The following is a 57,671-nucleotide window of genomic DNA, read 5'->3' as shown; positions in this document are numbered from 1 at the left end:
TGGGCGCGGGCGGTGCGCGACGACCTGCGCCGCGGCAAGCGGATCGACATCATCGCCGCCTATTTCACCCCCTCGCCCACCATCCTGCGCCGGCTCGACAAGGCGGGGCGGCGCAAGGCGAAGGTGCGCATCGTCACCGCCGCCAAGTCGGACAACAATGCGACGATCGCCGCCGCACGCTTCACCTATGCCGGCCTGCTGCGCCGGGGCGTGCAAGTGTTCGAATATCAGCCGACCAAGCTGCACACCAAATTATACGTGATCGACGATGCGGTGCACGTCGGCTCGGCCAATTTCGACATGCGCAGCCTGTTCATCAACATGGAGCTGATGTTCCGGGTCGAGGATCGCGCCTTTGCCGATCACGTCCGCGGCTATGTCGACGGCGAGATCGCCCGGTCGCAACCGATCACGCCAAGCTGGTATCGCGCGCATACCGGGCCGATCCAGCGCATCCGCCAGTTCTTCGCCTATCTGCTGATCGCGGTGGTCGATCCCGGCCTGTCGCGCGGGCTCAACTTCGGGATCGACGACTGAGCGCGAACCTCAGCGTCCCAGCGCGTTGACGTCGGCGCGGGCGGATTCGGGGATCAGCGCCTCGAGCACCGACCAATAGCCGGCCACCGCCTCCTGCCCCGCGCAGGAATAGGCCGACGCCATCCGCTCGCGCTGCTCTTCGTACAGCGCGAGTTCGAGCGCCGCGCCGCTGTCGGTGAGGCGGAGCAGGCGGTGGCGGCGATCGAGGTCGCCGTGCCGCATCTGGACGAGATCGCGGTCGACCAGATCCTTCATCACCCGCCCGAGCGATTGCTTGGTGACGCCGAGCAGGTTGAGCAGCTCGCCGACGGTGATGTCGGGCTTGCGGCCGATGAAGTACATGGCGCGATGGTGCGCGCGCCCCAGGCCGATCTCCGCCAGCTTCTCGTCGGCGCTGCGGACGAAGCGCGACTGGGCGAAGATCATCAATTCCATGCCCCGCCGAATCGCGGCATCATGCAGAAACAGCGCAGACGAGAGCTTGGGTGCGTCCATAACGGACGGGCTATCTTAACCTGCGATGAAAGGAAAGCCGATTCGTACCCGCCAGCGATGTTAAATATCGATTTTACTGGTAGATTTGGATCATTCCTTCCAAGCCCAGTAAAGCTGGGCCGGCGGCACGTTCCACCATTCCATATCGTGGTCGATCGCATCGAAATGCGGGGTGAGGTAATCCTTCACCTTCGGCGAGAATTGATAGACCAGAAACGCGCCGCCGGTGCGGATGACGCGGTGCGTCGCCGCGGCGATCGCCGGGCCGACGCCGGCGGGCAGCGTCGAAAAGGGCAGGCCCGACAGGACATAATCGGCATGGTCATGACCGTGGTCGCGAACGATCTGCTCGACGTCCGCTGCCGAACCCTCGACCGCGACGAAGCGCGAATCGGTGATGGTGTGATCGAGATAGCGGATGAAATCGGCGTTGGTGTCGATCGCGATCAGCGTCGCATCCGGCGCCATCCGTTCGAGGATCGGCCGGCAGAAGGTGCCGACGCCGGGGCCGTATTCGACGAACAGCTTGCACGCGCTCCAGTCGACCCGGCTCAGCATCTTGCGGATCAGACGGTCCGACGACGGGATGATCGAACCCACCATCACCGGATGTTTGAGAAACCCCTGGAAGAACATCGAGACCGGACTCGGCACGCCGGCAGGACGGGAATTGCGCCGTGCGGCGGTGGTCGGACTGGGCATCATAATCCTGTCGTGTTCGTGATCGGCCCGCGTTCGACCCGCGGGTGACACCCCGTGCCACGTTTCCCGAACGCGTTTCAAGACACAGGGTTGCGTTTGCGCGACGCTTCACCGCAGCCGGCGCGCTTGTCCGGCGTCCCCGCCGGCCTAGAATGGACCGCGCCGAGGACGTCGGAGGAGCAGCGATGACGACGCGGGACGCGGGCACGATGGTGGTGATCTTCGTATCGCAGCGCACCGGCGCCGATCCGGCCGGCTATGACGCCGCGGCAGCGCGGATGGACGCGCTCGCCGCCGCGCAACCCGGCTATCGCGGCGTCGACAGCGTGCGCGACGTGGCCGGGCTCGGCATTACGGTGAGCTATTGGGCGGACGCGGTGACCGCCGCGGCGTGGCGCGACCATCCGGAGCATGTCGCGATCCGCGAGCAGGGCCGGGCCGTGTGGTACGACTGGTACACGGTCACCGTGAGCGAGACGACGCGCGCGTACCGCTGGACGCGCGGTTGAGCCGATGGGCGGCCGTCATGACGATTTCGGCGCAGCAATGCTGCCGTGGGCATGGCTAAGGTATTGTCAGGCCAGCGCGGATGACGTCCGCGCAACGGCCGGCGCGGCGCTTGGGAAGAGCGGCGCTTCGACAGGCTGAGCGCGAACGGGGGTGGGGGTGGCCGCTTTCCTCTCCCCTGCCCCTGACTTCTTCCGTTAGTCCTGACTCCCCGTTAGCCCTGAGTTCGTCGAAGGGCGGGGTTCTGCGAGCGAGCACCCGCCCGTAGACAGGTGCCCTTCCCACTCACTCCGCTCGCGCAAGCAGAGGCGCAAGGCGATCAATGGTCCGCCTTGCCGCCGCGGCTCTGCAGCTGGCCGGGCGAGATGAAGCCGATCGGCTGGATCGCCGCGGCGTCCTGCTTCAGCCGGGCGGCGATCTGTTCGTAATCCTTCTCCATCTCGGGCGTGACGCTGGCGCGCGATTCGGTCAGCGCCGCGTCGAAGTCGGCCATCGTCACCGCGGTCGACTGCAACGAGCGGCGCAGCGCGACGAGGCCGGCGCGGCGCACCACGTCTTCCAAATCCGCGCCGGTGAAGCGGTCGGTCCGCCGCGCCACCGCGTCGAGGTCGACATCGTCGGCGAGCGGCATCTTCTGCGTCTGGATCGCGAGGATGCGCCGCCGCCCGTCGCTGTCAGGCACGCCGACATAGACGAGTTCGTCGAACCGCCCTGGCCGCAGCAGCGCCGGATCGATCAGATTGGGCCGGTTCGTCGCGCCGATCACCACCACCGATTGCAGCTCCTCCAGCCCGTCCATCTCGGCGAGGATGGTGTTGACGACACGCTCGGTCACCTGCGGCTCGCCCGCGCCGGACCCGCGTGCCGGCACCAGGCTGTCGAGCTCGTCGATGAAGATCACGCAAGGCGCGACCTGGCGCGCACGCTGGAACAGCCGGGTGATCTGCTGCTCGCTCTCGCCATACCATTTGCTCAGCAGGTCGGAGGATTTGGTGGCGATGAAATTCGCCTCCGCCTCGCGCGCCACCGCCTTGGCGAGCAAGGTCTTGCCGGTGCCGGGCGGTCCGTAGAGCAGGAAGCCCTTGGCCGGACGGATGCCGAGCCGGCGGAAGGCGTCGGGATCCTTGAGCGGCAGTTCCACCCCCTCCTTGAGCCGGACCTGCGCGGCGTCGAGCCCGCCGACATCGTCCCAGCGGACGCGCGGCGCCTCGACCATCACCTCGCGCATCGCCGACGGCTGGACGCGCTTCAACGCGCCGAGGAAATCCTCGCGCGTCACCGACAGGGTATCGAGCACCTCGGGCGGCACCGTCCGTTCCTCGAGGTTGAGCCGCGGCATGATCCGCCGCACCGCCTCGATCGCCGCCTCGCGGGTCAGCGCGGCGAGATCGGCGCCGACGAAACCGTAGGTGGTCCGCGCCAGCTCGGCGAGGTCGACCTTGTCGCCGAGCGGCATGCCGCGGGTGTGGATGCCGAGGATTTCGCGCCGGCCGCGCTCGTCGGGCACGCCGACGACGATCTCGCGATCGAACCGGCCCGGCCGGCGCAGCGCCTCGTCGATCGCCTCGGGCCGGTTGGTCGCGGCGATGACGACCAGATTGGCGCGCGATTCGAGCCCGTCCATCAGCGTCAGCAATTGTGCGACGACGCGCTTTTCCGCCTCGCCCTGGACGTTGCCGCGCTTGGGCGCGATCGAATCGATCTCGTCGATGAAGACGATAGAAGGCGCCGACTTGGCCGCCTCCTCGAAGATCTCGCGCAGCCGCCCTTCGGACTCGCCATAGGCCGAGCCCATGATCTCGGGGCCGTTGATCAGGAAGAAGCTCGCATCGGATTCGTTGGCGACGGCGCGCGCCAGCCGCGTCTTGCCGGTGCCGGGCGGGCCGTAGAGCAGCAGCCCCTTGGGCGGCTCGACGCCGAGCCGTTCGAACAGTTCGGGATAGCGCAGCGGCAGCTCGACCATCTCGCGCAATTGATCGATCGTCGTCGCCATGCCGCCGATATCGTCATAGGTGACGTCGGCGCGGCGCTGCGTCGGCTCCTCATATTCGGGGCGCAGCTCGATCTCGGTATTCTCGTCGATATGGACGATGCCCTTGGGGCTCGCCGCGACCACCGCGAGGCGGATCTCCTGCAAGGCGTAAGCGGGGGCGTTCATGAACTGCTGGATGCCCGGCGGCATGTTGCCGACGCGCTGATGCCCCGCGGTCGCGACGACATCGCCCTGGCAGAGCGGCCGGCCGAAGAAGGTTCGCTTGAGCGCCTGCGGCTGGCCCTGCAGCCGCAGATTCTGCTGCGCCGGCGCGAAGACGACGCGCGTCGCGGGCTTCGATTCGACCTTGCGCACCTCGACAAAATCGCCCGCGCCGACGCCGGCATTGGCGCGTTGCAGACCGTCGATGCGCAGCACCTCGATCCCCTCGTCCTCGCTATACGGCCCCACCGCCCGCGCCGGCGTCGACTGTTTGCCGACGATCTCGATCACGTCGCCTTCGCCGACACCGAGCGCCGCCATCAGGCTGCGCGGCAGATGCGCCAGACCACGGCCCGAATCTTCGGGACGGCTGTTCGCCACCTGGATCTTGCGGGTGGGGGTATCGCTATCGGCCATGCAGCTGGAATCCTCGAAACGGCGTCGAGGGTGGGAGATAGGAGCGAGGGAGCGGACGCGCTACCGGCGGCAAAGCCAAAAAAAGGGCCAGCCCCGAAGGGCCGGCCCGTGAAAGTTTTTAGGAGAGGATGCCTGAAAGGCCCGTCCCTTTTGTCCGCCGACACTTTATGTTGCAACTGCGAAAAGAGACGGTACGATTGCAGAAGTTGCACTCGTTGGCGTAAGGCGCGTCGGCGAGGCAGGGAGAGGATCGTCATGCGCAGACTGCCGCCGCTCGGCGCGATCGAGGCTTTCGTTCAGGTCGCGCGGCTCGGCTCGGTCAAGGCCGCCGCGACCGAACTCGCCTTGTCGGCGCCGGCGCTGAGCCGCCGCGTCCAGTCGCTCGAACGCTTCATCGACCGGCCGCTGTTCGAGCGCCGCCACCAGGCGATGGTGCTCAACGCCGATGGCGAGCGACTGCTCGGACAGATCGCGCCGGTGCTCGACAGCCTGTCGGACGCGGTCGAGGGGATGACCGGGACGATCGAGGTATTGCGGCTGCGGCTCGGCATCCTGCCGCTGTTCGCCTCGCAGCGGCTGTTCCCGCGGCTGGGCGAGCTGCGCGCGGCGCATCCCGAACTGCACCTCGACATCGATACCGCCGGCCACGGCATCGCCCGGCTCGGCGAAGGGCTCGATGCGGTGATCGCCCTGTCGCGCGAGATCGATCCGACGCTCTACGCCAAGCGGCTCGATCGCAACTCGGTCTATGTGATCGGCGCGCGCACCCTGCTCGACGGCCCCGATCCGGTCAGGCGGCCCGAGCAGCTTGCCGGGCTGACCGCGCTGATCCATCGCGAGATGCCCGACAATTTCACCGCCTGGCGCGATGCGGCGAAGATCGATCCGGGCATCGAGCCGCTGGCGATCGACTATTTCGATTCGGGCGCGCTGATGCTGGAGGCGGCGGCGCAGGGCCTCGGCGTCGCCTTCATGCACGAAAGCCATTTCCAGGAAGCCCGCGACCCGCGGCTGGTGCGCCTGTTCGATATCGTCGTCGAAAGCCCGTACAGCTATTGGTTCGTCTGCCGCCCGCGGGCGCTGCACCAGCGCCCGGTGCGCATGTTCCACGACTGGCTGATCAAGACGCTGGGCGAGGTGTGATCCTCCCCGGCACGGGGAGGTGGCAGCGCGCCGGCGCTGACGGAGGGGGGCTTCCACGAACGCCTCGCTCGCGGAAGCCCCCCTCCACCACGGCAGGCGGCCGCGGTCCCCCTCCCCGGTGCTAGGGAGGAGTGATTACGCCGCCCGTGCCTTGACGATCTTGCCCGGCTCGCGCGGCGGCTCGCCCTTGGGCAGCGCGTCGATCAGCTCCATGCCGTCGGTCACTTCGCCCCAGACGGTGTACTGGTTGTCGAGGAAGCGCGCGTCGTCGAAGACGATGAAGAACTGGCTGTTCGCCGAATTGGGATCGCTGGTCCGTGCCATCGAACAGATGCCGCGCACGTGCGGCTCCTTGTTGAACTCCTGCTTGAGGTTCGGCTTGGTCGAACCGCCGGTGCCGTCGCCACGGCCGCCGTCGCCGCCCTGCGCCATGAAGCCGGGAATGACGCGGTGGAACGGCACGCCGTCATAAAAGCCCTCATTGGCCAGTTCCGCGATCCGCGCGACGTGGTTCGGCGCCAGATCGGGCCGCAGCTTGATCGTAACGTCGCCGTCGGCCAGCGTCAGCGTCAGTGTAGTGTAGGTATCGGCCATGGTTCTTCCTCTTATGGTTGACACGCAGGTAGTATCGCTGACGCCCGGAGGCAAATCCGCAAGGGTGGCCAATACGGTCGCGGCGCGATAGAGCGCAGGCGAACAACGCCGGGCGGAGGCTGCGATGAGCGAGATCGAACTTCCCGAGCCGCCGGTCGTCGAGCAGGACGAACTCGACGAGGACGATCGCCTCCGTCCCGAATTCGTCGACGCGGTGCTGGAAGCGGTCGCCGACGGCGACGACGAGGCGGCGCGTGTGCTGGTCGAACCGCTCCACCCCGCCGACATCGCCGACCTGTTCGAGCTGACCCCGCACGAGGATCGCGGGCCGCTCGCCAAGGCGCTGAAAGACCTGCTCGACGCCGACGTCTTCGCGGAGATGAACGATTACGTCCGCGAGGACCTGATCGACGCGCTGACGCCGACCCAGGTCGCCGACCTCGCCTCCGAGCTCGATACCGACGATGCGGTCGCGATCATCGAGGACATGGACGAGGCCGAGCAGCGCGCGGTGCTGCGCGCGCTCGACCCCGACGATCGCGCCGCGATCGAGGAAGCGCTCTCCTATCCCGAGGAATCCGCCGGCCGGCTGATGCAGCGCGAGCTGATCGCGGTGCCCGATCACTGGACGGTCGGCGACGCGATCGAATTCCTGCGCGGCCATGACGAACTCACCACCGATTTCTGGGAGATCTTCGTCGTCGATGCGGGGCATCACCCGGTCGGCACCTGCCAATTGTCGTGGATCCTGCGCACGCCGGGCAGCATCGCCATCGCCGACGTGATGAAGCGCGAACAGACGCTGATCCCGGTCGACATGGATCAGGAAGAGGTGGCGCTGCGCTTCCAGAAATATGCGCTGATCTCCGCCGCGGTGGTCGATGCCTCCAACCGGCTGGTCGGCATGATCACCGTCGACGACATCGTCCATATCATCCAGGCGGAAGCGAGCGAGGATACGCTGCTGCTGTCGGGCGCAGGCGACGGCGACATCAACGAACCGCTCCGCCTGACAGTGCGAACGCGGCTGATGTGGCTGGTCGTCAATCTCGGCACGGCGATGATCGCCTCGTCGGTGGTGGGGCTGTTCCAGAGCACGATCGCCGCCTTTGCGACGCTGGCGGTGCTGATGCCGATCGTCTCCGGGATGGGCGGCAATGCCGGCACGCAGACGCTCGCCGTCGTCGTCCGCGCGATCGCCACCAACCAGCTCACCGATTCGAACACGCGCTGGATGGTGTTGCGCGAATTGCGCATCGCGGCCGCCAACGGCCTCGCGCTCGGCGTGCTGATCGGGCTTGGCACCTTCATCATCTTCGGGCGCACCGATCTCGCGCTGGTCATCGCCGCGGCGATGTTCACCAACAACATCACCGCCGGCCTCGGCGGCGTGCTGGTGCCGGTGACGCTCGACCGGATGAACGTCGATCCCGCGGTGTCCTCGGCGGTGTTCGTGACGACGCTGACCGATACGATGGGCTTCTTCTCGTTCCTCGGCCTTGCCACCTTGTGGGGACTGCACGCCTGACCCACATCCCAAGGCCATGTTGCACCTGACGAAAGTGGCCTTCGGCGCGACCAGCGTCGAACATCTCGCCGAGCGGTTGACACTGCGCGCCGCCGATGGGCCGGTGTTCCTCACCACCCGCTACCTGCCCAAGCGACACGAGGAGGTCGCCGGGGTCGGATCGCTGTTCTGGATCCTCAAGCACCAGCTCGTCGCCCGCTCCGCGATCACCGGCTTCGGCGAGGCGGAGGGCGGCCGCGTCGCGATCCATATCGATCCCGCCCTGGTGCTGGTGCAGACCCGCCCCAAGCGCGCGCATCAGGGCTGGCGCTATCTCGAGGCGGCGGATGCGCCGCTCGACCTCGGCGGCGAGACGGACGGGCTGGCGGCGATGCCGCCGGCGCTGATCGGCCGGCTGGCGGAACTCGCGCTGATCTGAGCCGGGTCGCCTATTCCCCCGTGCCGCACGTCACCGGCGCGCCGGCGCTGGCGACGACGCGGCATTTCGGCCGCCCGGCGACGCTCACCATCCCCAGACCGTTGCTCGCGACCAAAGCGGTGTAGCGCGCCTGCGCGCGTACCGTGCCCGGTCCGTCGAGATGGACAGTGAGGTCGTTGGTCGCCAACGCCGCGGCCTCGATCGTCCCCGTCCCGCTCGCCACAAGCCGCGCATCGGTGGCGCGTCCGGCGAGCGTGATCTTGCCGTCGCCGGCGAGCTGCACGCCGAGCTGGTCCGCCTCCACCGCGGCGACCGCGAGCGTCGCCGTCCCCGCCGCGGACAGGTCGACACGGGCACCCTTGAGCTGCGCGACCGTCACCACGCTGCCGCCGATCACGGTCAGGGCGGCGAGGCGCGGCGTGGTCAGGCGGATGCGCAGCGGCGCCGTCGCCGCCTGCCGCTGTTCGCCCCAGCGTGTCGCATTGGTCTGGCGGATGGTCAGCGTCGTGCCGTCGGCGTGGAGGTCGACGGCGCCGATCGCCGCGCGGTCACCCTCCACCGTCGCGGCGGGGGCACCGGTGGCGATCGTCACCGCAAAGCTGCCGTTGATCCGCACACGCTCGAAGCTGCCGAGCGCAACGTCGCGCTGCTCGGCGGCAGCGGCGGTGGGAAGCAGGGCGAGCGCAGCGAGCAGGCGGATCATCGGCCGGAGACTCGCATCCGCCGAGCCCCGGGGCAAGTCAGCCGCCGCAGCGGACCGAACCGGTGCCGTGATTGCTGACGGTGCAGCGCGCGCTCGCGCCGAGATCGACATCGCCGGTGCCGCTGATCGCGACCCGTGCCGGACCGTCGACCGCGGCGCGCACGTCGCCGGTGCCGGCGACAGAGACATCGGCGCGTGCGACGCGCAGCCCCGCGGCGTCGACGCTGCCGGTCCCCGCCACCGCGACGTGGAGCATCTTGACCGCACCGCCGGCGCGTACGTCACCCGTGCCGGTGATCGACAGATCCGCCGTGTCGACGGTGAGCGCGGCGATGTTGAGGTCGCCCGATCCGCTTACCTCAGCCTTGAAGCCGGCGCCGGTGATCCGGTCGACCGCCACCGTCGCGGTGCCGGTGACGCGCGCTTCGGCGAGGCGCGGCAGCGTCACGAACACCTTCACCGCGCGGTGGCGGCCCCAGCCGATGCCGCGCTTGCGTCCGATCGTCAGCGTCCCGTCGCTTTCGGCGATGCGCAGCGTATCGAGCTCGTCCGCCGGCCCCTCGGCGCGCACCGAAAAGCCATTGCCGAGCCGCACGTCGACGTCGTCGCTGCCGGTGACGTCGATCCGCGAGAAGCCCTGGGCCGGATAGGTCCGGCTCGGCCCGCTGCCCTTGGCGGCGAGCGCGGCGCCATCGTCATATCCCATCGAGCAACCGACCAGCATCATCGCTGCCATCGCCATCGATATGTTGCGCATCGCCCGTCCCTCCTTGTGTATTGCATCAATAATACACTATCAGCGGAGAGGCAAGCGCCGGTGCGAGCCGCCCCATCGTCATGCGACCGTCTCGCCCAAAAAAAGGGCGGCCCCGCAGGACCGCCCCCTCGTCATCAGCGAAGTTACCAGCGGTTACGCCGGCACCTTCTCCTTGTTGTAGATCGCCGCGGCGGCGCGGAGGATGTCGAGGATCTTCTCCTGCGCCTTGGGCTCGTCGATCTCTTCCATCGCGGCGAGTTCGCGGGCGAGACGGCTGCACGCCGCTTCGAAGATCTGCCGCTCCGAATAGCTCTGCTCGGGCTGGTCGTCGGCACGGAACAGGTCGCGGACCACTTCGGCGATCGACGCGAGGTCGCCCGAATTGATCTTCGCCTCATATTCCTGAGCGCGGCGCGACCACATCGTGCGCTTGACCTTGGGCTTGCCCTTCAGGGTCTCCATCGCCTCGCGCATCGTCTTGTCGGACGACAATTTGCGCATGCCGACCGATTCGGCCTTGTTGGTGGGGACGCGCAGCGTCATCCGCTCTTTCTCGAAGCGCAGCACGTACAGTTCGAGACTGCACCCGGCGATCTCCTGCTTTTGCAGCTCGATCACACGGCCGACGCCATGCTTCGGATAAACAACGTAATCACCGACATCGAAGGACAATGCCTTGGCAGCCATGAACGGGCCTTTCTGGATCACATCCGTCGCCGGGATCATCCGGGGCGGGGACCGCCGGGCCGGATCGCGAGGATGGTTGGTACGAGTGTCTCCTGACGGGCAGGACTCATCATGCCCGTCGTGGACACTTTTAACACAGTCGCAACAAAATTACCAGCGCCGTTAAGCCAGTCGCGCTGACTTACCGCCAAGACCGCCGACGTGATTCGCCCGCTCAGTCGCCCGCGCCGGGCTCCGGCGAGAAGAATTGCTCGTATTTGTTCTCGACCCCCTTCATCGCATCCGCGTCGGGCGGCGTCTGGTCGAGCTTGCGCGTGACGTTGGGCCATTGCGCCGAGAAGGTGGTGTTGAGCTCCAGCCATTGTTCCAGCCCGCTCTCGGTATCGGGCAGGATCGCCTCGGCCGGGCATTCGGGCTCGCACACGCCGCAGTCGATGCACTCGCTGGGGTTGATGACGAGCATGTTCTCGCCTTCATAGAAGCAGTCGACCGGACATACCTCGACGCAGTCCATATACTTGCAGCGGATGCAGGCATCGGTGACGACGTAGGTCATTCTGGTTCCTTGCGGCCCTGCGGCCACGATAATGCGGCGAGGGAAAGACGGGTGATGAACGCGAGGCTGCTATGCCGCGTTCCCGCCGACGTCAATCGATGCCGTTCGCCGTCGATACGTTTGCTACCAGCTCCTGATAGCATCCCTGTGCCTCCGGTGCCGGTCCGCGCCGGGTCGGCAGCGCCTCGACGCGGAGTACGCGCACCCGGTCGTGCAACGCGAAGGTGAGGATATTGCCGACGCGCACCGGGGCGGCGCTGCGTTCGATCCGCCGTCCGTCGATGCGCAACCGGCCGTCGCAGGCGAGCGCCTGCGCGATGCTGCGCGTCTTGGCGAGACGCACGAACCACAGGAACATGTCGATCCGCATCGTGTCAGCCATGGCCGCTCCACGCCGCCAGCGCGGCGAAGGCGCCGGTCGGCGACGGTGCGGGTCGTTCGGCACGCCGCGGCGGCCGGCGGCCGCGCCACACCCAGGCGGGCGGCGCATCCTCGCGCGCGGGGACGGTGCGGAAGCCGAGTTCGGCCATCAGCCGCTCGAATGTCGCCGGCGCGATCCCCATCGAGGTGGCGAGCGCAGGATCGGGCGCGAACGGCTTGCGCCCCTGCCGCGCGTCATGCGCGCTGCGCGCGATCCGCTCGACGAGGTCAACACGCACTGCCTGCGCGGCGAGCGGGCGGAAGCCGGTGGCGAGCTGCGCGCCGAGGCCGCCGCGCGGCAACACCGTCGCCCCCTCGCGCGGCAGCACGGCACCCCGGCCGCGCACGCCGAGCAGCGTCTGCCGCCAGCGCGCCGCCGCCGGCTTGAGCAGCCGCGGATCGAACAGGTCGAGCGTGCCGATGGTGATGCCGATGCGGCGCAACCGCTTGCGCTCGTCCGCGGTCAGCGCGTCGACCGGTTCGTAGATCGCCAGCCGCGGCACCAGCCCGCCCGCCGCCTCCAGCTCGCCGGCGACGACGCGCAGCGACGGCGTCGCCTGCGGGTCGCGCGCCGCCTCGGCCAGCGCGACCAGCGCCGGGACATGGCGGTCGAGCATCGCCGCGAGCCAGCGCGCGAGCCGCGCCGCCACCGCCTCGCGCAGCGGCTTGGCGAGGCAGTCGAGATCCCGGTCGAGCCGCAGCTGCGGTCGCGCCAGCGACGGCCCCGGCAGCAGCTGCGCGACGCGATGGCCGTTCCACAGCAACGCATCGCCCTCGATTCCCAAGGCCGCATCCTCCGCGGCGACCAGCGCCTCGCCACGCCGCCGCCGCTCGCCGCTGAGGTGGCGCTCCGCCGCGGCGAGCAGCAGCCGGCGGTCGGTCGCGCGCGCCTGCGGGTCGACGGTAAAGCGGAAGCCGTCGAGCCGGCCGATCGCATGATCCTCGACCAGCACCTCGCCCTCGGCGCCGATCACCACCGGCAGCAGCGAGGCGTCCGCGCCGATCTGGCGGATCAGCGCGGTGGTGCGCTTGTCGACGAAGCGCTGCGTCAGGCTGGCGTGGAGCCCGTCGGACAGCCGCTCCTCGATCGCCTGCGTCCGTTCCGCCCCCGCGGCGGGATCGGCGAGCCAGTCGGCGCGCTGCGCGATATAGGCCCAGCTGCGGATCGCCGCGATCCGCCCGGCGATCGTCTCGACATCGCCGGCGATCGTATCGAGCCGCGTCACCTCGTCGGCGAACCACTGGTTGGGGACGACGCCGCGGCCTTCGCTGAGATAGCCGAACACGCGGCTGACGAAGCGGGTGTGCGGATCGAGCCCGAGCTTGCGGAAATCGGGCAGGCCGCACGCCGCCCACAGCCGCTTGACCATCGCCGGCGACCGCGCGCGCTCGCGCACCCACGGTTCGTCGGCAAGCCGCTTGAGCACCGCGAGATCGGTCGATTGCGGCGCGGCGAGCAGCACGCCGGGCTCGGGCCGCCGTTCAAGGCTGGCGATCAGCGCATCGATGCTGGCGTAATCGGGCTCGCCGTTGCGCCAGTAGAGCTGCTCGATGCGCGGGAAGCGATGTTCCTCGATCGCGAACACCTCTTCGGGGAGGAAGGCACCCGGCCCTTCCTCGGTGACCCCGCCGAAGGTGCCGTCGCGCTGGTGCCGCCCGGCGCGCCCGGCGATCTGCGCCATCTCGGCGACGGTCAGCCGGCGGCTGCGGCGACCGTCGAACTTGCTGAGCCCGGCGAAGGCGACGTGCGCGACGTCCATGTTGAGGCCCATGCCGATCGCATCGGTGGCGACGAGATAATCGACCTCGCCCGCCTGGAACATCGCCACCTGCGCGTTGCGCGTGCGCGGCGAGAGCGCCCCCATCACCACCGCCGCGCCGCCGCGCAGCCGGCGCAGCATTTCGGCGACGGCATAGACTTCCTCGGCGCTGAACGCGACGATCGCCGAGCGTTTGGGCAGGCGGCTGATCTTCTTGGCGCCGGCATAGGTAAGCTTGGAGAAGCGCGGGCGGACGATGATCTCGGCATCCGGCACCAGCGTGCGGATCATCGGCCGCAGCGCTTCCGAGCCGAGGATCATCGTCTCCTCGCGTCCGCGCCGGCGCAGCAGCCGGTCGGTGAAGACATGGCCGCGCTCGGCATCGGTGCCGAGCTGCGCCTCGTCGAGCGCGACGAAGGCGGCGTCGTGTTCCGGCATCGATTCGACGGTGCACAGGTGCCAGCGCGCGTTGGGCGGGACGATCTTCTCCTCGCCGGTGACCAGCGCGACGCTGTCCGCGCCCTTCAGCTTGACGACGCGGTCGTAGACCTCGCGCGCGAGCAGCCGCAGCGGGAAGCCCATGATCCCGCTCGAATGCGCGCACATCCGTTCGACGGCGAGATGGGTCTTGCCCGTGTTGGTCGGTCCGAGGACCGCGGTGACCGCCGCTTTCATAAGGGTAACATCGTGCCTCCCGACCGATCGCGCAATGAGGCAAAACGACCGCAGCGACCAAGCCGCCGCCCGCCCCCGGACCGCCGCGCCCGCACCACCGTCCGTCGCAGCCGCCGCCGGTTAATTTGACTTTCAACAATGCGCCTTACAGGCAGCGTCGACGCGCCGGGGGGTGATCGGCGACACCGTAGCTGAGATGAGGCGCGCTTCGTGTTTCTGCGCAACGACCAGGGTTTCGAATCTGCCGGGGGCACCGCCGCCCGGCCGTTCGGCCGTGCGCTCGCGGTGCCGCGGCGAATCGGGACGATCGAGCGGCTGCGGCGGCTCGACTGGGCACCCGATCTCGGCGCCGACATCGGCAGCCGCGACTGGTGGCGCGGCCTCGCCACGCTCGGCACGCTGCTCGGCACGGTATGGCTGCTCGCCCCCGGCCTCGCGCCGTTGCCGGGCGCGGTCGCGCCGCCGCTCGACGGCGTCGCCTATGAGGAAGCGCGTACGCAGGCGATCGCCCCGCTCGCCTGGGGTGGCGACACCGGGCGGCGGATGGCGGCGAACGATCTGGTCGCGCCGCTCGCCGAGGCGCCCGAACGCCCGCGGATCGAACTCAGCGCGACGCTCGGCGAGGGCGACGATCTCGACCATGTGCTGATGCGCGCCGGCGTTGGCCGCAAGGACGCGCAGGCGGCGGCGGGTCTCGTCGCGCAGGCGGTGACGCTCGGCGATATCCAGCCGGGCACCCGGCTCGCGCTGACGCTCGGCGCGCGGCCGACCAAGACGGTGGCGCGGCCGCTCGAAAAGCTCAGCCTGCGTGCCCGCTTCGACCTCGCGCTCAGCCTCGACCGCACCGCCGCCGGGCTGGCGATGACGCGCCAGCCGATCGCCGTCGACACCACGCCGCTGCGCATCCAGGGCCTCGTCGGGTCGAGCCTCTACCGGTCGGCACGGGCCGCGGGCGCACCGGCGCGGATCGTCGAAAGCTATATCAAGGCGCTGGCGACACGCCTGTCGATCGGCCGCGACGTTAGCGCCGCCGACGGGTTCGACCTCATCATCGAACAGCAGCGTGCCGCGACCGGCGAAGTCCAGCTCGGCGATCTGCTGTTCGCCGGCATCGATCAGGACCGGCGCAAGCTGGAACTGGTCCGGTGGGACGACGACGGCCGGCCGGGCTGGTTCGACCTGCGCGGCCAGGGCGAGCGGCGCGGCGGCAGTATGGGCATGCCGGTGGCGGGACGGATCACCTCCTCCTTCGGCTTCCGCATGCATCCGCTGCTCGGCTATCTCAAGATGCACAAGGGGCTCGACATCGGCGCGCCTTATGGTTCGCCGATCTTCGCCGCGCTCGACGGCGTCGTGCAGGGCGCGGGGCGCGCCGGCGGCTACGGCAATTTCGTCAAGCTGGTCCATGGCGGCGGCCTGGCGAGCGGTTACGGCCATATGAGCCGGATCGCGGTGACGCGCGGCCAGCACGTCCGTCAGGGTCAGGTGATCGGCTATGTCGGCTCGACCGGCCTGTCGACCGGCCCGCATCTCCATTGGGAAGTGTGGCGCAACGGCCAGACGATCAACCCGCGCTCGATCGCCGTCACCCAGGTCGACGCGCTGTCTGGCAGCGCGCTCAGCCGCTTCAAGACACGCGCGGCGAGCCTGCTCGCCGTCCGGCCCGGCCGCACCAGCTAGCCGCGGGCGGCGCGCTTACCGCCCCTGCGCGCGCCAGCGCAGCACGGTGCGCTGGATGATCGCCTCCTCGCCGCCGACATCGCGCCACAGCGTCGAGAACAGGGGATCGCCCGAGGCCGGCCGCTTGCCCTCTTCGAGCGCGTCGAAGCTGACCCGGATCGGCACCGCGACGCCCTCGCCGCAGATGATGCATTCACGGTTGCGCAGCGCGGGGATCGAATCGAGGAACCCGCGCGCGCCCTCCGGCATCGCGGCGCGCACGAACGCCTGGTCGCGCTCGTTGTTGAGCCGCATCGCGATGATCGTGCCGCATTGCGACAGCACGCCCTCTTCGAGGTCGGACGGCCGCTGCGTGATCAGGCCGAGGCTGACGCCATATTTGCGCCCTTCCTTGGCGATCCGGCTGAGGATCCGCCCGACCGAGGCCCCCCGCCCCTCGCCGCGCGCATCGCTGGGGATGTAGCGGTGCGCCTCCTCGCAGACGAGCAGGATCGGCCGCTTGGGCTCGTTGCGCGACCAGATCGCGAAGTCGAACGTCATCCGGCTGAGCACCGCCACCACCACTGAGGTGATCTCGGACGGCACGCCCGACACGTCGATGATCGAGATCGGCTTGCCGTCGCCCGGCATGCGGAAGACGCGGGCGAGGAAGTCGCCCATCGTATCGGCGACGAGCATGCCGGAGAACATGAAGCTGTAGCGCGGATCGGCCTTGATCTCGTCGATCTTCGCCTTGAGCCGCAGATAGGGCGAGGTATCGCCGGCGCGGTCCATCTTGCCCATTTCGGCGGCGAGGATCGCGGTCAGGTCGCTGAGCAGATAGGGGATGGGCGCATCGACGGTGAGCTTGGCGATTTCCTGCCCCAGCCGGTTCTTGGCGCGTGCCATCAGCAGGCATTTGGCGAGGATGTCGCGGTCGACCGAGCGATCGCCGCCGGTGCCGGTGACGAAGACCTCGCAATGTTCCTCGAGGTTCATCAGCCAATAGGGCATCGCCAGATTGTTGACGTCGTAGATCGCGCCATTGCCGCGGAACGCCGCGGCATATTCGCCGTGCGGATCGATCATCACGACATGGCCCTGCGGCGCGAGCTCGCAGATGCGGTGGAGGATCAGCGCCGCCGCGGTCGACTTGCCGGTGCCGGTCGAGCCGACCAGCGCGAAATGCTTGCCGAGCATCGCGTCGACGTAGAGCGACGCATGGACCGACCGCGTCGGATAGACGGTGCCGACGCGGATATGCGGCTGGTCCGCCGCCGAATAGATCTGTTCGAGGTCGCGGGTGGTGATCGCGAACACCTCGCAGCCGGGGATCGGATAGCGGGTGACGCCGCGGCGGAAGCTGTAGAGCTTGCCGGTCAGCCGCTCCTCGTCGCCCTCGCCGAGGAAATCGATATCGGCGGCGACCCAGTCGTTGCCGGTGCCTTCGAGCACCAGGCTGCGGATATTGGCGATCAGCCACGCGCCGCCGACGCGCATCTTGATTTGGCCGCCGACCTGGCCCGCGGTGGCGACGACCGGATCGGCATCCTGCGCGATCAGTTCGAGCGCGTTACGGTCGAACAGCACGCGGCTGCCGCCGCCGGCGACCGCGAGCACGCAGCCGATCGGCATCGGCATGCCCCCCGCCGCCACCGGCGCGGCGGCGGCTAGAGGTGTCGCGCCGGCGAAAACGCCCGGCCCCGGCATGTCGGTCATCACGGCTGCTTCCTGCTTATTACCGGCGGATGCTAGCCGATGGCCGTTAAGATACCGTCATCAGCGACTTAGAACCGCCGTGCGATCCACCCCGCGGCGAGGCCCAGCCCGACCGACAGCGCCACCGCGGCGAGGCCGTAGAGGATCGCCTGCCGCTCCGCCGCGCGTGCGACGAAGCGTTCGAAGCCCGATTTGCGGATGTCGATCTCGCGCACCGCGGCGGCGAGCACGCGGCCGTCACGGATCAGGAAGGTCTCGGCGGTGAACCGCCCGACCGGCACGCGCGCGGGGATGGTCAGCCGCGCCCGGTACAGCACGCCGGCGCTGATCTCGACCGCATGCGGCGCCTCGAGATACAGGCCGGCGCGGCGCTTGAGGTCGACGAGGCCGCGCTGGAATCCCTGTTCGACGCCGGTCGCGGTGTTCGACCCCGGCGACAATTGCAGGCTGTCGAGCCCCAGTTCGTAGATCGCGCGGGTGCGCGCGTCGACGATCCGCCCGATCGGCCGCGACGAGGCGAGCGCGTAGAAGCTCGGCACCGAACTGTAGCGCTGATGCTCGGCATTGACCCAGATGCCGGCGACCTTCTTCTTCTCGCGCACCAGCACCGGCTGCGTCGGCCCCTTGACGACGACGACGATATCGGTCGGCGCCTCGCCCTGCGGCAGCCGCCCGCCGGGATAGAGGATCGCGCCGAACAGCAGCAGTTCGGCGCCGGTGAAGCTGTAGGCGATCTCGATATCGCGCTGCGACACGTCGGGGACGAGCACCGGCTTGGGCGCCTGTGCCATCAGCAGCGGCGCAAGCAGCGGCAGCGCGCGCCTCACGTCAGCTCGACCGTGAAGATCTCCTCGGGCCGCCAGACGAGGCCGAGCAGGATCCGCAGCCCGACGAGCAGCACCATGATCGCCAGCGCGAGGCGGAGATATTCGGGCTTCACCTTGGTGGCGAAGCGCGCGCCCAATTGCGCACCGATCACCGAGCCGATCAGCAGCAGCCCGGCAAGCACGATGTCGACCGCCTTGGTGGTCATCGCATGGACCATCGTCGCCACCGCGGTGACGAACAAGGTCTGGAACAGCGAGGTGCCGACGACGACGCTGGTCGCCATGCCGAGCAGGTAGATCATTGCCGGCACGAGGATGAAGCCGCCGCCGATGCCGAGCAGGATGGTGAGGATGCCGGTACCGAAGCCGAGCAGCAAGGGCGCGAGCGGCGAGATATACAGGCCCGAGGCGTAGAATCGCGTGCGCAGCGGCAGCGCGGCGACGAGCGGATGATGGCGGCGCTTGCGCGGCTTGACCGGGCGGCGGCCGCTGGCGACACTGATCGCGCCGATCGACTCGCGCGCCATCAGCGTGCCGATCGAACCGAGCATCAGGACGTAGACGACGCCGATCACCGTATCGATCTGGCCGCTCGCCTGCAGCAGCCGGAAGATCCACGCGCCGGCGAAGCTGCCTAGGATCCCCCCGGCAACGAGCACCCCGCCCATCTTGGTATCGACGCCGCGGCGATGGAAATGCGCGATCACCCCCGAGACGCTCGCGCCGGTCACCTGGCTCGCCGAGGAGGCGGCGGCGACGGTCGGCGGGATGCCGTAGATGATCAGCAGCGGCGTGGTGAGGAAACCGCCGCCGACCCCGAACATCCCCGACAGCAGGCCGACACCGCCGCCGAGCAGGATGATGACGAGCGCATTGACCGACAGATTGGCGATGGGAAGATAGACGTCCACGCCGCGCTTTATAGCCGGTGCGCGGGCGCGGACCATCACAAGTTGCCGCCAAGGCTGATGGCCAGGCCCGAAGCCGGCGACGCGGCGCCGCCGACCCGCTGCCGCCAGTCGACGGCAAGCCGCAGCGCATGTCCGCCGACGGGCAAAGCGAGCCCCACGGACGGGCCGACATCGAGCCGCGACACACCGGGCTGCATCCCGCCCCAGGCACCCACGCCGGCATCGATCGCCCGGCGACCGGTCCTAGCGAGCGGCCGGGTGACGCGGATCGCGCCGTCGGCGAACAGTCCGCCGCCGCGTCGCGCCACGCCGCCGGCCTGCGCATAGGCTTCGGCGGTCCATCGCCCGGCGATCGCAGCCGGTCCAAAGCCGCCGATCACGCCGATCATTGGGCCGCTCGTACCCTCGTCGAGAGCGACACGCTCTTCGGCGATGACATGCACCGGCGCCCGCGTCGGCTGCCAATCGAGCCCCACCGCCAACTCACGCCCGACACCCGTGCGAGGCGCCGAGACTCGGGCAGCCGCGGCGAGCCGGCGGGTGCCGGTCAGGGCATAGGTGATCCGCACGCCGGCTTGCGAAGCCCCCAATTGGCCGTTCGCCAGTCCGAGGCTGGCGCCGTCGCGCACGACCAGCCATGCGCTGCCGCTCCATCGCGCGGCCGCCACCGGCGGCAAGCGGTACGGGGTCAGGATGAAGGGAGCCGGCATGAGCACGATTCGCGATGCAGGGTCGGCGGTCATCGGCTCCGCCAGCGCGACAGGCGCGACATCACGGCCGATCGCACCGCCACGATCATCGAGTGCGGGGCGGCCGGACGATGACTTCATGGTCCGATCGGCGATTCTGACGGCAACGCGCTCGCCGGCTTTGCGACTCGTATGCGATGAAACGGCAGAGACAGGCCACGGGCTCGCGCGATGCGGTGTCTCGGCGAGCAGCGGCGCTTCGGCTCGGGTCAGCCGATGGGCCGAGCCGCTGCCGTGCGCCTGGGTCACCGCCGCCGTCGGCGGCGCGGCACCGGATGGCCTGCGCCGTCCATCGACATCCACCAGCCGCATCGAAATCCACAGCGCCAGCACCAGCGTCAGGAAGCGTAGCGGACGGCCTCGTCTCACCCGCCCTGCTCCAGCTCCGGAAAGCGGTGCGACGTCTTGTCCCAGACCGGCGCCGATCCGCACAGCCATTGCTGGTAGCGGCGCAGCGCCAGCAGCGCGGCGACCAGCATCACGGCATTGGCGAAGAAGAAGCGAGGGACGGCCCGCCACGCTTCTCCCCAGCCGTAAGCGCTCGCGGTACAGGCCATGCGCATCAGAAGACGCCAGCCGAACAGCGCCGTCGTCGCCCACCACAGCCACATCGCAATATGCCGGCCGTCATCGGGAATGGCGGCGATCCAGTGCAGGCTCGTCGTGATCGATAGCAGCAGCACGGCGAGATAGGCCGCCGTCAGGACGATCACCGCGATCGGGCCGCGCCGGTCACGCATCCGCATCCAATGATCGATCAGCGCGTGCGGCCGGCCCCAGCCGATACGATCCCATCCCGCCAGCGCGATGCCGGTCATCCACCGCGCCTTCTGCCGTACCGCCGCCATGAACTGCTCGGGAAAATAGGCGCGCACCGCGACGAGGCTGCCGTCGACCGGATCACGCAGTCGTGCGAAACAGACGCCCCTGCCCGAGGCGGAGACGCGCAGGCCCAATTCGTAATCCTCGGTCAGGCTCATCGTGTCGAACGGCCGGCCGGAGCGCTCGGCGGCGATCGCGGCGAGAATGGCGGTCGTCATCGCGCAGCCGGTGCCGGCCAGCGGCAGCGGTGCACCGAGCAACGCGCGCACCGGCTGCTGCACGCCATGGGCATAAGCGAATTCGTCGGCATAATGGCCCGACACCCAGGACCCGTGCCGGACCAACGGCAGCACCGGCAGCTGGACCACCGCATGATCCGGAAGCAGCGCGGAAAAGACGCGCAGCTCCGCGCGATGGACGACATCCTCCGCATCATGGATGATGACCGCGTCCGTATGCCGGCCGGTGTCAGCATCATCGCGACACAGCGCCACCCACAAGCTGTTGAGGCAATCCGCCTTGGTCGTCGGGCCGGCATGCGCGCCGATGACGACGCGGATGCGCGCGTCGCGAACCGCCGCCGCCGCGGCTGCGCGGATCGTGTCCGGATCATTGGGATAGACGCCGACGAAAATACGGCAATTTGCATCGTCCAGGCGCGACGAAGCCGTCGCCAGCATCGCCTCGATCACGGCGGCTTCCTGCCAAGCCGCGACGAACGTCGCGACGATCATCTTGGCCGGCGGCGGCAGCGTAGCGACCGACCGATCGGCGACCCGATAGCGCGCCATCCAGCAGAGAAGGAAGCAGAGATCGACGGCAAGATCATCGATCCCGCCAAGCAACAGGCCGACCGACGCGAAGAGCATCGACTCGCGCGCCGCGCCATCCAGACTATTCAAGACGAATTCCAAGGCCCCCGCCCCAAGATCCCGCCTGACTATATCCGATTTGGATACGTCATGAGCAAGCGGGATCGCGCAAGCTGTTCTTGCCGCGGCCTTTCCCTGATTGCGCCGACGGCAGTCGCCAGAGGGGAAATCGTATAGTCTACGTGCGACGCCAACGGGTTGCCGTGAGCCGCGCCGCGCGACTCATCACGGCAACAGGAACGTCCCCTCGATCACAGTCACGCACGCCCCGCCCAGCACGACGCGGTCCGCCTCCAGCCGGCAGGTCAGCGCGCCGCCGCGCGCGCTCGCCTGATAGGCGGTGAAGCGGTCGGTGCCGAGCCGGTCGGCCCAATAGGGCACGATCACCGCATGCGCCGATCCCGTCACCGGGTCTTCGTCCACACCCGCGCCGGGCGCGAACATGCGGCTGACGACATCGGCGGTCTGCCCGCGCGCGGTGACGATCGCCTGATGGTCCCCCGTCGCGGCGAGCGCGCGCAGGTCGGGGCGGACTTCGCGCACCGCCGCCTCGGATTCGAGCACGATCACGCCATAGCCGCCCTCGCGCCACAGCGTCTCGACCACGCCGTCGACGCCGAGCGCAGCGACCACCTCGGGCAGAGGCTTGGGCTCGGGCTTCCACGCCGGCAGCGCCAGCGCATAGCCGACGCCGTCACGCGCGACGGTGAGCACGCCCGCCTGCCGGGTGCGGAAGCGCACCGCATCGCCGTCACCGCCCGACGACAGCACGAAATGCCCGCTCGCCAGCGTCGCATGACCGCACAGCCGCACCTCCGCGCCCGGCGTGAACCAGCGCAGCTCGAAATCCGCCGCGCCGCTCGTGTCCGGCACCAGAAAGGCGGTTTCCGACAGATTGTTCTCCGCGGCGATGGCGAGCAGCACGTCGTCGGCGAGCCACGCGGACAGCGGCATCACCGCGGCCGGATTGCCGCCGAACGGCGTCGCCGAAAAGGCGTCGATCTGCGCAAACGGGATTCGCATCGCTGGGGCTTTCGGGCAGGAGGTCAGAGGCGCTTGCTGAACCAGTGCGGCGTGACGTCCGCCTCGACCAGCGGATTGTCGGTATCGACATGGCCTTCGGGATCGAGATGGATCAGCACCTCGACCTTGGGGAAGGTGCTGCGCAGGGTACGTTCGACCGATTCGACGATGTCATGCGCCGCGCCGACGGTGAGGTCGCGATCCACCTCCATATGGAATTGCGCGAAATCGTGGCTGCCCGAGCGGCGGGTGCGGAAGTCGTGGATGCCCTTGAGCCCCGGCTGGCGTGCCGCGACGTCGAGGAAGGCGGCGCGCTCGTCGTCGGGCCATTCCTTGTCCATCAGCTGGTCGATCGCGTTGGACGAGGCCTGGAAGGCGCCCCAGGCGAGCCACAGGGCGATGGCGATGCCGAGCACCGGGTCCGCCTTGTGCCAGCCGAGATACTGGTCGAGCACCAGCGCGACGATCACCGATCCGTTGAGCAGCACGTCCGACTGGTAATGGACATTGTCCGCCATGATCGCGACCGATCCGGTCTGGCGGATGATGCAGCGCTGATACCAGAGCAGCACGATGGTCGCGCCGATCGCGACGATCGACACGCCGATGCCGAATTCGGCGTCGGCGGTCGGGCCGTTCTCCGACAGCGCGGCGATCGCGCGCCAGGCGATGCCTGCGGCCGAGGCGGTGATCAGCGCGACCTGGAACAGTGCGGCGAGCGCCTCCGCCTTGCCGTGGCCGAAGCGATGGTCGTGGTCGGCGGGCGTCGCGGCGAGCCGCACGCCGTACAGGGTGACGAGGCTGGCGAGCAGGTCGAGCGCGGTGTCGGCGAGACTGCCGAGCATCGCCACCGATCCGGTATGCCAGGCGGCGAAGCCCTTGAGCGCGAGCAGCGAGCAGGCCATCGCCACGCTGGCGAGCGCGGCCCGGGTGGCAAGCGGCAGCAGCTGGCGCTGTTCGTCACGGGTCATGGAAACAACAGTCCTTCGGTCCAGCCGTCGGCGGCTCCCTCGGCGGTGCGGGTGAACAGGCGTCGTTCGTGCAGGCGGTGCGCGCGATCCTGCCAGAATTCGATCCGGTGCGGCGTGACGCGATAGCCGCCCCATTGCGGCGGACGCGGTACGTCGCTGCCGGCGAACCGCCGCTCCATCTCGGCAAAGCGCGCCTCGAAGGTCGCGCGGCTGTCGAGGGCACGCGACTGGTCGGAGGCCCAGGCGCCGAGCTGCGAATCACGGCTGCGACTGGCGAAATAGGCGTCCGATTCCGCATCGCTGACGCGGCTGACGGCTCCTTCGATGCGGATCTGCCGGCGCAGCGACTTCCAGTGGAACAGCAGCGCCGCCTTGGGCACCGCTGCGATCTCCGCCGCCTTGCGGCCTTCGCGATTGGTGTAGAAGACGAAACCGTCGCGGCCATGGCCCTTCAGCAGCACCATGCGCACCGCGGGCTGCCCTGCGGCATCGACGGTGGCGAGCGCCATCGCGTTGGAATCGTTGATCTCACTTTCGCGTGCCTCGGCGTACCAGGACTCGAACAGGGCGAAGGGGTCGTCAGCCATTCCCGGCTCTTAGCGCATGTTGGCCGATCGCGGAACCGGGCGCCGGGGACTTGCCCGCCGCGGAACGACTCCGCCGCCCGCGAATTGAATCGCTCCCGCAATAATAAGGCCTCGCTCATGCCCGCACGCGCCTATTGGCAAGGTCAGATCCGCCTGGCGCTGGTGTCGATCCCGGTCGAGATCTACGCGGCCACGAAGAGCGGCGCCGCGGTCGCGTTCAAGCAGATCCACGAACCGACCGGCCAGCCGATCCATTACGAGAAGATCGTCACCGGCGTCGGCCCGGTCGACACCGACGAGATCATGAAGGGCTATGAGGTGTCGAAGGGCGAATTCGTCCTGCTCGAACAGGACGAGATCGACGCGGTCAAGCTCGAGTCGAAGAAGACGCTCGAGCTGACGCAGTTCGTCGACGCGAGCGAGATCGACGTGCTCTATTACGAGAAACCCTATTTCGTCGTCCCCGCCGACGATCTTGCCGAGGAAGCGTTCATCGTGCTGCGCGAGGCGCTGCGCCGCACCAAGAAGGTCGGGCTCGGCCAGCTGGCGATGCGGGGGCGCGAATATGTCGTCAGCCTCAAGCCGTGCGGGCGCGGGCTGGTGCTCGAAACCCTGCGCTACGCCGACGAGGTCAACAAGGCGCAGAGCTATTTCCGCGATATCCCGCAGGGCAAGCCCGATCCCGAACTGCTCGACCTCGCCGAGGCGTTGATCGACAAGAAGAGCGCCGCCTTCGATCCGCAGGAATTCCACGACCGTTATGTCGATGCGCTCAAGGACCTCGTCGAGCGCAAACGCAAGGCGAAGGGCGCCAAGGTGATCGAGGACAAGGACGAAGGCGGCAAGACATCGAGCAACGTCGTCGACCTGATGGCCGCGCTCAAGAAATCGATGGAAGCGGGCAAGGCGAAGCCCGCCGCCGCGAAGAAGGCGCCGGCGAAGAAGACCCCGGCCAAGAAACGTGCATAAGGCGACGCCACGGCGATGAGCGACCCCCTCGAACGCTACAACGCCAAGCGCGACTTCGCCAAGACCGCAGAGCCGGCCGGCACGCTCGCGCCCGGCCACGGCAACAGCTTCATCGTCCAGAAGCATGATGCCACCCGCCTGCACTGGGATTTCCGGCTGGAGGTCGACGGCGTGCTCAAGAGCTGGGCGGTGACGCGCGGCCCCAGCCTCGATCCCGACGAGAAGCGGCTGGCGGTCCGCACCGAGGATCATCCGCTCTCCTATGCGACGTTCGAGGGGACGATCCCCGCCGGCGAATATGGCGGCGGCACGGTGATGCTGTGGGATCGCGGCACCTGGGCGCCGGTGAAGGGCAAATCGGCCAAGGATATCGACAAGGGGCATCTCCACTTCACGCTCGACGGCGAGCGGATGAAGGGCGAATGGCTGCTGATCCGGCTCAAGCCGCGCGGCAAGGAGAAGCGCGAGAACTGGCTGCTGCGCAAGATCGACGATGCCTATGCCGGCGGAACCGACACATTGGTCGAGGAAGCGCTGACCAGCGTCGCCACCGGCCGGACGATGGCCGAGATCGCCGAGGGCAAGGCTCGCAAATCCTCCCCGGCACGGGGAGGGGGACCAGCGAAGCTGGTGGAGGGGGGTGGCCGCACGCGCAGCGCCCGCGGCGCCCCCCCCTCCACCACGGCGCAGAAGCGCCGCGGTTCCCAGCGAGGGGTCGGATCGTCCCCCGGACGATCCTCGACCACGCGGGGCGTGGTCGACCCGTCGCTCCGTGCCGGAAAGGATTTTCCGGCGTTCCGCGAGCCGCAGCTCTGCACCTTGGTCGACCACGTCCCGACCGGCAGCGGCTGGCTGCACGAGGTCAAATATGACGGCTATCGCGCGTTGGTCGCGATCGCCGGCGGCCAGGCGAAGGTCTATACCCGCAGCGGGCTCGACTGGACCGACACATTCGCCGCGATCGCCGATGCGGCGGCCGAGCTGCCGGTCGACAGCGCGTTGATCGATGGCGAGATCGTCGCCTTCAAGGACGGCAAGCCCGATTTCTCGACGCTCAAGGACGCGATCGCCAGCGGCGGCGACATGACGCTGTGCGCCTTCGACCTGCTCGCGCTCAACGGCGAGGACCTCGCCCCGCTGACCACGATCGAGCGCAAGGACCGGCTGCGCGCGATCCTCCGCGACGGCCCGCGTCTGCAATATGCCGATCACGTGCTCGGCTCGGGCGAGGAGCTGTATGCGGCGATGTGCCGCGAGGGGCTGGAAGGCGTCGTCTCGAAACGCGCCGACGCGCCTTATGCAGGCAAGCGCAACCGCACCTGGCTGAAGGCGAAATGTACGCTGCGGCAGGAGTTCGTCATCATCGGCTGGACGCCGTCCGACAAGAAGCGCGGCTTCAAGTCGCTGCTGCTCGGCGTGCATGAGGACGGTGGCTGGCGCTATGCCGGCAAGGTCGGCACCGGCTTCGACCAGGCGCGGATGGACGATCTCATCGGCCGGTTCGCCGATCTCGCCGCCGAGGCGCCGCCGGTCGCCGCCGCCGACCTCAAGCCGTTCCGGGCGGCGCTGCGCGGCGCGCGCTGGCTGCGCCCCGAGCTGGTCGCCGAGGTCGCCTTCGCCGAGGTGACGCCCGACAAGGTGCTGCGCCACGCCAGTTTCCTCGGCCTGCGCGAAGACAAGGCGGCGAGCGCGGTGGTCGCCGAGCGGCCGGAACCCGCGCCGGATGCGCCAGAGGTGCATATCAAGGTGAGCAGCCGCGACCGCGTCATCTTCCCCGACAGCGACGTCACCAAGGGCGAACTCGCCGATTATTATGCCGCGATCGCGCCGGTGATGCTGCCCTGGGCGGGGCGCCGGCCGGTCAGCCTCGTCCGCTGTCCGCAGGGCCGCGCCAAGCAGTGCTTCTTCCAGAAGCATGACGCGGGCAGCTTCGGCGACACCGTCCACCATGTCGACGTCACCGAGAAGGACGGTTCGGTCCAGCCCTATCTCTACGTCGACGATGCCGACGGGCTGGTCGCCTGTGTGCAGATGGGGACGATCGAATTCCACGGCTGGGGATCGCGGATCGACGCGATCGAAAAGCCCGACCGGCTGGTGATCGATCTCGATCCCGACGAGGGGCTCGACTTCGAAGACACCAAGCGCGCGGCCGACCATGTCAGCGCGCAGCTCGCCGAACTGGGGCTGGTCAGTTTCCCGCTGCTGTCGGGCGGCAAGGGCGTCCACGTCGTCGTGCCGCTGACGCCGCAGGCGGAATGGCCCGCGGTCAAGGATTTCGCCGACCGCTTCGCCCGCGCGCTCGCCGCGGCCGAACCCGACCGGTTCGTCGCGGTGATGACCAAGGCCAAGCGCAAGGGCAAGATCTTCATCGACTATCTGCGCAACCAGCGCGGCAGCACCGCGATCATGCCCTATTCGGCGCGCGCGCGCCCCGGCGCGCCGGTCGCCGCGCCGGTATCGTGGACCGAGTTGCGCGACCTCGACACCGCGGGGCGATGGAGCGTGCGCGACCTGGACGCGCTGATCGCCCGCGCATCGTCGCGCGCGCTCGCCGGCTGGGGCGTGGCGGAGCAGGTGCTGCCGGATCTGTGATGCTGGGGGCGAGGCAAGCGCGTCCCCTCACAAGCGGCCATTCGCCTGCGGACACCTGCCCTTCGACAGGCTCAGGGCCAACGGCATAGCGGGGAAAGCGGCGATCCCCCGTTCGCGCTGAGCCTGTCGAAGCGCACCTTTCCTCAAGCGAAGGCGCGCGCGCCCCCGAAGTCGCGTTCACCCCAAAGGCGCGACGTCGACGCTCACCGCCATGCTCTGCGCCTGCGAGCCGAGCACGACGCCGTCGACCGGAGCGATCTCGGCATAATCGCGGCCGACCGCCATGACGATATGGTCGCCCGCCATCCAGATGCCGTTGGTGGGGTCGAGCCCGACCCAGCCATGCACCGGCCCGCACCACAGCAGCACCCAGGCGTGGGTGGCGTCGGCGCCGACGAGCCGCGGCTGGCCGGCGGGCGGGATGGTGCGGATATAGCCGCTGGCATAGGCCGCGGGCAGGCCGGCGGCGCGCAGCCCGGTGATCATGATCTGCGCGAAATCCTGGCAGACGCCCTTGCGCTGGGCGAAGGCCTCGTGCGGCGGCGTGTCGACCAGCGTGGCGGTCGCATCGAAGGTGAAGTCGCGCTGGATGCGGCGGGCAAGCGCGATCCCCGCCGCCAGCGCGCCCTGCGCCGGATCGAGGTCGGCGGCGCAATAATCGGCGATCTGGTGGTCGAGCGGGATCAGCGGCGAGGGGAAGAGATAATTGGCCGGTCCCGCTGCCGACAGGTCGCGGCTGGCACGCGCCAGCGCGGCGATCTCGCCCAGCGTCGGGTCGTCCGCCGCGGGCACCGGCACCAGCCGGTCGACGCGCATCCGCGACCGGCTCTCGATCGTCAGGCTGCGCACCGGCGTGTCGATCATCAGCCGCGTGACATGCGCCAGCCCCGCCTCGGCGCGCGCCGGGCTCAGCCGCCCGGCCGGCTCGACGGTGAGCGCATAATCCTCGAGCGTCTGCCCCGGCCAGTCGATCGGCTTGAGCCGCAGGTTGCAGCGCGCGAACTTGACGTTGCCGCCGTAATCGAAGCGGGTGATGTGGCGGATGTCGTAGCGCATCGCGCCGATGAGGCCTCCGTCGGTCACGCGAGCGTCAGTCCGCCGGCGCGGAGCGGTTCGGCGCCCTGCAGGAAATAGCGGCGCGCGACGCTTTCCGACAATTGCGTCAGCCGCTGCTCGATGTCGCCGAGCTGTTCGGCGGTGAGCGTCGCCGCGCCGGTCATCGCCAGCGCCGCGGCGAGGGTGCGGCCGTGCACCTGCTGCGGCTCGGGCATGCCGTCGTCGCTCAGCACGGGCAGGTCGCGCAGCCGTTCGTTGATCCGCTCGGCCTGGAAGGCGAGGCTGCGCGGATTGCCGGGGTCGAGCGCGACCAGATCGACCACCGGCACCCGCGCGATACCGGTGAGATAGCGCTGGCGATAGCTGATCTGGCTGTCGGCGAGGTCGAGCAGCGTCGACAGATCGTCCGCGGTCGCACCGGCCATGCCGAACAGGCGCAGCGCGCGCGTCATCGCGATGCCACGCTCCACGCGGCGGCCGAGGTCGTGGAACCGCCACGCCGCGGTCCGCCCCATATGCTCCGCCGACAGGCCGGCGATCGCGACATAGCGGCGTTGCAGCGATCCGGCGCGATCGAGCATGCCGCGATGGCTCGGGAAGGGCGCTTCGAGCAGCCGCACCATGTCCGCCGACAGCCGGTCGCGCGACCCTTCGCCGATGCCGCGGGCGAGCCGGTTGATCGTCGCGACCGAATGGCGGCTCTCGTCCTCCATCGCCGTGCGCGCGAGGGCGGTGAGGTCGCCGCGCTTGAGCGAGGGCGGCTGCGCCGCGGCATCGCCGGCGACGATCATCCCGACCAGCTTGCCGAGCGTCGCCGCAGGCAGCGACGCGCCGGCATCCGCCGCGATCGAATGGCCGAGCATCACGCGGATCGCCGCGAGCAGCGCCTCGCCGCGCTCCAGATACCGGCCGAGCCAGTAGAAATTGTCGGCGACGCGGCTCGGCAACGTGCCGGGATTGCGGCGGACGTGCGGCGAATCCGGTGCCGGCAGCAGCGACACCGGCTCGACGCTGTCGGCGCCGTGGACGCACACGTCGGCGGACCAAGTGCCCTCGCCGAGCACGCTCGCGCGCGGATCGGTCGCCTCGCCGATCCGGGCGAAGCCGCCGGGCAGCACCGTCCATTCGCCCCGTTCGTCGCGGGCGGCGAAGACGCGCAGCGTGAACGGGCGCGGCTCGAGCCGGTCGCCGATCACCACCGGCATGGTCGACAGGCGGACGATCTCCTGCCCGACATAATCCTGCGGCCGCCGCGCCATGTCGGCACGCAAGGCGGCGCGCTGTCCGGCATCCAGCTCGCTGCCGGGGACGATCCGCCCGCCGGGCAGGCCGAGCGGCACCGGGCCGAACGCCGGGCCGATCAGCAACCGGTCGAGATCCTCCTCGACGCGCGCGCATTCGTCGGGCTGGCCGCACCACCAGGTGGCGATATTGGGCAGGTGCAGGCTCTCGCCGCACAATCGCGTCGCGAGCTGCGGCAGGAAGGCGCCGAACGCCGGCGCCTCCAGCACCCCTGCCCCCGGCGCGTTGGAGAGCAGGACGTTGCCCGCGGCATAGGCGTCGATCAGCCCGGGCACGCCGATCTGCGAATGCGAATCGAACGCCAGCGGATCGAGCAGCCGCGGATCGACCCGCCGCCACAAGGCATCGATCCGCTTGAGCCCGCCGATCGTGCGCACGTAGAGCTGGTTTTCGAGCGCGGCGAGATCGGCGCCCTCGACCAGCAGCAGGCCGAGATAGCGCGCGAGATGCGCCTGCTCGGGATAGCTCGGGTTGAACCGCCCCGGCGTCATCAGCCCGATGCGCGGGTCGCTGCGCCGGCACATCGCGGCGATGCCGGCGCGGAAGGCGGCGAAGAAGGGCGCGTGGCGCTGGACGTTGATCCGCCCCTGCAGGCCGCCGAGCGTGCGGCTCACCGCCAGCCGGTTCTCCAGCGCATAGCCGGCGCCGGCGGGCGCGCGCAGGTGATCGCCGAGCACACGCCATTCACCGGTCGGCCCGCGGCCGAGGTCGATCGCGATGAAATGCAGGTGGCGGCCGCCGGGTGGCTCCAGCCCGACCATCGGCCGCAGGAAATAGGGGCTGCCGGTGACCAGCGCGGCGGGGATCAGCCCGCGCTCGACGAGCCGGCCGGGGCCGTAGAGGTCGGCGATCACCGTCTCGAGCAGCGCCGCGCGCTGGGTGACGCCGCGGACGATCTGCGCCCATTCCCCCGCCTCGATCAGCAGCGGCACCGGCGAGACCGGCCAGGGCCGCTCGTCCGCCTCGCCGATGACGCGAAAGCCCATGCCGATGTCGGCGGCGTGGCGGCGGACGCGCTCGCGGACATGGTCGAGATCGTCGGAGGCGACGATCGCCAGTTCCTCGAACATCGCCGTCCAGGCGGGATCGTCGCTGCCGCACAGCACGTCGCCGGCGGTGGCGCGCGTGCAATAATCGCTGATCCAGTGCCGAGCGTGCGCCGTCGCATCCAGGGGTAAGGCCTGCGTCGCCATAGCCTAACGTGTCACCTCATCCGCCCGGCCGGCACCGTCTACATGTCAGGCGCCGAGCGCAACCCTTTACGGACGGTGAGCGGCCCCGCGCCTACAGGCTGGCGCGCGGCCGGCGGCGGGGCGGCGCATCCGACTGGCGACGGATCAGCGTATAGTCGAGCACCTGATGGCGCGGCGCGTCGCCGCCACGCTGGCGGCGGATCGTGCCGACCAGCAGCGCCACCGCGGCGCGCGCCATGTCGGCGATCGGCTGGTGGATCGTCGTCAGTTCGGGCCAGATCGCGGTCGACAATGTCGTGTCGTCGAAGCCGCAGACGGTGAGGTCGCCCGGCACGTCGAGCCCGTGGCGGTGCGCGACCGCGACCGTCGCCGCCGCCATATCGTCGTTGGACGAGACGATCGCGGTCGGCGGATCGCTGAGGCAGAGCAATTGCTCCGCCGCATCGAGCCCCGACAGATAGGTGAACAGGCCATCGACGATCAGCGCGGGATCGATCGCGATCCCCGCCTCCGCCAGCGCCGCGCGATAGCCCTCCAGCCGCTGGGCGCTCGCCGACAGATTGGGCGCGCCCTTGATGAAGCCGATGCGGCGATGGCCGAGATCCATGACGTGCCGCGTCATCACCGCCGCGGCGGCGCAATCGTCGATGCGGATCGCCATCTGGCTCTCCGCGGGCTGGCCGGTCGCCACCGCGACGCTCGGCACGTTGGCGGCGTCGAGCAGCGCGAGCAGCGCGGGCGCCTCGCACAGGGGCGGCGGCAGCAGGATGCCGTCGATGCCGCCGTCGATCAGATGCTGCGCCACCTCCAGCTCATGATCGCCGAGATCGCATTTCTCGACGATGATCTGCACGTCGCTGCGGCTCGCCTGATCGAGGCTGCCGAGCAGGAATTCGCTGAGGAAGCCGGCGCTGGGGTTGCTGTAGAGCAGCCCGACCCGCGACGGCCCCGCCCCGGCGAGGCTGCGCGCGGCGGGATTGGGCGCATAATTGAGCGCGGAGATCGCGTCATTGACCCGATCGCGCGTCGCGGGGCGGACGTTGGTCTCGCCGTTGATGACGCGCGACACGGTCATCGGCGAGACGCCGGCGCGTTTGGCGACGTCGCTGATCGTCGGCGCGGAACCCGTCCGGCGGGAGGAACGGGGCGAAGGGGCTAGGGTCATGACGCGCGCGGAACAATCCGTTGGAGACGATGCGCACGCATGGACGCCTGCGGCCGATCCGGCAAGAGCGGCGAAACGGGTGCCTGTCCCACCTTCATCCCCGCGACGATTTGACTTGCATCGACGCACCCCTCCGAACAACAACCGCGACGCCGATGACGTTCGCCAGTTCTCGATAAGTTACCGTTTAAAGACAAGGGAGTTAACACCATGACTATGATCTCTCGCCTATTTGCCGCGGCCGCCGGAACCGCGCTGCTCGCCGCCCCCGTCGCCGCGGCGGCCGCTCCGGCGACGACCACCGCCAATCCCGCCGCAAGCCTGTCGATCAGCCGCGCCGCCGCCCCGGCCGGCGCCAAGAGCCAGCTCGGCGCGTCGATTCCCGGCACGACGCTGATCAGTATCGGCGTTCTCGCCGCGCTCGTCGTCGGCGTGCTCGTCGCCACCGGTGGCAGCGACAATTCCGACAGCAACTGATCGCTGAGCCGCGTCGCGAAGGCCCCGTCGCCCACCGGTGACGGGGCCTTCGCTGGTTTTGCCGGCCGCGCCGCGCCCACTGGATTCGCACCCCCGCGGGACCTATCGTGCCGACCGGGCAGACTCGGGGGCGGCGGATGCGCGGGGCGATGCGGTGGGCGGTGCTGGCATTGGCGCTCGCGCCGGTGGCGGCGTTCGGCGACAACAGTGCGCAGGTGGTGCTCGCCCAGCCCGGGAGCGGCGGCCAGGGCGGCGCGGTCGAACGCTATACGATCCGCTTCAACCAGCCGATGGTGCCGCTCGGCGATCCGCGCGCCGCGGCCCCCTTCACCACCGCCTGCGCCGGCACCGGGCGCTGGGTCGATCCGCAGACCTGGGTGTTCGACTTCGCCGCGCCGCTCGCCGGCGAGACGCAATGCGCGTTCGAGGCCGCCAAGCACGTGCGCAGCGTCGCCGGCTACGACCTCAAGGGCCGCAGCCGCTTCACCGTCGCGGCGGGCGGCCCGCGCGCGATCGCGGTGCTGCCGGCGGGCGACGACGACACGATCGAGGAAGATCAGGTCTTCCTCGTCGCCGCGCCCGTCGCGCCGACACGCGCCTCGGTTGCCGCCAACGCCTATTGCGCGGTCGACGGGCTCGGCGAAAAGATCCCGGTCGACGTGCTGGGCCGCGACGTGCCAGCGACGCTGCTCGGCGCGCTCGGCACGCAGCCATGGTCGGTGCGCAATTTCCTGGCGGACGCCGGTCTGCCCGAAGCGATCCCCGCCACGCCCGCCGACCGGCAGGCGCTCTACGCCAATGTCACCGCGCTGAAATGCCGTCGGTCGCTGCCGCCCGGCCGCGACGTCGCGCTGGTCTGGCCGAAGGGCATCGCCTCCGCATCGGGCAAACTCGCCGGCAGCGACCAACGGTTCGACTATAGCGTCCGCAAGCCGTTCGCCGCGCGGTTCGAATGCAGCCGCACCAACCCGCAGGCGGGGTGCAGCCCGGTCCAGCCTGCCTATGTCCGCTTCACCGCGCCGGTCGCGATGCGCCAGGCGGCGGCGATCCGGCTGACGCTCGCCGACGGCAGGCAGATCGCGCCGACCTTCACCGACGACGAGCGCAAGACGGCGACCATCTCGGATGTCAGCTTCAAGGCGCCGCTGCCCCATGACAGCTTGGTGAAGCTCAGCCTGCCCGCCGGCCTGACCGACGAAAGCGGGCGCGCGCTGACCAATGCCGAACGCTTCCCGCTCGACGTCCGCTTCGACGCCGCGCCGCCGCTGGTCAAATTCGCCGCCGGCTTCGGCATCCTCGAAGCCCGGCAGGGCGGCGTGCTGCCCGTCACCGTCCGCAACGTCGAACCCGATCTGCAGGGCCGCAACCTCGTGATCGGCGGCCGCACGCTCAAGGTCGCCGATTCGGACGGCGCCGTCGCCGAGTGGCTGCGCACCGTCGATGCCGCGGCGGACACCAACATCGAGGAGGTGAAGCGCGGCGACGAGGTGGTGCGGCGGATCAACCATACCGGTGACCGCTCGATCCTCGGCGATCAGGGCGCGGGCCTGCGGCTCGGCCTTCCCGGCAAGGGGCGCGATTTCGAGGTCGTCGGCATCCCGCTCGGCAAGCCCGGCTTCTACGTCGTCGAACTCGCCAGCCCCGCGCTCGGCCGGTCGCTGCTCGGCCGCAACGCGCCGCGCTATGTCGCCAGCGCCGCGCTCGTCACCAACATGGCGGTTCATTTCAAATGGGGGCGCGAGCGCAGCCTCGTCTGGGTGACCGCGCTCGATACCGGCAAGCCGGTCGCCGACGCGACCGTGCAGATCAGCGACAGCTGCACCGGCCGCGCGCTCGCGCGCGGTGCGACCGATCGCAGCGGCGGCGTGATGATCCCCGCCGGCCTGCCGCAGCCGGAGACCTATGGTAGTTGCGACGCCGGCAGCGCGTCGCATCCGCTGATGGTGTCGGCGCGCGCCGGTGACGATTACAGCTTCGCGCTGACCAGCTGGAGCGAGGGCATCCGCCCGTTCGATTTCGAACTGCCCTATGGCTATTCGGCCCCCGCCGACACCTGCCACACCGTGTTCGACCGCGCGCTCGTCCGCCAGGGCGAGACGATCCACATGAAGCATATCGTCCGCCGCGCGAGCGGCGCCGGCTTCGCGATCCCCGCCGGCTTCACCGGCACATTGCGCCTGTCGCACCGCGGATCGGACACGGCGTTCGACCTGCCGCTGACGATCGACGCGCACGGCAATGGCGAGACGAGCTGGACCGCACCGCAGGGCGCGCCGATGGGCGATTACGACCTGCGCATCGTCCGCGGCGACGACGTCACCTACACCGACCAGTCGTTCAAGGTCGACGAATACAAATTGCCGACGATGCGCGCGAGCGTCGCCGGCCCCAGGACCGCGGCGGTGCGACCCCGGTCGCTGCCGCTCGATCTCTATGTCGGCTATCTGTCGGGCGGCGGCGCGGGCCATCTGCCGGTCGACGTGCGCGTCGGCTGGTTCGCGCGCGCCGCCGCGCCGGAGGGCTATGACGGCTTCACCTTCGGCGGCGCCCGCGTCGAGGAGGGCGTCAAGCCGCTCAACGGCGATGGCGACGACCAGCCGACGCCGCTGCCGCCGACGCAGACGCTCCCCGTCACGCTCGGCGCGGACGGCACCGCGCGCACCAGCGTCGACGTTCCGGCGCTCGACGGGCTTGCCGACATGCGCGTCGAGATGGACTATCAGGACGCCAATGGCGAGATGCTCACCGCCAGCCGCACGGTGCCGATCTACCCCTCGGCGGTGCAGCTGGGGGTGAAGACCGACGGCTGGCTGATGAAGCAGGACGATCTGCGGCTGCGCTTCGTCGCGCTCGACACCGCGGGCAAGCCGCTCGCCGATCAGAAGATCAGCGTCGCGCTCTACAGCCGCCAGATCCTCACCGCGCGACGGCGGCTGATCGGCGGCTTCTACGCCTATGACAATCAGATGCGCACGTCGCGCCTCGCCGCCACCTGCACCGCGACCAGCGATGCGCAGGGGCTGGCGCAATGCAGCGTCGCGGCCGGGGTGTCGGGCGAGGTCTATGTCGTCGCCACCACCACCGATGCCGACGGCAATGTCGCGCGCGCGGTGCGATCGGTGTGGCTGGCGGGCGACGATGCCTGGTGGTTCGGCGGCGACAATGGCGACCGGATGGACGTCGTCCCCGAACGCACCGCCTATCAGGCGGGCGAGACCGCGCGCTTCCAGGTACGCATGCCGTTCCGCAGCGCCACCGCGCTCGTCACCGTCGAGCGCGAAGGCGTGCTGTCGAGCTTCGTCACCGAATTGAGCGGCACCGATCCCGTCGTCGAGGTGCCGATGCCGGGCAGCTATGCGCCCGACATCTACGTCTCGGTGCTGGCGGTGCGCGGGCGGATCGAAAGCGGCTGGACGAGCTGGTTGCGCGGCATCGGCACCGCGCTCGGGCTGGTCAAGGCCGAGCCCGCGCCGGCGCCGACCGCTTTGGTCGATCTCTCCAAGCCCGCCTACCGGCTCGGCATCGCCCGGGTGAAGGTCGGCTGGGAGGGTCATCGGCTTGCGGTCGCGGTGCAGGCGGATCACGACCGCTTCGCACCCCGCGGCACCGCCCAGGTCGCGCTGCAGGTGCGCCGCCCCGACGGCAGCGCCGCGGCCGGTGCCGACGTCGCCTTCGTCGCGGTCGACGAGGCGCTGCTCCAGCTCGCACCCAACGACAGCTGGGACGTGCTCACCGCGATGATGGGCGATCGCCCGCTGTCGGTGCTCACCGCGACCGCGCAGATGCAGGTGGTCGGCAAGCGGCATTATGGTCGCAAGGCGGTGGAGGCCGGCGGCGGTGGCGGCGGCGATGCCGCGGCGATCAACCGCGAGAATTTCAAGCCGGTGCTGCTGTGGCGCGGCCATGTCGCGCTCGATGCGGCGGGACGGGCGCGGCTGTCGGTGCCGCTGTCGGACGCGCTCTCCTCGTTCAAGCTGGTCGCGATCGCCACCGAAGGCGACGGCCTGTTCGGCACCGGCAGCACCGCGATCCGCACCGCGCAGGATCTGTCGGTCTATGCCGGCCTGCCGCCGCTGGTGCGCAGCGGCGATGTCTATGCGGCGGGCTTCACGCTGCGCAACGGCAGCGACCGGCCGATGACCGTCACCGCCACGGTCGATCTGCTGCCGCGCATCGCACAGGGCCGGCCGCTTACCGTCACCATCCCGGCGGGCGGCGCGGTGCCGGTGGCGTGGAATCTCACCGCGCCGCCCGCCGCCGGAACGCTGCGCTGGCAGGTCACCGCGCGCAGCCGGGACGGCAAGGCGACCGATCGCCTCACCGCGACGCAGGAGGTCGTGCCCGCGGTGCCGGTCGAGACCTGGGCGGCGGCGCTGACCCGTGTCGGCGACACGACGCTGCCGATCGCGCCGCCGGCCGGCGCGCTGCCCGGCCGCGGCTCGGTCGACGTGCAACTGACCGACACGCTCGCGCCGCCGCTCGCCGGCGTGCAGCGCTATATGACCGATTATCCGTACAATTGCTTCGAGCAGCAATTGAGCCGCATCGTCGCGCTCGGCGATACACGCCGCTGGGCGGCGCTGGCGGGAGCGATCCCGACCTATCAGGCATCGGACGGGCTGCTGCGCTACTGGCCACGCGAGACGCTCGACGGGTCGGAGGCGCTCACCGCTTATGTGCTGTCGCTGACCAGCGAGGCGGGCCTGCCGCTGCCCGCGGCGCCGCGCGCGCGGATGATCGAGGGGCTGAAGGCGGTGCTCGACGGCCGCGTCCGCCATGAAAGCTACGGCGATCCCCGTCAGCAGAAGCTCGCCGCCTTCGCCGCGCTCGCCCACGCCGGTGCGGCGACGCCGGCGATGCTCGGCCAGATCGGCCTGCCCGCGCAGGATATGCCGACCGCGTTGCTCGCCGATTATATCGCCGCGCTCGATCGCGTGCCGCTCGCCAATGCCGCGGCGCTGCGCGCACAGGCGGAAGGCGTGCTGCGCAGCCGGCTGGTCTATGACGGCACCCGGCTCGACCTCAGCGATGCGGCCGCCTCGCCCTGGTGGCTGATGTCGTCGGGCGACGAGGCGTCGATCAAGGCGCTGCTCGTCACGCTCGGCCGCCCCGGCTGGCAGGACGAGGCGGCGAAGATGATGGTCGGCGTCGCGCTGCGCCAGGCGCGCGGCCATTGGGACACGACCACCGCCAATGCCTGGGGCGCGGTGGCGGTGCGCAAGTTCGCCGGCCTCTATCCGGCGCAGGCGATCGCCGGCACCACCAGCCTCCAGCTCGGCGCCACCATTGTCAGCCGCGCCTGGCCGCTCGCCGCCGAGGCGCGCGCCGTCAGCCTGCCGCTACCCGCGACGACCACCCCGCTGCTGCTCCGCCAGAGCGGCGGCGCCGGGCCGTGGGCGACCGTGTCGATGCGCGCCGCGGTGCCGCTGACCGCGCCGCTCTCCGCCGGCTATCGCGCCAGCCGCACGGTGACGCCGGTGCAGGTCCGCACCAGGGGGCAACTGACCCGCGGCGACGTGCTGCGCGTGACGATCACCGTCGATGCCAGCGCCGAGCGCAACTGGGTGGTGGTCAACGATCCGATCCCCGCCGGCGCGACGATCATCGGCGATCTCGCCAATCAGTCGCAGCTGCTCGGCGAGGGCGGCAGCGACGCGGGGGTGCGCCCCGCCTATGTCGAGCGCGGCAACGACAGCTGGCGCGGCTTCTTCGCCTGGGTGCCGCGCGGCCGGTTCACGGTGAGCTATGCGCTGCGGCTCAACGGCGCCGGGCGCTTCAGCCTGCCGCCGACCCGCGTCGAGGCGATGTATTCCCCCGCGATCCGCGCGCAACTGCCGAATGCGCCGGTGACGGTGGTGCAGCGGTGAGGCGGGACGGCGAGGTGGGTGGCGGGGCTGGCGTGACAAAGCGTCCGTGTGGATGCCGCCTCCCCTTTGCCGTCGTCTTCGACGTAGCCGATACCGTTGCGAAGACGCACCGCTTTTCATCCCACCCCGGCGAAGGCCGGGGTCCCGTTCGATGAGGTCTCGCACGAAGTCACGACGGTCGTCCAACTGGCCCCCGGCCTTCGCCAGGGTGGTTCGGAGCCTTTGCGGATCGGTGGATGCCGCAACGAGTCCGGCATGACGATGGGGGTTCCTTGCAGATGTCGTCAAAGCCGGTTGTGGACGGCTGGGCGACACGATGGCCTGTGGCCCCTGCCGCTCTGGGCTCCTGCTTCCGCAGGAGCATTGCGGCGATCGCTACGGTCGGCGTACGGTCACGGGAGCCTCGCGGGCGTCACCGAACCTCTGCATCGCACCAGGCCCCGCCGGCTTCAAGCCGCCCACCGCCGACCGCACCCACCGGTACGCCGCGCATGGCACCCGCGATAACCCCCCGCCGCATCATGGCCGGCGTCGCCCTTGTCGCCGTCACCGGCGGTGCGCTCGATTACGCGACGCTCCCCCCGCTGCTCCCTGCCTACCAACAGGTCCGCGCGCACTGGCGGCCCTCCGAAGCCTGGCTCTACGACCGCCACGGCCGGCTGATCGACAGCGCCCGCGTCGATTTCGCCGTGCGCCGGCTCGCCTGGACGCCGCTCGCCGCCGTCTCGCCCGCGGCGCGCGAGGCGATCGTCGCGGCGGAGGATCATCGCTTCCGCGATCATGCCGGCGTCGACTGGCTGGCGCTCGGCGCCGCGGCGCGTGACCGGATCGAGCAACGCAAGGCTCGCGGTGCCTCGACGCTCTCGATGCAGCTCGCCGCCTTCCTCTCGCCCGCGCTCGCCCGACCCGGCGCGCGCGGCTGGCGCGACAAGCTCCGCCAGCTGCGCGCCGCGCGTGCGCTCGAGGCGCGGTGGAGCAAGGACCAGATCCTCGAAGCCTATCTCAATCTCGCCGGCTATCGGGGCGAGGCGCAGGGGATCGGCGCCGCCGCGCTCGGCCTGTTCGGCAAGACCCCCGCGAGCCTGAACCGCGACGACGGCCTGCTGCTCGCCGCCCTGCTCCCCGATCCGGGTGCCGACGCGCTCACGATCGCCCGCCGCGCCTGCGCGCTCGCCGGCCCCGGCGACTGCGCGCGCTTCCCCGCCGCCGCCGCGGCGATGCTCGGCCCGGCGCGCAGCCTCGCGCTCGATCCCGGTCTTGCCCCGCACCTCGCCGACCGGCTGCTGGTCAGGCCCGGGCTGCGCATCACCACGACGCTCGATGCGGATATCCAGCGGCTCGCCGCCGCGGCGCTGCGCCGGCAGTTGCTCGGGCTGGGCGGCACCCGCGCGCGCGATGGGGCGGTGGTGGTGGTCGACAATGCCAGCGGCGCGGTGCTCGCCTATGTCGGCGGCATCGGCGGCGCCTCGACCGCGCCGGCGGTCGACAATGCCAATGCCTATCGGCAGGCCGGATCGACGCTCAAGCCCTTCCTCTACGCGCAGGCGATCGAGCGCAGATATCTCACCGCCGCCTCGATCCTCGACGATTCGCCGGTGCAGCTCGACACCGCCTCCGGCCTGTACGTGCCGCAGAATTACGATCGCGGCTTCAAGGGGCCGGTGTCGGCGCGCACCGCGCTCGCCGGTTCGCTCAACGTGCCGGCGGTGCGCACGCTGCTGCTCGTCGGCGTCGAACCGTTCCGCGACCGGCTGTGGGACCTCGGCTATCGCGGGCTGGTCGAGGACGGCGCCTATTACGGCTTCTCGCTGGCGCTGGGATCGGCGGAGGTGACGCTGCTCGAACAGGCCGCCGCCTATCGCGCGCTCGCCAACCATGGCCGCTGGAGCCCGCTGCGGCTGACCCGCGATCAGCCCGCGACGCCGCCGCGCGCCATCGTCAGCCCGGCGGCGGCGTGGATCGTCGACGACGTCATCGCCGATCCCAATGCGCGCGCCGCCACCTTCGGGCTCGATTCGGCGCTGCGCCTGCCCTTCTGGGCGGCGGTGAAGACGGGCACGTCGAAGGCGATGCGCGACAATTGGTGCGTCGGCTTCTCCGACCGCTTCACCGTCGCGGTCTGGGTCGGCAATGCCGAGGGCGATCCGATGCGCGCCGTCTCCGGCACCAGCGGCGCGGCGCCGGTGTGGCGCGACGTGATGATGGCGCTGCACGCGCGCCTGCCGAGCCGCGAACCCGCCGCGCCCGCCGGCATCGTCGCGACCCGCGTCGCCTTCGCCGACGGGATCGAGGAACCGCGCCGCGACTATTTCCTCGCCGGCACGGCACAGACGCGGATCGCCGGCGTCCCTGCCGCGGCGCGCCGGCCGCGGATTACCAATCCGGTCTCCGGCAGCGTCTATGCGCTCGACCCGGACATTCCGATCGACCGGCAGCGGCTCGGCATCGCGATCAGCGGCGCGGCGATGGCGCATCGCCTGCTGCTCGACCGGCGCGATCTCGGCCCGGCCGATCATGCGCCGATGATCCTGCCCGGCCCGGGCCAGCACCGCCTGCGCCTCGTCGATCCCGCCGGCAAGGTGGTCGATCAGGTGGTGTTCACCGTCCGCTGACCGGGATCACAAAATTCCGTCGGATTAGGCCCGGAACGGCGAACCATTCGGGCGGCGGCGCGTTACCCGCCACTGATCCCTTTCCCCTTTCGGGATCAGTGCCGGTCCAAGCACGGCACGGTCGCGCCGATGCGTAGCAGGCGGCGCGGCCAACGTGCTGGGACGGACGCTCGTCGCGCCGCCGGAGCTTATGGCGTGTCGCGACCGCCGCCGGTGCCGCGGCCCGCGCCGCCGCCCGCACCCGCCGCGCCGACCGTGCCGATGTTGCCGAACAGATCCTCGAAGAAGCCGCGCTTGCGACCCAGCGTCGGCGTGGTCTTGCCGTAGGGATCGATGCTGGCGATCTGGTCGACGCCCGTGCGCGTCACCGAGGTCACCGTGCCCTTCGCGTCGAAGCTGATCTTGAGCGCGATCTGGTCCTTCGGCTTGGGCTTCTGGAAGTTGAGGTTGCGGCTGTCGCGCGCGACATAATACCAGTCCTGCGGCGCGAACTGGCTGGCGATCGTCGGCTGGCCCAGCGTGCTCGCCACCGACTGGCGGTTGTCGACGCCCGGCTGCACCGAATTCACCAGATCGGCGTCGATGATATAGCCCTGATGCGACCGCAGCGGCGCGCAGCCGCCAGCGGCGACGGTCAGCCCGAGGCCGGCGAGAAGGCCGATACGGGCCAAGGATACGCTCATCACTATCTCCAGCGGCAGCGCCGCGCATATGATTGCATCGCCTGCCGATCGCCTCGATATGCGAAGCTCGGGCGGGCTTCAAGCGCCGGGGCCATGTCGGCGCAACAGGTGAGGATGGTATTTTGGGCTGGTGGGGACGATTGTTCGGCGAGCGGCATGACGAGGCGCTGCCGCTCTACACCGCAGTGGTGCGGCGCGGACGCGAGGATCATTGGTATCTCGCGGGCGGCGTGCCGGACACGGTCGACGGGCGGTTCGACATGATCGCCGCGGTGCTGGCGATGGTGTTGCTCCGCCTCGAAGGCGATGCCGCCGCCGCGCCGCTGTCGGCGCATCTCACCGAACGATTCGTCGAGGATATGGACGGCCAGCTGCGCCAGATGGGGATCGGCGACATCGTCGTCGGCAAGCATATCGGCAAGATGATGAGCATGCTCGGCGGCCGGCTCGGCGCCTATCGCGACGGTCTCGCCGCGGGCGACCTCGGGCCGGCGCTGGTCCGCAACCTCTACCGCGGCGAGGCACCCGCGCCCGCCGCGCTGGCGCATGTCGCGGCGCAGCTCACCGCGCTGTACGCCGCGCTCGCCGCCACCCCGCTCGATGCGCTTGCCGCCGGAGACCTGCCATGACTCCCGAATTCAGCCGCCCCGAACGTCTCGACGCGATCGGCGCCGGCGAGCGGACGATCACCATCGCCGCCGACCCGGCCGAGCGCGCCGCGCTCGCCAGACGCTTCGGCGTGCGCTCGGTCGAGCGGCTCGAAGCGGAGCTGACGATCCGGCGCGAGGCGGCGGGAATCGTGGTGCTCGGCCGCGTCACCGGCGCGGTGGTGCAGGCGTGCTCGGTCACCGACGTACCGCTCGACGCGACGATCGACGAACCGGTCGCGCTGCTGTTCGTCGAGACGCTCGGCGAGCAGGAGGAGGTCGAGCTCGACGCGGACGCGCTCGACACGGTCGAGATCGAGGGCGGCGCGGTCGATCTCGGCGAGGCGGCGGCGGAGACGATGGCACTCGCGCTCGATCCCTTCCCGCGCAGCCCGGAGGCGGAGGCGGCATTGCGCGAGGCCGGCGTGATCCGCGAGGAGGAACACCGGCCGTATAGTCCGCTGCAGGGGCTGAAGTCGTTGCTGGGGAAGGAATAGCCCAACTCGTCATCCCGGCGAACGCCGGGACTCGTGGACACGGGACGTCGACGTGGCGCGGGTCGTTGGCGCCTCGTATCCCCGGATGCCGACTTTCGTCGGCATGACGAAGGGCGGCCAGGGCCTGACCGTTACCCCCTCACGCCTCCCGGCCCTGCCGCTGCTCGGCCAGGATCTGCCAGCCCGTGATGAACAGCGCCGCGACCAGCGGGCCGACGACGATGCCGCTGATCCCCGCCACCTCGATCCCGCCCAGCGTCGTCACCAGCACCAGCCAGTCGGGGATGCCGGTATCGCGCCCGACCAGGATCGGCCGCAGGATATTGTCGGCGAGCCCGATCACCGCGACGCCGGACACGACGACGACCACGCCCTGCCACACCGCACCGGTGGCGAGCAGATAGATGGCGACCGGCACCCAGATCAGCGCCGGCCCGATCGCCGGCAGCAACGCGGCGAGCGCCATCAGCAGGCCCCAGAGCAGCGCCGCGGGCAGGCCGACGATCCAGAAGGTGATCGCCCCCAGCGCGCCCTGCACCAGCGCCACCACCACCGATCCCTTGATCGTCGCGCGCACCACCGCGACGAACTTGTCGATCAGCCGGTCGGCGACCGGCCGTTCGAGCGGCAAGGCGGCACGCACCGCCGGCCCGAGCCGGTCGCCGTCGCGCAGCAGGAAGAAGGTGACGTAGAGGCCGACGCCGAAGGCGAGCAGGAACGCCGCGGCGTTGCGCCCGATCGACAGCGCCTGCGCCGCGATCGACTGGAAGCTGCTGCGCAACCCCTGCACGATCCGCGCCTGCGCGGTGTCGAAACTGCCCAGCCCGGCGCGGTCGAGCGGATGCTGCACCCATTGCGGCAGGGCGTCGTGCACCTGCGCGAAATAGCGAGCGAAATCGATCTGGCCGCTCTGCACCCTGGCATAGACGCCGGCCGACTGGTCGACGACCATGCCGGTGATCGCCAGCGCCGGGATGATCACCGCGACGAGGATGATGAGCAGCGTCGCCGCCGCCGCCGCATTGCGCCGCCCCGGCCATTTGCCGAGCAGCCAGTGGAACAGCGACTGGAACAGGATCGCCGCGAGCAGGCTCCACAGCAGCGCGGCGACGAACGACGAGACGACGAGCAGCAGGCCGGCGCTGATCAGCACCAGGAACAGGATGAGCCCGCCCGATTCGAGCTTTCGTCTGTCGATCACGTCATTCCCCCGGTTCGCCCCTGCGGACGGGGCAAGAACCCGTCAGGGCCGTTTCGGGTCCGTCCCGGCTTGATCCGGGGCGATTGTTTGATCCGGAGGCATCTCGCCATCGGAGACATGGTTTACCCCCGTCCAAGGGCGCGTCGCTCGCCCAAAGCACCGTATTCCCGCGCAGGCGGGAATCCAGTGGCCAAGCCAAACACCGACTTGCGGCAAGGAACCTGGGCTCCGGCCTGCGCGGGAGCACTGCAAATGCCTACGCGTAGCTACGTCTGTGCGATTACCCCGGACGTGCTTCGAGTCCGCTGTAGTGCGCGAAGCAACGGCCTAGTCTCGGCCGAACTGTTCTATGTCGGAACGCCATCTCCATGACCGATGAGTCTTCACAAAGACCCGGCTCGCCCCACCCTCTCAGGCGAGGCCGCACGACCGGACCTCCCGCGCCCTATCCGTCCGGGCCGAGGCTCGGGTCGAGATCGCGCGGGCGGATGAAGCGGGTCAGCGTCGCGCCGCCCGGCGCGAGCGACGGCCAGCCGCCGTCGAACGACAGTTCGGCGAGCGTCGCGGTCGGATATTTCTCCTCGATCTGGCCGCGCAGGCCATCGGCCGCCGCCGGCACCAGCATCAGCGCGAGATCCTCCAGCCCCGGATTATGGCCGACGAGCAGCACCCGCTCGGCGCCCTCCGGCAGCTCGTGGATCAGGTCGAGCAACGTCGCGGCGGAGGCGAGATAGACGCGCCGCTCCCACACCGGCGACAGCCGACGACCATAGCCCGCCACGATCGCGTCGAGCGTCTCGCCGACGCGCACCGCGGGCGAGGCGACGACGTGATCGAAGCCGAGATCGAGACTGCGCATGTGCCGCCCGACCGCCTCGGCGGCGCGGCGGCCCTTGGCGTTGAGCGGGCGATCGAAATCGCGGCTGACCGTATCGTCCCAGCCGGACTTGGCGTGGCGCAGCAGCGTCAGCGTCTTCAACCGGCGTCTCCGTGGTGGCTCGCGAGAGCCGCCTCATGCCCGATCCGGCCCGGCAAGGAAAGCCGCGCCTGCACCCGCGCCACCGCCTCGTCCAGCGTTACCCGCGCGATGCCGACGCCGGGCGGGAAGGCGGAGAGCAGCCGCGACGGCATCGCCGCCGACAGCATCACGAACGCGCCGCGATCGTCGGCGCGCCGGATCAGCCGGCCGAACGCCTGCGCCAGCCGCGCCCGCACGATACGGTCGTCATAGGCCGATCCGCCGCCGGCCAGCCGCCGCGCGGCATGCAGCACACTCGGCTTAGGCCAGGGCACGCCCTCCATCACCACCAGCCGCAGCGACGATCCCGGCACGTCGACGCCGTCGCGCAGCGCATCGGTGCCGAGCAGCGACGCCGCCGGATCGTCGCGGAAAATGTCGACCAGCGTGCCGGTGTCGATCGGATCAACGTGCTGCGCGTGCAGCGGCAGCCCCTCGCGCGCCAGCCGGTCGGCGATCCGGCCATGCACGCCGCGCAGCCGCCGGATCGCGGTGAACAGCCCGAGCGTGCCGCCGCCCGCCGCGACGATCAGCCGCGCATAGGCATTGGCGAGCGCGGGCAGGTCGCCGCGCTTGACGTCGGTGACGATCAGCACCTCGGCATTGGCGGGATAATCGAACGGGCTCGGCACCGCGAAGCGGGCGGGCGCGCGGGCGAGATGCGGCGCGCCGACGCGCGCTTCGGCGATGTCCCAGCCGTCGGCGTCGTTGGCGCCGCCGCCGGTCAGCGTCGCCGAGGTGACGAGCGCGCCGTGCGCGGGCTTGAGCACGATCTCGGCGAAGGGCCGCGTCGGGTCGAGCCAGTGGCGGTGCAGGCCGATGTCATATTCGCGCCCCTCGATCCGGTCGACTGCCAGCCAGTCGACATGCGCCGGATCGACCGGGCCGCCGACCCGCGCGAGCAGCGACAGCCACGCCGCCACCGTCTCCGCGCGCCAGCCGATCGAGGCGATCGCCCCCTCGACGCGGGCGCGGGCGGGTGCGTCCATCCAGTCGGGCGCCTCGGCGAGCACCGCCTCCAGCCGCCGCCCGAGCGTCACCAGCGGCCGCACCAGCGCGTCGAGCGCCGCCGCGGCGGGCGCCGCCGCCTCGATCAGCTCGGGCGTCGGCTCGGCGAGTTCGGTCTCGAGGCCATAGCCGGCATCCCCCGGCTGTTCGGCACGCGCATAGGTCAGCCCGCGCACCGCGGCGAGCAGATGCTCGACCGGCCCGAACGGCGCGCCTTCGTTGATCCGGCCGAGCCAACCGTCGCTGGCGAGATGCCGTGCCGCCTCGACCGCGTCCTGGATGGCGATGCCGCCCTGTTCGTCATAGCTGGCGACGTCGGACAGGCGCGCCTGCAACCCGCGCCGCCGGCCGCGGCCGCCGCTTTCCGGGCCGAGGATCCAGCGGCGCAGCTCGATCGTCTCCTGCCCGGTCAGCGCGGTGGCGAACATCGAATCCGCCGCCTCGAACAGATGATGGCCCTCGTCGAAGACGTAGCGCGTCGGTCGCGTCGTCGTCTCGCGGCCGCGAGCGGCATTGACCATCACCAGCGCATGGTTGGCGATCACCACGTCCGCCTCCGCCGAGGCGCGCGCGGCGCGCTCGATGAAGCATTTGCGGTAATGCGGGCAACCGGCATAGACGCACTCGCCGCGGCGATCGGTGAGCGCGGTCGGGCCGTTGCGGCGGAACAGCGTCGGCAGCCAGCCGGGCAGATCGCCGCCGACCATGTCGCCGTCGGCGCTATAGGCCGCCCAGCGCGCGACCAGCTGCGCGAGGATCGCCGCCCGCCCGGCGAACCCGCCCTGCAACGCGTCCTCGAGATTGAGCAGGCAGAGGTAATTCTCCCGCCCCTTGCGCGTCACCACCTTGTGCCGGCGCGTCGCGGCGTCGGGGAACAGGCGCTCCGTCTCCTTGGCGAGCTGGCGTTGCAACGCCTTGGTATAGGTGCTGATCCACACCGCGCCGCCGGCCCGCTCCGCCCACAGCGAGGCGGGGGCGAGATAGCCCAACGTCTTGCCGATCCCCGTCCCCGCCTCGGCGAGCACCAGATTGGGCGCGTCGCGCATCGCGCGCGGGCTGAACGCGTCGGTCGCCGCGGCAGCGAAGGCGCGCTGGCCGAGCCGTTCCTCGGCGCCGCCGCCGGTCAGCGCGGCGAGCCGCGCCTCGGCATCGGCCGCCGGTATCTGGACCGTGAGCGGCGCCGGCCGCGGCGCCTGCTCCTCCCATTCGGGCAAGGTCGCGAACAGCCAGCGTTCGTTGACCTGCGGCTTGGCGAGCAGCGGCGCGATCGCCGGTGCCCATGGCCAGCGCAGCCGGGTCAGCGACTGCGCCGCGGTCCACGCACCGGCACGCTCCGCCCAGTCGCCCTGCGGCACCGCGAGCAGCGCCGCCGCCGCCTCACGCAGGAAGGCGGCGACCGCCTCGTCGGTCTCCGGCGGCGACAGATCGACGGCGCGGGCGAAGCCGCGCGGCGTCGGTACCGCGAATTGCGCCGGATGGAGGAAGGCGAACAATTCGAGCAAGTCGAGCCCCGACAGCTCGGGATAGCCGAGCCGCTGGCCGATCAGCGGCGCGTTGAGCAGGATCACCGGCGTGTCCGCGGCGATGCGGATCGCCTCGCCGCGCCCGATCGGCCGCGTGCCGTCGTCGGACGCGATCCAGATGCCGCCGTGGCTGGCGTGGAGGGCGGGATAGGGGATCACGACGATGGCCATAACCGACCGGAACAGATTGGCAACCGGGCGGCGGTGCAACCCGGCGGCCGATCGCACGTTCGGCACGGATCATCCGCTTGCTCAGGATCAGTCCCATGCGTTCCCTGCTGTTCACCCTCGGTGCCGTCTCGCTCGCCCTCCCCGCCAGCCTCGCGCTGCCGGTCAGCCAGGCGGAGGCGCGCCATCACTATCGGCATGCGCACGAGCGCGGCTATCATCACGTCAAGCGCTGCCGCTATTCGAGCGGGACGACGGGGCTCGTCGCGGGCGGCGTCGGCGGCGCCTTGCTCGGCAATTCGGTGCTCGGCCATGGCGCGCTCGGCACGATCGGCGGCGCGGTCGGCGGCGCCTTTGCCGGTCGCGCGATCGATCGCACGGTGACCGCGAAGAACCGCTGCCGCTGAGCCGCCGTTCAAGAGAGTTGCCGTGAGCGCGCGGGGTGCTTAGTCCCGCGCGCATCATGACGACTGATCTGCGCTCCGCCGCTCTCGACTCCAAGGCCTGGCCGTTCGAAGAGGCGCGCAAGCTGCTCAAACGCTATCCGGACGGCAAGCCCGGCGGCGGCCCGGTGCTGTTCGAGACCGGCTATGGCCCCTCGGGCCTGCCGCATATCGGCACATTCAACGAAGTGCTGCGCACGACGATGGTGCGCAACGCCTTCCATGCGCTCAGCGACCAGCCGACGCGGCTGATCGCGTTCAGCGACGATATGGACGGGCTGCGCAAGGTGCCCGACAACGTCCCCAACGGCGACATGCTGCGCGCCCATCTCGGCAAGCCGCTGACCCGCATTCCCGATCCGTTCGGCAAATTCGACAGCTTCGCCGCCCACAACAACGCCATGCTCCGCCAGTTCCTTGACCGGTTCGGCTTTGATTACGACTTCGCCTCCTCGACCGAATATTACGAAGGCGGCCGGTTCGACGACGCGATCAAGGGCGTGCTGCGGCATTACCAGGGCATCCTCGACGTGATGCTGCCGACGCTGCGGGCGGAGCGGCGCGAGACCTATTCGCCGGTGCTGCCGGTCAGCCCGACCAGCGGCATCGTCCTGCAGGTGCCGGTCGAGGTGGTCGATGCCGAGGCCGGGACGATCGCCTTCACCGACGACAGCGGCGAGCGGATCGTCCAGTCCGCGCTCGGCGGCCGCTCCAAGCTGCAATGGAAGGTCGACTGGGCGATGCGCTGGGTCGCGCTCGGCGTCGATTACGAGATGGCGGGCAAGGATCTGATCGATTCGGTGACGCAGAGCTCGAAGATCGCCCGCGTGCTCGGCGGCCGCCCGCCCGAGGGCTTCAATTACGAGATGTTCCTCGACGAGAAGGGCGAGAAGATCTCCAAGTCGAAGGGCAATGGCCTCAGCCTCGACCAATGGCTGACCTATGGCCCCGAGGAGAGCCTCGCCTTCTTCGCCTATCGCGAGCCTAAGAAGGCGAAGGCGCTGCACTTCGGCGTGATCCCGCGCGCGGTCGACGATTACTGGCAGTTTCGCGGCAATTACCCGACGCAGGAGCTGCCGCAGAAGCTCGGCAATCCCGTCCACCATATCCATGACGGCAAGGTGCCGGAGGCGACGCTGCCGGTCACCTTCGGCCTGCTGCTCAACCTCGTCGGCGTGATGGGCGAGGCGAGCCAGGAGCAGGTCTGGGGCTACTTACGCAATTACGTGCCCGACGCGACGCCCGAGCGCGATCCCGAACTCGACCGGCTGATCGGCTATGCGCTGGCCTATGCGCGCGATTTCGTCGCCCCGACGCTCCACCGCCGCGCGCCGGCGGGGGTGGAGATCGACGCGCTGCGCCGGCTCGACGCCGACCTCGCCGCGCTGCCCGCCGGCGCCTCGGCGGAGGCCATCCAGAACGTCGTCTACGAGATCGGCAAGACCGCCGGCTTCGACACGCTGCGCGACTGGTTCAAGGCGCTGTACGAAACGCTGCTCGGCTCCGAACAGGGGCCGCGGATGGGCAGCTTCATCGCCTTGTACGGGGTGGAGAACAGCCGCAGGCTGATCGCGGAGGCGCTGGCGAAGGCGTGAGGGGCGAGGCAGTTTCGCCATCCCGTTCGGGCGTTATGCGTGACGCCTTGCATGAATATTCCCGCGCAGGCGAAAATCCAGTGGCCAAGCAGAACCGCCGCCGGTGATCCGAAGACCACAGGGCTCACGCCTGCGCGGGAGCATTGCAGGTGCCATGCTTCCGGCCATTCCGGCGACAAGCGTCTCTCTCACGGCTGGTCCGCGGTCATGCCGGATTACCTCCAGCATCTGGCGCTCCGCAGGAGCGAAAGCCGTAGATTCCGCGGCACGATCGGCCCGGATCACCGCACGGGATTCGTCGAAATCCCTCCGAATCGCTCTCTCGCACCACCCCGGCGGAGGCCGGGGTCCAGTCGGGTGACGGTTTGCGGCGAAGGACGACGGCCTTCCCACCTGGACCCCGGCTTTCGCCGGAGTGGCAGCGTTTTGCAGAGGTCACGGCCGACGACTCGGGTGACGCGATGGTCGAGCGGAGGTTGAGCCGTCGGAGGTCTCGATACGCCGGCCGGTGACCGGATTCGATACCACCCCGCCCGCACCGTCTCCCGGAACCACCGCGCCTCGCCGTCCGTTGCATTTGCTGCAACGCAGCAAGCGCGGCTAAGGCAGCTTCATGACCCTCAGAGACATTGCCGCGACCCGTCCCGGGCTCGTCCATCTCGCGCTCGCCGTCGGTGGCTTCGCAATCGGCACGACCGAATTCGCCGCGATGAGCCTCGAACCCGATCTGGCACGCGGGCTCAACGTCGATGCGCCGGCGGTCGGTCATATCATCAGCGCCTATGCGCTGGGCGTGGTGGTCGGTGCGCCGACGATCGCGGTGCTGTCGGCCAAGATGTCGCGCTACACGCTGCTGATCGGGCTGATGACGCTGTTCGCGATCGGCAATGCGCTGTCGGCGATCGCACCGAACTATGGCTGGATGCTCGTCTTCCGCTTCTGCGCCGGCCTGCCGCACGGCGCCTATTTCGGCATCGCCGCGCTCGTCGCCGCGTCGTTGGTGTCGCCGGGGCGGCGGACGCAGGCGGTCGGGCGGATCATGCTCGGGCTGACCGTCGCGACGATCGTCGGCGTGCCGGTCGCGACGCTGCTCGGCCAGATCGCGAGCTGGCGCTGGATGTTCGGCCTCGTCGCGGGGCTCGCGCTGCTCACCGCGGCGCTGGTTGCGCTGCTCGCGCCGATCGATCCGCCCGACCGCAGCGCCAGCCCGCTGCGCGAGCTCGACGCGCTGCGCCGGCCGCAGGTGTGGCTGACGCTCGGCACCGGCGCGATCGGCTTCGGAGGCATGTTCGCGGTCTATACCTATCTTGCCGCGACGCTGAACGACGTCACCGGCCTCGCGCCAAGCCGCGTGCCGCTGATCCTCGCGGTGTTCGGCAGCGGCATGACGCTCGGCAATCTCGTCGTGCCGCGCTACGCCGATCGCGCACTGATGCCGACCGCGGGGGCGCTGCTGCTCTGGTCGGCGGCGGCGCTGCTGCTGTATCCGCTCGCCGCGACCAACGTCTGGACGATGACGCTCGACGTCTTCGCGATCGGCCTCGGCGGCGCGCTCGGCACGGTGTTGCAGACGCGGCTGATGGACGTCGCCGGCGACGCCCAGTCGCTCGCCGCCGCGCTCAACCATTCGGCGTTCAACACCGCCAATGCGATCGGCCCGTTGCTCGGCGGCCTCGCCATCGCGGCGGGCTATGGCTGGACCGCGACGGGAGTGGTCGGCAGCGGTCTCGCGCTCGCCGGCCTGGCGATCTGGGCGGTATCGCTGGCGGTCGAACGCGGCATGCCGATCGCCGGGCGGCGTCATGCCCGGCAGTGAGGCACCGCTCGCCAAGGGGACGCCCGCCTATCGCCGGCTGACGCTGGCGATGCTGTTCGCGGGCTTTTCGACCTTTTCGCTGCTCTATTCGGTGCAGCCGCTGCTGCCGCTGTTCGCCGCCGATTACCATCTCACCGCCGAAGCGGCGTCGCTCGCCGTCTCGCTCGCCACCGGGCCGCTCGCGATCGGCATCCTGTTCGCCGGCATTCTGTCCGACCGGATCGGGCGGCGGCCGCTGATGGTCGCCGCGATGTTCGCCGCCGGCGCGCTGACGCTCGCTGCGGCGCTGGTCCCCGGCTGGAGCGGGTTGCTCGCGCTGCGGCTGCTGACCGGGATCGCGCTCGCCGGCGTGCCCGCGGTGGCGATGGCCTATGTCGCCGAAGAGGTCGACGCTGCCTCGGTCGGCGCGGCGATGGGCCTCTATATCGCCGGCAGCGCGATCGGCGGCATGGGCGGCCGGCTCGTCGCCAGCCTCGTCGCCGATGTCGCCGACTGGCGCTGGGCGCTCGGCAGCGTCGGGCTGACCGGGCTGATGATGGCGGAGGCGTTCCGCCGGCTCGCGCCGCCGTCGCGCCGCTTCGTCGCCGGCTCGGGCGCGAGCCCGCTCGCCGGCGTCGCGACGCTGTTCGCCGACCGTGCGCTGCCGCTGCTCTACGCCGAGGCCTTCGTGCTGATGGGCATCTTCGTCACCATCTACAATTATGCCGGCTTCCGCCTGCTCGCGCCGCCCTACGGCCTCAGCCAGGCCGCGGTCGGCGCGGTCTTCCTGCTCTACATCCTCGGCTCGGCAAGCTCGGCATTGTTCGGCGCGGTCGCCGGATCGGTCGGGCGGCGGCGGATCTTCTGGCTGCCGATCGTGCTGCTGCTCGCCGGCGTCGGCGTCACCGCGGCGCATCCGCTGCTGCTGGTGATCCTGGGCATCGCGTTGGTCACGATCGGTTTTTTCGGCGCGCATTCGATCGCCAGCGCCTGGGTCGGCCGCCGCGCGCGCAGCAACCGCGGCCAGGGCGCGGCCTTCTACCTGTTCTTCTACTATCTCGGCTCGAGCGTGCTCGGCTCGGCCGGCGGCATCGCCTGGACGCGGGGCGGCTGGCCCGGCGTCGCCGGCTTCTGCCTCGCGCTCGGCGTGGTGGCGTTACTGCTCGCGCTCCGCCTCGCGCAGATCGCGCCGCTCGCCGATCCCGAGACACCGCCGGTCGCACCGGTCGCCCCCTGACCGCGAGCCGCGCTTGCCGGCGGACAAGCTTTTCTTCATTCTCCTACTGATCCGATAGGATATCTATCGTCTCGGAGGTCGGATGATGACGCAGCAGGCCGCGCAACGATCAGACAGGCACGCGCGGTGACGCAGCCGGCGCCCCTGCCCGCGCCCACCGGCGCAGCGATCGGCGATGCGGTCGACGCGCTGCGCAGCGCCCGCGCGGCATGGCGGCAGCGGCAGAGCCCGGCGCGCGCCGCCGCCAGCTTCCCGTCGCGCGGTGCGATCGAGCGGATCGTCCTGCTGCTCGCCGGGGCGCTCTATCCGCGCCGGCTCGGCGAGCAGAGGGTCGCCCCGGCGGAGGAGGATCGCCTCGTCGCCGCCAAGCTCGCCGCCGCCTTCACCGAGCTGGAGCGGGAGATCGGCCACGAGCTCGGCTATTGGCAGGCGGAGGCGCAGACTGCCTTCGCGCCCGATCAGGCCGCGACCATCGTCCGCCTGTTCGCCGCGTCGCTCGGCGAGATCCGCCGGCTGATCGACAGCGATGTCGACGCCGCCTTCCTCGGCGATCCGGCGGCGCAGAGCACCGACGAGATCCTCGTTTGCTATCCCGGCGCGATCGCCAGCCTGCATCACCGGATCGCGCACCCGCTCTACACGCTCGGCGCGCCGATCGTCGCCCGGCTGATCTCCGAACTCGCCAACGAACGCACCGGGATCGACATCCATCCCGGCGCGACGATCGGCGAGCGATTCTTCATCGATCACGGCACCGGCGTCGTCATCGGCGAGACCGCGGTGGTCGGCGACGGCGTCCGCCTCTATCAGCACGTCACGCTCGGCGCCCGCAGTCCGCTCGGCGCGGCCCGGCATGGCCCGCGCGATCGCTATGCGCGGCATCCGGTCATCGGCGACGATGTCGTCATCTATGCCGGCGCGACGATCCTCGGCCGCGTCACGATCGGCCGCGGCGCGACGATCGGCGGCAACGTCTGGCTGCTCCGCGACGTGCCGCCGGGCGGCGTCGTCGTCCAGCCCGAGGCGACGCTGCTCGCGCCCGCCGCGGGCCATGCGCTGCGCGACACGCTCGTCGCGGCGGAAGCATGATGGCGCGCGCCGCCGCCCCGCGCCCGGTGATCGGCGTGCTCTGCTGCAACGAGGTCGCAGACCGGCCGGTGCAGGCGGTGGCGAGCCGCTTCATCGCGCCGCTGACGCATGTCTCCGACGCGACCGTGCTGCTCGTCCCCGCCCTGCCCGAGGCGGTCGACGTGGCGACGCTGGACCGGCTGCTCGACGGACTGTTGCTCACCGGATCGCGCTCGCATGTCGCGCCGTCGCGCTACGGTGCGCCGCCGCTCGCCGCCGATGCGACGCTGGACGCCGGGCGTGACGAGGTCGCGCTCGCCCTCGCCGGCGCGATGATCGAGGCGGGCAAGCCGGTGTTCGGCATCTGCCGCGGGTTGCAGGAGATCAACGTCCTGTTCGGCGGCTCGCTCTGCGCCGCGGCGAATCCCGATCGCCATCATCGCGGCGGCTGGGACGGCGACTATGACGCGATGTTCCGCCACGGCCATGACGTCGACCTGCGCGCCTGCGGTCGCCTCGCCGATGCCATCGGGCAGCGGCGCGTGCGCGTCAATTCGGTGCACCAGCAGGGCATCGACCGGCTCGGCACCGGACTGACCGTCGAGGCGGTGGCGGCCGACGACGGGCTGATCGAGGCGATCTCCGCCCGCCCGTGCGGCGCCGACGTGCTCTGCGTGCAATGGCATCCCGAATGGGATGCGGCGGATGCGCCCGCGAGCCGCGCCTTCTTTTCGCTGATCGGCGCCGGTCTGCGCGGCGACGACGCATGGGTTTCACCACGGAGGACTGCATGAAGATCACCACCCTCGCCCCCGCGCTGGCGCTCGCCGCGCTCAGCCTCGCGGCGTGCACGCCGAAGACCGACGCCGCGAACAACGACACGGCAGCCGACACGCTGACGCTCAACGAGGAGGGGGATGCCGCCTTCGACAATGGCGACGATGGCGCGGCGGGCAATTCGCTCGCGGGCGACCCTGCCGTCGACGGCAACGCGCTCGCTCCGGCCGCGGGTAACGCGCTCTAGCGCCTGCTTTTCGAGACACGCCAGGTCAGCTCCCTAGGCGTAGACTGCGGTCCGGCATTGCTGTGTCGGGCCGCTTTTTTTGGTCGAGGTTGAGGCCCAGTCTCACAGTATTCCCGCGAACGCGGGAATCCAGTAGCCAAGCAGAGCAACAGTTGTGGGAAACAGAACACTGGGCTCCCGCCTTCGCGGGAGCACTATGGCGGGTTATAGCGGGACTGGCGCATCGACCGGCCTCAACGCCCGGTCATGCCGCCTCTATGCCTCCCGAGCGGCATAGCCCAGCTCGAACCATCCCGCAGGCAGACGGGCGGCAGCACCATCCGGCGCCGCCGCCCGCCCCGTGCATTACAGCTTTTCGGTCAGCTCCGGCACCACCTTGAACAGATCGCCGACCAGGCCGACGTCCGCGACCTGGAAGATCGGTGCGTCCTCGTCCTTGTTGATCGCGACGATGACCTTCGAATCCTTCATCCCGGCGAGGTGCTGGATCGCGCCCGAGATGCCGACCGCGATATAAACTTCCGGCGCGACGATCTTGCCGGTCTGGCCGACCTGATAGTCGTTCGGCACATAGCCCGCATCCACCGCCGCGCGGCTCGCGCCGACGCCCGCACCGAGCTTGTCGGCAAGCGGCTCGATCAGCGCGTGGAAGTTCTCGCCGCTCTGCAGCGCGCGGCCGCCCGAGACGATGATCTTGGCGCTGGTCAGTTCGGGCCGGGCGTTGGCGGCGATCTCGGCGTCGACGAAGCGCGACTTGCCGGTGTCGCCCTGCGACGCCACCGCCTCGATCGTGCCCGAGCCGCCCTCGGTCGCGGCCTTGTCGAAGGCGGTGCCGCGGACGGTGATCACCTTCTTCGCGTCCGACGTCCGCACCGTCGCGATCGCATTGCCGGCGTAGATCGGGCGGGTGAAGGTATCCTCGCTCTCGACCGAGAGGATGTCGCTGATCTGCATCACGTCGAGCAGCGCGGCGACGCGCGGCGCGACGTTCTTGCCGGTGGTGGTCGAGGGCGCGACGAAGGCGTCGTGATCGGCCATCAGCGCGACGACGAGCGGCGCGACATTCTCGGCAAGCGCATGCGCATAAGCGGCATCGTCGGCGACGTGGACCTTGCCGACGCCGGCGATCTTCGCCGCCGCCTGCGCGACGCCGTCAAGGCCCTGGCCGGCGACGAGCAGATGCACCTCACCCAGTTTCGACGCGGCGGTGACCGCGGCGAGCGTGGCGTCCTTGACGGCCTTGCCGTCATGTTCGACCCAGACGAGCGTCTTCACTTGGCAATCCCCATCGCGTGCAGCTTCATGACGAGTTCGTCGACATCGGCGACCTTGACGCCCGCCTGGCGCTTGCCCGGCTCGACGACCTTGAGCGTGGTCAGCCGCGGCGTGACGTCGACGCCGTAATCGGCGGCGGTCTTTTGCGCGAGCGGCTTGGACTTGGCCTTCATGATGTTGGGCAGCGAGGCATAGCGCGGCTCGTTGAGGCGCAGGTCGGTGGTGACGATCGCGGGCAGCGGGAAGGCGTCGGTCTCGAGGCCGCCGTCGACCTCGCGCGTCACGGTGACGCCGTCGGCGGTCAGCTCGACCTTCGACGCGAACGTGCCCTGGCCCCAGCCGAGCAGGCCGGCGAGCATCTGGCCGGTCTGGTTGTTGTCGTCGTCGATCGCCTGCTTGCCGAGGATGACGAGGCTGGGCTGTTCCTCCTCGACGATCTTGGCGAGGATCTTGGCGACGCCGAGCGGCTCGACCTTCGTGTCGCTGGTGACGAGGATGCCGCGATCCGCGCCCATCGCGAGCGCGGTGCGGATCGTCTCCTGCGCCTTGGGTTCGCCGATCGAGACGACGACGATCTCGGTCACGCCCTTGTCCTTCAGGCGGATGGCTTCCTCGACCGCGATCTCGTCGAACGGGTTCATGCTCATCTTGACGTTCGCCAGATCGACGCCCGTCCCGTCCGCCTTCACGCGGGGCTTCACGTTATAGTCAAGCACACGCTTGACCGGCACCAGCACCTTCATCAGCTTCCTTCCGATTGCGCCGTCGACGCGGCGTTGCGGCATCGTATCGGCGGGTGAGATGGCTGTTTCGCGCGCCTTTCGCAAGTCCGGTACGGGAAACGCCGCTTGCCGTAACGGCATTTGCACGAGGGGAAACGAATCGGGCCCGGACATGATGCCCGGGCCCGAAAAGAATCAGCGAGTCACCCCCGGCATGGGGGCAGGAGCCGGCTTACGCCGCCTTCTGCACCTCGGCGACGATCTTCTTGGCGGCGTCGCCAAGGTCGTTCGCCGGCAC

The 57,671-nt window shown here is 70.1% G+C and carries 48 protein-coding genes (2 of these 48 running past the window's edge); 20 read left to right on the top strand and 28 right to left on the bottom strand.

Features of this window, described 5'->3' with window-relative positions; genetic code table 11:
- Positions 1–537: the 3' end of a phospholipase D-like domain-containing protein gene (locus tag V8201_RS11650; RefSeq protein WP_271299664.1), read on the top strand. The gene continues 633 nt to the left of window position 1, outside the view; 537 of the gene's 1,170 nt are visible here — the last part of the coding sequence; its start codon lies off the left edge, out of view; it ends in the stop codon at positions 535–537.
- Positions 538–546: 9 nt separating this feature from the next.
- On the opposite strand, the gene V8201_RS11645 is transcribed toward V8201_RS11650, so the two are convergent.
- A complete protein-coding gene (locus tag V8201_RS11645) occupies positions 547–1,032 on the bottom strand; it encodes a MarR family winged helix-turn-helix transcriptional regulator (protein WP_037535192.1) in 486 nt (161 codons plus the stop codon).
- A 90-nt stretch (positions 1,033–1,122) separates the two neighbouring features.
- Positions 1,123–1,734 (bottom strand): class I SAM-dependent methyltransferase, encoded by a 612-nt coding sequence (locus V8201_RS11640; RefSeq protein ID WP_037535324.1) that lies wholly within the window; start codon positions 1,732–1,734, stop codon positions 1,123–1,125.
- Positions 1,735–1,919: 185 nt separating this feature from the next.
- On the opposite strand from V8201_RS11640, the gene V8201_RS11635 reads away from it, so the two are divergent.
- Complete coding sequence (locus tag V8201_RS11635) at positions 1,920–2,243, top strand: antibiotic biosynthesis monooxygenase family protein (protein ID WP_037535325.1); 324 nt, start codon at positions 1,920–1,922, stop codon at positions 2,241–2,243.
- A 317-nt stretch (positions 2,244–2,560) separates the two neighbouring features.
- Here the strand turns inward: V8201_RS11635 and V8201_RS11630 are convergent, their stop codons facing one another.
- Complete coding sequence (locus V8201_RS11630) at positions 2,561–4,852, bottom strand: CDC48 family AAA ATPase (RefSeq protein WP_037535193.1); 2,292 nt, start codon at positions 4,850–4,852, stop codon at positions 2,561–2,563.
- A gap of 255 nt (positions 4,853–5,107) precedes the next feature.
- Between V8201_RS11630 and V8201_RS11625 the strand changes: the two genes are divergently transcribed.
- Positions 5,108–5,995 carry a LysR substrate-binding domain-containing protein gene (locus V8201_RS11625; RefSeq protein ID WP_037535194.1) on the top strand — a complete coding sequence of 296 codons (888 nt, stop codon included), beginning with the start codon at positions 5,108–5,110 and terminating at the stop codon, positions 5,993–5,995.
- A gap of 135 nt (positions 5,996–6,130) precedes the next feature.
- On the opposite strand, the gene V8201_RS11620 is transcribed toward V8201_RS11625, so the two are convergent.
- Positions 6,131–6,589 (bottom strand): peptidylprolyl isomerase, encoded by a 459-nt coding sequence (locus tag V8201_RS11620; protein ID WP_037535195.1) that lies wholly within the window; start codon positions 6,587–6,589, stop codon positions 6,131–6,133.
- 124 nt (positions 6,590–6,713) lie between these two features.
- On the opposite strand from V8201_RS11620, the gene mgtE reads away from it, so the two are divergent.
- Both mgtE and V8201_RS11610 read left to right on the top strand, forming a co-directional pair.
- Positions 6,714–8,117 carry a magnesium transporter gene (mgtE, locus tag V8201_RS11615; RefSeq protein ID WP_037535196.1) on the top strand — a complete coding sequence of 468 codons (1,404 nt, stop codon included), beginning with the start codon at positions 6,714–6,716 and terminating at the stop codon, positions 8,115–8,117.
- Between the two features lie 16 nt (positions 8,118–8,133).
- A complete protein-coding gene (locus V8201_RS11610; RefSeq protein ID WP_037535197.1) occupies positions 8,134–8,535 on the top strand; it encodes a DUF1489 family protein in 402 nt (133 codons plus the stop codon).
- Between the two features lie 10 nt (positions 8,536–8,545).
- On the opposite strand, the gene V8201_RS11605 is transcribed toward V8201_RS11610, so the two are convergent.
- The 6 genes from V8201_RS11605 to V8201_RS11580 form a co-directional block, all read right to left on the bottom strand.
- A complete protein-coding gene (locus V8201_RS11605; RefSeq protein ID WP_336545375.1) occupies positions 8,546–9,238 on the bottom strand; it encodes a GIN domain-containing protein in 693 nt (230 codons plus the stop codon).
- Between the two features lie 37 nt (positions 9,239–9,275).
- Positions 9,276–9,995, bottom strand: a complete 720-nt coding sequence (locus V8201_RS11600) for a head GIN domain-containing protein (RefSeq protein ID WP_336545374.1) — start codon at positions 9,993–9,995, stop codon at positions 9,276–9,278.
- Positions 9,996–10,148: 153 nt separating this feature from the next.
- Entirely contained in the window at positions 10,149–10,682 is a 534-nt protein-coding gene (locus V8201_RS11595; protein WP_037535326.1) for a CarD family transcriptional regulator, read from the bottom strand.
- Positions 10,683–10,896: 214 nt separating this feature from the next.
- A complete protein-coding gene (gene fdxA, locus V8201_RS11590; protein WP_038664097.1) occupies positions 10,897–11,238 on the bottom strand; it encodes a ferredoxin FdxA in 342 nt (113 codons plus the stop codon).
- A 91-nt stretch (positions 11,239–11,329) separates the two neighbouring features.
- Positions 11,330–11,620 carry an RNA-binding S4 domain-containing protein gene (locus V8201_RS11585; RefSeq protein ID WP_037535201.1) on the bottom strand — a complete coding sequence of 97 codons (291 nt, stop codon included), beginning with the start codon at positions 11,618–11,620 and terminating at the stop codon, positions 11,330–11,332.
- A complete protein-coding gene (locus V8201_RS11580; RefSeq protein ID WP_336545373.1) occupies positions 11,613–14,093 on the bottom strand; it encodes a helicase-related protein in 2,481 nt (826 codons plus the stop codon). Before V8201_RS11580 ends, V8201_RS11585 begins: the two co-directional genes overlap by 8 nt.
- A gap of 210 nt (positions 14,094–14,303) precedes the next feature.
- On the opposite strand from V8201_RS11580, the gene V8201_RS11575 reads away from it, so the two are divergent.
- Positions 14,304–15,773: a M23 family metallopeptidase gene (locus tag V8201_RS11575; protein WP_336545372.1), complete on the top strand. Its 1,470-nt coding sequence runs from the start codon at positions 14,304–14,306 to the stop codon at positions 15,771–15,773.
- Positions 15,774–15,788: 15 nt separating this feature from the next.
- Here the strand turns inward: V8201_RS11575 and V8201_RS11570 are convergent, their stop codons facing one another.
- The 8 genes from V8201_RS11570 to pdxH all read right to left on the bottom strand — a co-directional run bounded on the left by V8201_RS11570 (position 15,789) and on the right by pdxH (position 24,233).
- Positions 15,789–17,471, bottom strand: a complete 1,683-nt coding sequence (locus V8201_RS11570; protein WP_037535204.1) for an ATP-binding protein — start codon at positions 17,469–17,471, stop codon at positions 15,789–15,791.
- Between the two features lie 68 nt (positions 17,472–17,539).
- A complete protein-coding gene (locus V8201_RS11565) occupies positions 17,540–18,262 on the bottom strand; it encodes a TIGR02186 family protein (protein ID WP_051583523.1) in 723 nt (240 codons plus the stop codon).
- Between the two features lie 32 nt (positions 18,263–18,294).
- On the bottom strand, positions 18,295–19,209 hold the full coding sequence (locus V8201_RS11560) for a sulfite exporter TauE/SafE family protein (RefSeq protein WP_271299670.1): 915 nt from the start codon (positions 19,207–19,209) through the stop codon (positions 18,295–18,297).
- Between the two features lie 35 nt (positions 19,210–19,244).
- Positions 19,245–20,291 (bottom strand): hypothetical protein, encoded by a 1,047-nt coding sequence (locus tag V8201_RS11555; RefSeq protein ID WP_336545371.1) that lies wholly within the window; start codon positions 20,289–20,291, stop codon positions 19,245–19,247.
- 32 nt (positions 20,292–20,323) lie between these two features.
- Positions 20,324–21,682, bottom strand: coding sequence for a glycosyl transferase family protein (locus tag V8201_RS11550; protein WP_271299672.1), 1,359 nt, complete (start codon positions 21,680–21,682; stop codon positions 20,324–20,326).
- A gap of 195 nt (positions 21,683–21,877) precedes the next feature.
- Positions 21,878–22,675: a PhzF family phenazine biosynthesis protein gene (locus tag V8201_RS11545; RefSeq protein WP_037535207.1), complete on the bottom strand. Its 798-nt coding sequence runs from the start codon at positions 22,673–22,675 to the stop codon at positions 21,878–21,880.
- 23 nt (positions 22,676–22,698) lie between these two features.
- Complete coding sequence (locus V8201_RS11540; protein WP_336545370.1) at positions 22,699–23,646, bottom strand: cation diffusion facilitator family transporter; 948 nt, start codon at positions 23,644–23,646, stop codon at positions 22,699–22,701.
- Positions 23,643–24,233: a pyridoxamine 5'-phosphate oxidase gene (gene pdxH / locus V8201_RS11535; RefSeq protein ID WP_037535209.1), complete on the bottom strand. Its 591-nt coding sequence runs from the start codon at positions 24,231–24,233 to the stop codon at positions 23,643–23,645. The genes V8201_RS11540 and pdxH overlap by 4 nt, the downstream gene beginning before the upstream one ends.
- A 117-nt stretch (positions 24,234–24,350) precedes the next feature.
- Between pdxH and ku the strand changes: the two genes are divergently transcribed.
- Positions 24,351–25,202 carry a non-homologous end joining protein Ku gene (gene ku / locus V8201_RS11530; RefSeq protein ID WP_037535210.1) on the top strand — a complete coding sequence of 284 codons (852 nt, stop codon included), beginning with the start codon at positions 24,351–24,353 and terminating at the stop codon, positions 25,200–25,202.
- Between the two features lie 15 nt (positions 25,203–25,217).
- Positions 25,218–27,797, top strand: a complete 2,580-nt coding sequence (gene ligD / locus V8201_RS11525) for a DNA ligase D (protein WP_336545369.1) — start codon at positions 25,218–25,220, stop codon at positions 27,795–27,797.
- Positions 27,798–27,974: 177 nt separating this feature from the next.
- On the opposite strand, the gene V8201_RS11520 is transcribed toward ligD, so the two are convergent.
- The 3 genes from V8201_RS11520 to V8201_RS11510 all read right to left on the bottom strand — a co-directional run bounded on the left by V8201_RS11520 (position 27,975) and on the right by V8201_RS11510 (position 32,513).
- Positions 27,975–28,853, bottom strand: coding sequence for a transglutaminase family protein (locus tag V8201_RS11520; protein WP_037535329.1), 879 nt, complete (start codon positions 28,851–28,853; stop codon positions 27,975–27,977).
- Between the two features lie 23 nt (positions 28,854–28,876).
- Positions 28,877–31,348 carry a circularly permuted type 2 ATP-grasp protein gene (locus tag V8201_RS11515; RefSeq protein ID WP_037535212.1) on the bottom strand — a complete coding sequence of 824 codons (2,472 nt, stop codon included), beginning with the start codon at positions 31,346–31,348 and terminating at the stop codon, positions 28,877–28,879.
- Between the two features lie 91 nt (positions 31,349–31,439).
- Complete coding sequence (locus V8201_RS11510; RefSeq protein WP_037535213.1) at positions 31,440–32,513, bottom strand: LacI family DNA-binding transcriptional regulator; 1,074 nt, start codon at positions 32,511–32,513, stop codon at positions 31,440–31,442.
- A gap of 210 nt (positions 32,514–32,723) precedes the next feature.
- Between V8201_RS11510 and V8201_RS11505 the strand changes: the two genes are divergently transcribed.
- The 3 genes from V8201_RS11505 (at position 32,724) to pbpC (ending at position 41,469) form a co-directional block, all read left to right on the top strand.
- Positions 32,724–32,990, top strand: a complete 267-nt coding sequence (locus V8201_RS11505) for a hypothetical protein (protein ID WP_153810806.1) — start codon at positions 32,724–32,726, stop codon at positions 32,988–32,990.
- A 137-nt stretch (positions 32,991–33,127) separates the two neighbouring features.
- Entirely contained in the window at positions 33,128–38,857 is a 5,730-nt protein-coding gene (locus tag V8201_RS11500) for an alpha-2-macroglobulin family protein (protein ID WP_336545368.1), read from the top strand.
- Between the two features lie 491 nt (positions 38,858–39,348).
- Entirely contained in the window at positions 39,349–41,469 is a 2,121-nt protein-coding gene (gene pbpC, locus V8201_RS11495) for a penicillin-binding protein 1C (RefSeq protein WP_336545367.1), read from the top strand.
- 188 nt (positions 41,470–41,657) lie between these two features.
- On the opposite strand, the gene V8201_RS11490 is transcribed toward pbpC, so the two are convergent.
- Positions 41,658–42,152, bottom strand: coding sequence for an outer membrane protein assembly factor BamE (locus V8201_RS11490; RefSeq protein ID WP_051583524.1), 495 nt, complete (start codon positions 42,150–42,152; stop codon positions 41,658–41,660).
- 122 nt (positions 42,153–42,274) lie between these two features.
- Here V8201_RS11490 and V8201_RS11485 point away from each other — a divergent pair, with 122 nt between their 5' ends.
- On the top strand, positions 42,275–42,781 hold the full coding sequence (locus V8201_RS11485; RefSeq protein WP_235199780.1) for a ubiquinol-cytochrome C chaperone family protein: 507 nt from the start codon (positions 42,275–42,277) through the stop codon (positions 42,779–42,781).
- Positions 42,778–43,296, top strand: coding sequence for a YceD family protein (locus tag V8201_RS11480; protein WP_336545366.1), 519 nt, complete (start codon positions 42,778–42,780; stop codon positions 43,294–43,296). Before V8201_RS11485 ends, V8201_RS11480 begins: the two co-directional genes overlap by 4 nt.
- Positions 43,297–43,435: 139 nt before the next feature.
- Here the strand turns inward: V8201_RS11480 and V8201_RS11475 are convergent, their stop codons facing one another.
- From V8201_RS11475 to V8201_RS11465, 3 genes are all read right to left on the bottom strand, one after another.
- Complete coding sequence (locus V8201_RS11475; protein WP_336545365.1) at positions 43,436–44,497, bottom strand: AI-2E family transporter; 1,062 nt, start codon at positions 44,495–44,497, stop codon at positions 43,436–43,438.
- A gap of 445 nt (positions 44,498–44,942) precedes the next feature.
- The gene (locus V8201_RS11470; RefSeq protein WP_037535220.1) at positions 44,943–45,476 is read right to left on the bottom strand and encodes a SixA phosphatase family protein; all 534 of its coding nucleotides are present in this window, start codon (positions 45,474–45,476) and stop codon (positions 44,943–44,945) included.
- Positions 45,473–48,217 carry an ATP-dependent DNA helicase gene (locus V8201_RS11465; protein ID WP_336545364.1) on the bottom strand — a complete coding sequence of 915 codons (2,745 nt, stop codon included), beginning with the start codon at positions 48,215–48,217 and terminating at the stop codon, positions 45,473–45,475. Before V8201_RS11465 ends, V8201_RS11470 begins: the two co-directional genes overlap by 4 nt.
- Positions 48,218–48,312: 95 nt before the next feature.
- Between V8201_RS11465 and V8201_RS11460 the strand changes: the two genes are divergently transcribed.
- From V8201_RS11460 to V8201_RS11430, 7 genes are all read left to right on the top strand, one after another.
- Positions 48,313–48,621 (top strand): hypothetical protein, encoded by a 309-nt coding sequence (locus V8201_RS11460; protein ID WP_037535221.1) that lies wholly within the window; start codon positions 48,313–48,315, stop codon positions 48,619–48,621.
- 56 nt (positions 48,622–48,677) lie between these two features.
- A complete protein-coding gene (locus tag V8201_RS11455; RefSeq protein ID WP_336545363.1) occupies positions 48,678–50,252 on the top strand; it encodes a lysine--tRNA ligase in 1,575 nt (524 codons plus the stop codon).
- A gap of 613 nt (positions 50,253–50,865) precedes the next feature.
- Positions 50,866–52,068 (top strand): MFS transporter, encoded by a 1,203-nt coding sequence (locus V8201_RS11450; RefSeq protein WP_336545362.1) that lies wholly within the window; start codon positions 50,866–50,868, stop codon positions 52,066–52,068.
- On the top strand, positions 52,055–53,284 hold the full coding sequence (locus V8201_RS11445) for an MFS transporter (RefSeq protein WP_336545361.1): 1,230 nt from the start codon (positions 52,055–52,057) through the stop codon (positions 53,282–53,284). Before V8201_RS11450 ends, V8201_RS11445 begins: the two co-directional genes overlap by 14 nt.
- Before the next feature lie 126 nt (positions 53,285–53,410).
- Positions 53,411–54,373 (top strand): serine O-acetyltransferase EpsC, encoded by a 963-nt coding sequence (gene epsC / locus V8201_RS11440; protein ID WP_271299682.1) that lies wholly within the window; start codon positions 53,411–53,413, stop codon positions 54,371–54,373.
- Positions 54,370–55,146 (top strand): gamma-glutamyl-gamma-aminobutyrate hydrolase family protein, encoded by a 777-nt coding sequence (locus V8201_RS11435; RefSeq protein WP_373276477.1) that lies wholly within the window; start codon positions 54,370–54,372, stop codon positions 55,144–55,146. Before epsC ends, V8201_RS11435 begins: the two co-directional genes overlap by 4 nt.
- On the top strand, positions 55,143–55,376 hold the full coding sequence (locus V8201_RS11430) for a hypothetical protein (protein ID WP_336545359.1): 234 nt from the start codon (positions 55,143–55,145) through the stop codon (positions 55,374–55,376). Before V8201_RS11435 ends, V8201_RS11430 begins: the two co-directional genes overlap by 4 nt.
- Positions 55,377–55,721: 345 nt before the next feature.
- On the opposite strand, the gene V8201_RS11425 is transcribed toward V8201_RS11430, so the two are convergent.
- The 3 genes from V8201_RS11425 to sucC form a co-directional block, all read right to left on the bottom strand.
- Positions 55,722–56,651 (bottom strand): electron transfer flavoprotein subunit alpha/FixB family protein, encoded by a 930-nt coding sequence (locus tag V8201_RS11425; protein ID WP_336545358.1) that lies wholly within the window; start codon positions 56,649–56,651, stop codon positions 55,722–55,724.
- Positions 56,648–57,394 carry an electron transfer flavoprotein subunit beta/FixA family protein gene (locus V8201_RS11420; RefSeq protein WP_037535333.1) on the bottom strand — a complete coding sequence of 249 codons (747 nt, stop codon included), beginning with the start codon at positions 57,392–57,394 and terminating at the stop codon, positions 56,648–56,650. Before V8201_RS11420 ends, V8201_RS11425 begins: the two co-directional genes overlap by 4 nt.
- A gap of 211 nt (positions 57,395–57,605) precedes the next feature.
- Positions 57,606–57,671, bottom strand: the final stretch of a protein-coding gene (gene sucC / locus V8201_RS11415) for an ADP-forming succinate--CoA ligase subunit beta (RefSeq protein ID WP_037535228.1). Its footprint extends 1,134 nt past the window's final position; the window shows 66 of its 1,200 coding nt (coding positions 1,135–1,200); the start codon falls outside the window, past its right edge; it ends in the stop codon at positions 57,606–57,608.

The organism is Sphingomonas kyungheensis (assembly GCF_037120395.1).
Lineage (GTDB): Bacteria > Pseudomonadota > Alphaproteobacteria > Sphingomonadales > Sphingomonadaceae > Sphingomonas > Sphingomonas kyungheensis.
This window is presented reverse-complemented; position numbering and strand designations above follow the sequence as displayed.

Bases quoted from the DNA above. Each gene is read 5' to 3' on its own strand.
- V8201_RS11645 (WP_037535192.1), bottom strand. From the start codon at position 1,032: ATGGACGCACCCAAGCTCTCGTCTGCGCTGTTTCTGCATGATGCCGCG.
- V8201_RS11640 (WP_037535324.1), bottom strand. From the start codon at position 1,734: ATGCCCAGTCCGACCACCGCCGCACGGCGCAATTCCCGTCCTGCCGGC.
- V8201_RS11635 (WP_037535325.1), top strand. From the start codon at position 1,920: ATGACGACGCGGGACGCGGGCACGATGGTGGTGATCTTCGTATCGCAG.
- V8201_RS11630 (WP_037535193.1), bottom strand. From the start codon at position 4,852: ATGGCCGATAGCGATACCCCCACCCGCAAGATCCAGGTGGCGAACAGC.
- V8201_RS11625 (WP_037535194.1), top strand. From the start codon at position 5,108: ATGCGCAGACTGCCGCCGCTCGGCGCGATCGAGGCTTTCGTTCAGGTC.
- V8201_RS11620 (WP_037535195.1), bottom strand. From the start codon at position 6,589: ATGGCCGATACCTACACTACACTGACGCTGACGCTGGCCGACGGCGAC.
- mgtE (WP_037535196.1), top strand. From the start codon at position 6,714: ATGAGCGAGATCGAACTTCCCGAGCCGCCGGTCGTCGAGCAGGACGAA.
- V8201_RS11610 (WP_037535197.1), top strand. From the start codon at position 8,134: ATGTTGCACCTGACGAAAGTGGCCTTCGGCGCGACCAGCGTCGAACAT.
- V8201_RS11605 (WP_336545375.1), bottom strand. From the start codon at position 9,238: ATGATCCGCCTGCTCGCTGCGCTCGCCCTGCTTCCCACCGCCGCTGCC.
- V8201_RS11600 (WP_336545374.1), bottom strand. From the start codon at position 9,995: ATGCGCAACATATCGATGGCGATGGCAGCGATGATGCTGGTCGGTTGC.
- V8201_RS11595 (WP_037535326.1), bottom strand. From the start codon at position 10,682: ATGGCTGCCAAGGCATTGTCCTTCGATGTCGGTGATTACGTTGTTTAT.
- fdxA (WP_038664097.1), bottom strand. From the start codon at position 11,238: ATGACCTACGTCGTCACCGATGCCTGCATCCGCTGCAAGTATATGGAC.
- V8201_RS11585 (WP_037535201.1), bottom strand. From the start codon at position 11,620: ATGGCTGACACGATGCGGATCGACATGTTCCTGTGGTTCGTGCGTCTC.
- V8201_RS11580 (WP_336545373.1), bottom strand. From the start codon at position 14,093: ATGAAAGCGGCGGTCACCGCGGTCCTCGGACCGACCAACACGGGCAAG.
- V8201_RS11570 (WP_037535204.1), bottom strand. From the start codon at position 17,471: ATGACCGACATGCCGGGGCCGGGCGTTTTCGCCGGCGCGACACCTCTA.
- V8201_RS11565 (WP_051583523.1), bottom strand. From the start codon at position 18,262: ATGGCACAGGCGCCCAAGCCGGTGCTCGTCCCCGACGTGTCGCAGCGC.
- V8201_RS11545 (WP_037535207.1), bottom strand. From the start codon at position 22,675: ATGCGAATCCCGTTTGCGCAGATCGACGCCTTTTCGGCGACGCCGTTC.
- V8201_RS11540 (WP_336545370.1), bottom strand. From the start codon at position 23,646: ATGACCCGTGACGAACAGCGCCAGCTGCTGCCGCTTGCCACCCGGGCC.
- pdxH (WP_037535209.1), bottom strand. From the start codon at position 24,233: ATGGCTGACGACCCCTTCGCCCTGTTCGAGTCCTGGTACGCCGAGGCA.
- ku (WP_037535210.1), top strand. From the start codon at position 24,351: ATGCCCGCACGCGCCTATTGGCAAGGTCAGATCCGCCTGGCGCTGGTG.
- ligD (WP_336545369.1), top strand. From the start codon at position 25,218: ATGAGCGACCCCCTCGAACGCTACAACGCCAAGCGCGACTTCGCCAAG.
- V8201_RS11520 (WP_037535329.1), bottom strand. From the start codon at position 28,853: ATGCGCTACGACATCCGCCACATCACCCGCTTCGATTACGGCGGCAAC.
- V8201_RS11515 (WP_037535212.1), bottom strand. From the start codon at position 31,348: ATGGCGACGCAGGCCTTACCCCTGGATGCGACGGCGCACGCTCGGCAC.
- V8201_RS11510 (WP_037535213.1), bottom strand. From the start codon at position 32,513: ATGACCCTAGCCCCTTCGCCCCGTTCCTCCCGCCGGACGGGTTCCGCG.
- V8201_RS11505 (WP_153810806.1), top strand. From the start codon at position 32,724: ATGACTATGATCTCTCGCCTATTTGCCGCGGCCGCCGGAACCGCGCTG.
- V8201_RS11500 (WP_336545368.1), top strand. From the start codon at position 33,128: ATGCGCGGGGCGATGCGGTGGGCGGTGCTGGCATTGGCGCTCGCGCCG.
- pbpC (WP_336545367.1), top strand. From the start codon at position 39,349: ATGGCACCCGCGATAACCCCCCGCCGCATCATGGCCGGCGTCGCCCTT.
- V8201_RS11490 (WP_051583524.1), bottom strand. From the start codon at position 42,152: ATGAGCGTATCCTTGGCCCGTATCGGCCTTCTCGCCGGCCTCGGGCTG.
- V8201_RS11480 (WP_336545366.1), top strand. From the start codon at position 42,778: ATGACTCCCGAATTCAGCCGCCCCGAACGTCTCGACGCGATCGGCGCC.
- V8201_RS11465 (WP_336545364.1), bottom strand. From the start codon at position 48,217: ATGGCCATCGTCGTGATCCCCTATCCCGCCCTCCACGCCAGCCACGGC.
- V8201_RS11460 (WP_037535221.1), top strand. From the start codon at position 48,313: ATGCGTTCCCTGCTGTTCACCCTCGGTGCCGTCTCGCTCGCCCTCCCC.
- V8201_RS11455 (WP_336545363.1), top strand. From the start codon at position 48,678: ATGACGACTGATCTGCGCTCCGCCGCTCTCGACTCCAAGGCCTGGCCG.
- V8201_RS11450 (WP_336545362.1), top strand. From the start codon at position 50,866: ATGACCCTCAGAGACATTGCCGCGACCCGTCCCGGGCTCGTCCATCTC.
- V8201_RS11445 (WP_336545361.1), top strand. From the start codon at position 52,055: ATGCCCGGCAGTGAGGCACCGCTCGCCAAGGGGACGCCCGCCTATCGC.
- V8201_RS11435 (WP_373276477.1), top strand. From the start codon at position 54,370: ATGATGGCGCGCGCCGCCGCCCCGCGCCCGGTGATCGGCGTGCTCTGC.
- V8201_RS11430 (WP_336545359.1), top strand. From the start codon at position 55,143: ATGAAGATCACCACCCTCGCCCCCGCGCTGGCGCTCGCCGCGCTCAGC.
- V8201_RS11420 (WP_037535333.1), bottom strand. From the start codon at position 57,394: ATGAAGGTGCTGGTGCCGGTCAAGCGTGTGCTTGACTATAACGTGAAG.